This is a genomic window from Arthrobacter sp. GW460-12-1-14-TSB2 (genome assembly GCF_059423525.1).
Map to the genome: position 1 here is coordinate 1 of NZ_JBWKYC010000012.1, position 57,171 is coordinate 57,171.

Below are 57,171 nucleotides of genomic sequence, written 5' to 3' on the forward strand. Positions count from 1 at the left end.
AACTGCTCACCGCCGAGCAACTGGAAGAGCTCCTCAGCCCGCAACGCCTGGCCAACCTCAGCAAGTAGTCCCCCACCTAAGGACCCTTCATGACACAGCCCCAACAGGACACTGCCCAAAAGCAGGCCATCACCGACCACACCATCCCGGCACACGCCCACGCTTCAGAAGCCACCCTCCACCGCGAGGATGAGGGCTACCACAAGGGACTCAAGCCCCGGCAGGTCCAGATGATCGCCATCGGCGGCGCGATCGGTACCGGTCTCTTCATGGGCGCCGGCGGCCGGCTTGCCACCGCCGGACCGGCCCTCATCATCAGCTACGCGGTGTGCGGCTTCTTCGCCTTCATGATCCTGCGCGCCCTCGGCGAGCTTGTGATGCACCGCCCCTCGTCGGGATCGTTCGTTTCCTATGCCCGTGAATTCTTCGGCGAGAAGGCGGCGTTCGTCACCGGCTGGCTGTACTGGCTGAACTGGGCGATGACCGCAATCGTGGACATTACCGCCGTCGCGCTTTACATGAACTTTTTCAAGAAGTACTGGGCACCCATTGCCGACGTTCCGCAGTGGGTGTGGGCGCTGACGGCCCTGATCCTGGTGCTCGGCCTGAACCTGATCTCCGTCAAGGTCTTCGGCGAGCTGGAGTTCTGGTTCGCGCTCATCAAGGTGGTGGCGCTGGTGACCTTCCTGGTGGTGGGCATCTACTTCGTCATCTTCGGCACGCCCGTGGACGGCCAGCAGGTTGGCTTCAGCCTGATCGCGGACAACGGCGGCATGTTCCCCAACGGGCTGCTGCCGGCCATTGTGGTGATGCAGGGCGTGGTGTTCGCCTATGCTTCGATCGAACTGATCGGAACCGCGGCCGGTGAAACCGAGAACCCGGAAAAGATCATGCCCAAGGCCATCAACACGGTGATCTTCCGGATTGCGGTGTTCTACGTCGGCTCCCTGGTGCTCCTCTCCCTGCTCCTGCCGTACACCGCATACAAAGCCGGCGAAAGCCCGTTCGTCACGTTCTTCGGCTCCATCGGCGTCGAAGGCGTGGACGCCATCATGAACCTGGTGGTCCTCACGGCGGCGCTTTCCTCGCTCAACGCCGGCCTGTACTCCACCGGTCGCATCATGCGCTCCATGTCCGTCACCGGCTCCGCTCCGAAGTTCGCGTCCCGCATGAACAAGGCCGGCGTCCCTTACGGCGGTATTGCACTGACCGCGGCGGTGGCCGTCCTCGGTGTGGTGCTCAACGCCATCGTTCCCGCCGAAGCTTTCGAGATTGTCCTGAACGTGGCATCCCTGGGCATCATCAGCACCTGGGCCGTGATTGTGCTGTGCCAGATGCAGCTGGCCCGGCTGGCCAAGCGCGGCGAACTCCTCCGCCCGGCGTTCCGGATGCCCGGCGCCCCCGTGACCGGCTGGATCACGCTGGCGTTCCTGCTGGCAGTGTTGGTCCTGATGGCCTTCGATTCGCCAGTGGGAACCTGGACCATCGCCTCATTGGTGATCGTGATTCCGGCGCTGATGCTGGGCTGGCGTCTCTGCCGGGACCGTGTCCTCGAGCTCGCCGCAGTCCGCGACGGCTTCACCGGCCCGTACCCGCTGGTCGCCAACCGCCCGGGCCCGGGGGCGAAGAACAAGAGCTAAACACATTCCGCTAGCCACGCGTTCCACCGGCGAAGCGTTTCAATAGCGCGAACGGACACTTGCGGCCCTAAAATCCTCGGCTTGACGGGCCGCAAGTGTCCGTTCGCGCTTTGGTGTGGGGCCGCAAGTGTCCGTTCGCGCTTTGGTGTGGGGGCTTAAGTGTCCGTTCGCGCTTTGGTGTGGGGCTGCACCTGACTCGGTAGCATGAAGCCATTGCGTGCAGTTCCACCACCAGCGCGGGTCCTGGCAATCCGGGACCGGGGAAGAGGTAGCTCATGTCAGGATCCAAACTTGCGGTGGTGGGAGCCGGAAGCGTCGGCACCTCACTGGCGTACGCTGCCTTGATCCGGGGTTCGGCCAGCAATATCGCCCTATTCGATGTCAATGCCCTCAAAGCGGAGGCGGAGGTCCTGGACCTCGCCCACGGCACGCAGTTCGCCGCGGCGGCCGCCACCGTCACCGGCGGCGGAGACATCGCCGTGACTGAAGGCGCCGACGTCGTGGTGATCACGGCCGGCGCCAAACAGGCGCCGGGCCAGACGCGCCTGGACCTGGCCGGAACGAACGTCCGCATCCTCGAACAGCTCATGCCGCAACTGCTCCAGCATGCCCCGGACGCGGTCTATGTCCTGGTCACCAACCCCTGCGACGTTCTCACCGTGGCGGCGCAACAGATCTCGGGGCTGCCGCCGGAACGTGTCTTCTCCTCCGGCACCGTGCTGGATACGTCGCGGCTGCGCTGGCTGCTGGCCCGCCGTGCCGGCGTCTCCGTGGCCAGTGTCCACGCCAGCATGGTGGGCGAGCACGGCGACACGGAGTTCCCGGTGTGGTCCGGCGCCACGATCGGCCCGGTCCCCATCCGGGACTGGGAAGTGGACGGCGAACGGGTCTTCACCGCGGATTACCTCACCGAGACAGCCCGCGAAGTGACGCAGGCGGCCTACAAGGTCATCGCCGGCAAGGGGGCCACCAACTACGCGATCGGTCTCTCCGGTGCGCGCATCGTGGAAGCCCTGCTCCGGGACGAGAACGCCGTGCTGCCCGTTTCCACCGTCCTGGACGGCCCCTACGGAATCTCCGGCGTGGCGTTGTCCCTTCCCAGCATCGTGGGGCGCGGCGGCGTGCACCGCGTGCTTCACACGCCCATGGACGACGGCGAACTGGCGGCTCTGCAGCATTCGGCAGACACGCTGCGGAACACAATGGGTACGCTGGGAATCTAAGGGCCGCACCCTTCGTTGAACGGTGCGGACACTACAGCCGCACTGCACGCGGTACCAAGGGAAGGGAGAACGCTGTGCCTCAATTTGCCGGTTCCCTGTCCCTCCCTGTGAGTCGTCGGCTTCGGGCCGCCCTGATTCTTGGCGTCCTCGCAATCCTGGCCGGATTCATCGGCATGCACGTCATAGCGTCCGCGCACACCCAGCACGGCCCGGGCGCCCTGGCAGCCTCTCCCGCCGGCGCCCACGCAACCCACGCCGCGGCACCGAGTGCAACGGCGCATGTGGCGCCCGATGCCATGGCGGACGGCACAGTTCACGCCGCAGCCTTGGATCCGGCGTCCGCCCGGCCCATGGGCAGCAGCGCACCGGAGCCGCCGCCGTCATGCGTCTCCACCGGCGAAACCGGTGACAGGGCTGCCCCGCACGCAAGCTGCATTCCCGCACCGGCCACCGCGGTCCTGTCAGCGCCGCCCCCCGGCACCACATCTTTCACCGGTCCGGAACCCTCCGTGGACACCGGCCGGGTGCTGCACGCGTACACACACCTGCCCGACAGTCCAACGCCCGGCGAACTCTCGATTAGCCGGACGTAAACCGGGAGCTGCACCGTGACGCTTCCGGTGCTTCCACCTGCCCGCTGGATGCCTGTTCCCCGCGTTGAACCCCCGCGCACCGAAGCCAGGCAGCCGCCCCTCCCGGCACCCATGCCGGATTCCCGAAGGACACCATTTACATGAAGAAGCCAATCACTCTTTCAGCCGCTGCCCTGGCCGCGGTCATCACACTCGCCGGTTGCGGCTCGAATGCCACCACCGGCTCCTCAACGATGCCCGCGGACCACGGGGCCATGAGCTCCAGTTCCGCGCCAGCCGGCAGCCCTGACTCCATGGGCCACAACTCCGCGGACACGCTATTCACCCAGTCCATGATTCCGCACCACGCACAGGCCGTGGAAATGAGCGCCATGATGCTCGGCAAGCAGGGCGTCAACCCGGCCGTCACGGAGCTGGCCACCAAAATAAAGGCCGCACAGGGCCCGGAAATCGACCAGATGAACGGCTGGCTCAAGGGCTGGAACGAACCCACCGCCATGGCCGGGCACGGCGAAGCAGGCCACAGTATGTCCGGCATGATGAGCGACGACGACCTCAAGGCACTCGACGCCGCACAGGGCAAGGAAGCTGACAAGCTGTTCCTCACCCAGATGATTGCGCACCACGAGGGCGCCGTGCAGATGGCAAAGGCCGAAATAGCCGACGGGCAGAACAGCGACGCCGTGAAGCTCGCCCAAGGAATCGTTACCGCCCAGGAGTCCGAAATCAAGGAAATGAAGGAGCTGCTGGCCACCGCGGCTCAGTAGCGGCGGAGTCGGCGACGGGCCGCAAGTGTCTGTGAGCGCTGTAGGAGCGGCGGATAGGTGCGGTAGCCGGGTTGCGGCGGCGTAATGCAACGCCGCCGCAACCCTGCGGAGCGCCGGTTCGCATATGCTCAGCTGAGAAGTTCACGCTGGCTCAACGACGAACCACCACAGGAGAAACGCTCATGACCACCTGGCGGATCAGGGATTTCCATTCGGCCGACCTTGACGGCATCCTGCACCTCTGGGAATCGCTCAAGGCCACCAACGTGGAGCCCGTCTACGCGCTCTCCGAAGTCCTGGCCTCCTGCGAAAAGGACCACGCCGTGGTGGCGGTGCAGGGCGATATGGTGGTGGGCGCCGCCGTCGGTCGCGCCGCGCACGACCAGGGCTGGATCGTTTTCCTGGCCACACTCCCCGAATACCGCGGACGCGGGATCGGCACCTCGCTGCTGGCCGCCGTCGAAAACCGGATGGCCCCGCACGGGCTGAACAAGCTGTCCGCGCTGATGCCGGAGTCCGAAACCCGGGTGGAGGCCTTCCTCGGCCGGGGCTTCGTGCTCAAGAAAAACCTGCGCTACTTCGAACGGACCATCCCGGTCCAGCGCCAGGAGCTCGAACCCCTGGGCCTCCTTGGCGGCCGCATCCTGGCCCGCGACCTCTGGGAGAACGTGGCCGGCATGCGCAACGAAAAGGAACTGCTGGAACGCCGTCTGGTGCTCCCCCTTGCCGAGGCGGACCTGGCGGACGAATTCGGCGTGGTGCCGCCCCGCGCCGTCGTCCTCTTCGGCCCTCCCGGCACCGGCAAGACAACGTTCGCGAAGGCCATCGCGTCCCGGCTCGAATGGCCCTTCGTGGAAGTATTCCCCTCCCGGCTCGCGGCCGACCCCAAGGGCCTGGCCGGAGCCCTCAGGGAAACCTTCCTGGAGATCGCCGAGCTGGAACATGCCGTTGTATTCATAGACGAGGTGGAGGAGATTGCGTCCCAGCGCTCTGGCGAGCCGCCGTCGCCGCTCCAAGGCGTCACCAACGAGCTCCTGAAAATCATCCCGGCCTTCCGCGAGCAGCCCGGCCGCCTGCTGGTCTGCGCCACCAACTTCATCCGCGCCCTGGACACTGCCTTCCTGCGCCACGGCCGGTTCGACTACGTGATCCCCATCGGCCTGCCCGACCGCCAGGCCCGGGAGGCCATGTGGCAGCGGTTCATTCCAGCTGCCGTGGTGGACGACGTGGACGTGGAGCTGCTGGTGGACCGCACCGAGGGCTTCTCCCCCGCGGACATTGAGTACGCCGCCCGGAGCGCCTCCCAGCGTGCCCTGGAAAAGGCAGTGTACGACGACGGCGGGCTGGCATCCGGGGGCACCGCGTCAGTCCGCGAGGCGGTCCGAAAGGGTCCCGCCACGCAGGACTATCTCGACGCGATTGCGGACACCCGGACCACGGTGAGCAAGGAGGTCCACCAGGACTTCCTTGAGGACATCGACTCGCTGGGCCGGGTGTAACAGCCGGCTTGATTCTGTTCCTCACGGTTGTCAGCGGCATCGCCTGGACGGCGGTGTACGTCGAGGCAATCCGGATCGGATTCCGGGACCGGAGTTATTCGATCCCGGCGGCAGCCTTGGCATTGAACTTCGCGTGGGAAGCCATTTATGCCTCGCGTTCCGTGGCAACCGCGCTGTCCGTCCAGGGTGTGTTCAATATCGTGTGGGCGCTGGCGGACGTTGCCATCCTGTACACGTTCTTCAGGTTCGGCCGGGCCGAGCTCCCAGCGTGGGTGACGCGGAAACTCTTCCTGGCCTGGGCCCTGCTCCTGGGGGTCACCGCCCTTGCCGTGCAGCTGCTGTTTGTCGCGGAGTTCGGCTGGGACGCGGCTCCGCGCTACTCGGCGTTCCTGCAGAACCTGCTGATGTCCGGGTTGTTCATCGCCATGTTCGTCGCCCGCGGCGGCGCCAGGGGCCAGTCCCTGCTCATCGCCGTCGCCAAATGGATCGGAACACTGGCGCCCACTATCGTGTTCGGCTGGTACACCTATTCGCCCCTGATTCTGGGCGTCGGCGCCCTCTGCAGCGTCTTCGACCTCGTGTACATCGGCTTGATGCTGCGGACGCGGACCGGGCGGTCTGGAGCCGCTGCCGTTCCCGCCGGTACTCTTTGAGCCATGTCCAACAATCCCCTCCGGCATGCCATGGCCCGCATGGGCGGCCGCGACCCGCATGAGCAGCACCGGGCAGCCACCCCGCTGGAGCTGTTTTTCGACCTCACCTTTGTCATTGCGTTCGGAGTGGCCGGAAGCCAGTTCGCCCACGAGATTGCCGAGGCCCACTTCGGTGCAGGGCTGCTGGGGTTCTCCTTCACGATGTTTGCCGTGATCTGGGCGTGGATCAACTTCACCTGGTTCGCCAGCGCGTACGACACCGACGACTGGGTCTTCCGGGTGGTCACCATGATCCAGCTGCTTGGCGTGCTGATTCTGACCATGGGCATCGAACCCCTCTTCCACTCGCTGGTGGAAGGCACCCATGTGGACAACGCCGTGATCGTGGGCGGCTACGTGATCATGCGCCTGGCCCTGGTGTTCCAGTGGCTGCGTGCGGCGCGGCAGGACCCGGCCCGCCGCCAGACCTGCCTGCGCTACGCAACCTACCTTGGGGTGGTGCAGCTCGGCTGGATCGCGGTGCTGATCATCCAGGCGGACCTGCTCACCACCATTCTGATGACCGTGCCCCTGTACGTGCTGGAAATGGCGACGCCGTACGTGGCCGAGCGCTCCATGCGGACGCCGTGGCACGCGCACCACATTGCCGAGCGCTACGGCCTGCTGGCCATCATTGCCCTCGGCGAATGCCTGATCGGCGCGATCGAAACGCTCCGCGCCATCGTGTCCAATCACGGCTGGAGCGCGGACGCGGCTCTGGTGGGCTTCGGCGGAACGGCACTGGCGTTCGGTATGTGGTGGATCTACTTCATCCTGCCCGCCGGCCGGGCCCTGCACCTCCAGCGGCACCGCTCCTTCTTCTTCGGCTACGGGCATATCCCCATCTTCGCGGCCATCGCGGCAACAGGCGCAGGCCTGCACGTGGCGGCCTATTACATCGACCACGAGGCACACATCGGCGCCGCCTTGGCCGTGGCCAGCATCGCCGTGCCCGTGGCCATTTTCAAGGCCTCGCTTACGGCGATGTTCAGCGTGATGATCTGCGTGGACCGCACCGTCATTGCCGTGGCCGCGGGCGTCCTCGCGGCGCTGGCCGGCAGCGTGGGGCTCGCCGCCGCCGGGGTCTCGGTGCCCGTCTGCCTGCTGGTGATCGTGCTGGCGCTGGGCGTTTCGATTGTCATTGACGAGAAGCGCGGCACCCACAGGATGAACGCAGCGCTGGAGCAGATGGAACGGGCGGTCTCGACAGGCTCCACCCCCAAGGAGTGACCTTCGGCCCTTCAACTGCACCGCCGCTGCTGCCAGAGTGACACTGGGGCGGGAAGCCCCCGCCCGTGAAGGTGGCTAGCATGAACACTGTCGTCACGACCACACATGGCCAGCTGCGCGGCAGCGTCGAGGACGGCGTGCACCGTTTCCTGGGCATTCCGTACGCCGCGCCCGCGTCCGGAGCGAACCGGCTCCGTCCGCCGCGGCCCGTCCAGCCCTGGACAGAAGTCCGCGACGCCACCCACTACGGCGCAGCTCCCTTCCAGCTGTCTCCCCCGGAAAGTGCCGGCACGGAATGGGACACTGAGCTGGCCGGCGAGGATTGCCTGAACCTCAACGTCTGGACACCGGACCCGGGCAGCGCCGGCCTGCCGGTGATGGTGTGGATCCAGGGCGGCGCGTTCGAAATCGGCTCGACCGCGGCCTACGACGGCCGGAACTTCGCCCGGGACGGCGTCGTATGTGTGGTGATCAACTGGCGGGTGGGCGCGGACGGTTTCCTGGACCTTGGTGACGGGCAGGCCAACGTCGGTCTCCTCGACCAGGTCGCTGCCCTGGAGTGGGTCCGCGGGAACATCGCAGCTTTCGGGGGTGATCCCGGCAACGTCACTGTCTTTGGCCAGTCAGCGGGTGCCATGAGCATCGGCGTCCTTCTCTCGATGCCGCGCGCCGAGGGCCTGTTCCGGCGGGCCATCCTGCAGAGCGGCGCAGCCCACCATGCGATCCCCACCGAGACCGCCCAGAGAATCGGCGGGTACCTTGCCGAGAAGCTGGGGGTTCCGCCGACCCGGGAGGCGATGGCAGCGGTACCCGCTCAGCGGTTCCTCGCGGCACAGGCGGAGTTGAAGGCGGATCTCTTTGCCGGCCCGGACCCCGCGCGCTGGGGACAACAGGTGGTCTCCGGCTCGATGCTCTGGCAGCCGACAATCGACGGCGACGTCATCCCCCGCAGCCCCATCGAACGGATCGCTGCCGGCGCCGGGTCCACGGTGGACGTCGTGGTCGGCACCAATACCGAGGACTGGAAGCTGTTCCTCGCCATCACCGGTGTCATCGCGAAGGTCACGGAGCAGGACCTGGTGGAATCGAGGAGCGTGGACGGCTTCCCGCCCATTGCGGCATACGGGCTTCCCGCCGAGACGGCATACCGCGAGTACCGCTCGCACTATCCGGACAGTGCTCCCGGCGACGTGCTCGCCGCTGTGGAAACGGACTGGTGGGTGCGGATTCCGGCACTCAGCCTGGCCGATGCCCACGTGACGTCGGCGACTTCAGCGCGTACTTTCATGTACGAGTTCGCCTGGCCAGCGCCCGGCCTCGGCGCAGTCCATGCCGTGGAAGTGCCGTTCGTCTTCGACACCCTGGACACGCACTCGAGGTTGTTCGGACCGTTGCTCGGGGCAGAACCGCCGCAGGAACTGGCTGATGCCATGCACGCCGCCTGGGTTTCGTTCGCCGCCACCGGCGATCCCGGCTGGCCGGGCTACGACCTCGAGCGCAGGACCACCATGCTCTTCAATACCGATTCCCGCGTGGTGTACGACCCCCGGGCCTGGGAGCGCGAGCTGTGGGAGGGCATCCGCTAGGACTCGTAGGAGAGGTTCTCGTAGTCGGTATCGTCCGCCTCGTCCAGGCGGTCGTCCAGTTCCTCGAGCAGCCAGGGGTTCACCCGCGCCAGGATCTTGCGGACTTCTTCGACGGGGACGGCGTCGTAGAGCACCGGCCTGGCTTCGTCGTAGCGGGTCACCGGCGGCTTGTCCGGCCACTTTTCAGCCAGGGCCTTGACGCGCTCCGGCAGTGAGTTGTGCGCGTTGTCCGCGATCTTGACCAGCGTGGCGTCGTGATCCTCGGCAATGAACCGGATGCCGGCCTGGTAATCGTCCGGGTTGTCGTGCAGCCGCTTGGTGACACGCTCGATGATGCCCACCGCGCGCTCGGAGACGCCCATATCCAGCAGTGCCTGCCGGGTGATCGGGGTGTCCTCAGCAATATCGTGCAGGTAGCCGGCAATCCGGATGTCGTCGTCGAAATCCGCCAGGGCATCCCCGACGGCGAGGACATGTTCGCGGTACGGCCGCTTGAGCTTGTCCTTCTGACGGTTGTGCGCCACTTCGGCGAGGACCTTCGCCGTCTCAACAGTGAATCGTGGCTGGGGGACGCTTGCGTCCGTGGTTCCTGTGTCTGGCATGGCTCCAGCCTACGCGCCTAGGCACCTGTGGCTTTGCCCATGCCCGTGCCCGGAACACCGGGCCACACCCACGGCTCCCGCGGCAGCGCCGACGGATCAAAGGATTGCAGGACCCGCGGCAGCGGTCCCGGCGGGAGCCCGAGCGATTCGAGAAGGATGTCCCGAACCCGGCTGGCGTCCAGTCCGGCGTCGGCCAGGTCGGCCAGCGTTACGGCTCCGTCGCGCTTGGCCAGCCGGGCGCCGTCGGCATTCACTACCAGCGGCACGTGAACATATTCCGGGACGGGAATATTCAACAGCGAAGCCAGGTATGCCTGCCGGGGCGTGGACGGCAGCAGATCGTCCCCGCGGACCACCTGGTCAATACCCTGCGCGGCGTCGTCCACCACCACCGCCAGGTTGTAGGCAGTCACCCCGTCATTGCGGCGGAGCACAAAGTCGTCCACCACGCCCGTGTAGGTTCCGTGCAGCCGGTCCTCCACCGTCCAGTCGGTGACAGCCGAACGCAGCCGGATGGCGGCGGGCCGGATGGTCCTTTTGAACTCCCGTTCGGCCGGGTCAAGGTTCCGGCACGTCCCCGGGTAGGCGCCCTGCGGGGCGTGCGGCGCGGACGGCGCCTCCTGGATTTCACGCCGGGTGCAGAAACATTCATACGTCAGCCCTGCGCCAGCCAGTCCACGGATCGCCTCCGCATACAGCGGCCCGCGTTCGGTCTGGCGCACGACGCCGCCGTCCCAGGTCACGCCAATGGCTGCCAGATCGCGGAGCTGCTCCGCCTCAGCACCCGCTCGGGCGCGGTCCAGGTCCTCCACGCGCATCAGGAACCGCCGGCCGGTGGAGCGGGCAAACAGCCACGCGAGGATCGCCGTCCTGAGGTTTCCGACATGGAGTTCGCCGGAAGGGCTCGGGGCAAAGCGGCCGGCTGAAGTCATGGCACCAGCCTAGGCGTTTTGACCATGGAGGTTAGTGGCGCCCCGGACAACACACGTGCAAACAACACAAGAGCCCCTCAGCTACCGATGACTTCGGGGATCCGACGTCGGGAGCTCAGGGGCTCTTGCCGTGTTTGCGGAAAGACGATGCGTGAACAAGTGTCAATCAGCGGCGGCCTCCTTGCGGGAAACCTGTTCCAGGGACCGGGTGGTGTACCGGGGGTCCTGTAGCCTGCGGGATCCGGCGGTAGCCTGCGTCCCTTTGTTGCCATCATTTCAGCAGAAGACCTACAGTAGGCGCAACGAGCATGCGCTTCACTGGTCAGACTGATCAGTCGTCAGCGCGCCATCAGGCAGGAAGTGATCAGATTGCAGGAACTGGATCCGACGGACCGGCGGATTCTAGCCGCACTGGACGACGACCCCCGCATGCCCATCATGGTGCTGGCGCAGAAGCTGGGCCTGGCGCGCGGAACTGTGCAGTCGCGCCTGGAGCGCATGACGGCGTCGGGCGCCCTCCGCCCCAACAGCAGCCGCGTACTGCCCTCGGCCCTGGGCCGCGGCGTGGCCGCGGCAGTGAGCGCTGAACTGGACCAGAGCCACCTGAACGAAGCCATCGCCGCACTGCGCAAGATCCCCGAAGTCCTGGAATGCCATGCCCCGGCCGGCGACACCGACCTCCTCATCCGCGTGGTGGCCAAGAGCCCGGACGACCTCTACCGCGTGTCCGAGGAGATCCGCCTCTGCCCCGGCATCGTCCGCACATCCACCAGCATGTTCCTGCGCGAAGTCATCCCGTACCGAACCACCGGACTGCTGGACGCCTGACCCCGCGCTGCGGAGTACCCGCTCCAGGGGACTTCTCCCCATCGCCGCCTCCAGCACGAGGCATTAGGCTGGCGTGGACTTCAACAGGGGGAAATGTGGCGGGGAACTTCTACGGTGCGGACGTCGCACAGCTACGTCAGCTCGCGAAAGACTTGGCGAAAGGTGCCAGCCGGCTGGACCAGCTGGGCCAACAGTTGGGCAGCTCCATCGCCTCCAGCCCGTGGAAGGGCAACGACGGCGACCGCTTCCGCAGCGATTGGAAGGGAGCCCATACGAAGGCGCTCCGGGAAGCTGCCGCGGGGATCCAGAACGCTTCCAAAGCCCTGCAGCGGAACGCCGACCAGCAGGAGCAGGCCAGCACCGGTTCAGCGGGCGGCGGCAACGGCGGCTCCGGCGGCGGCAACCCGCCGGCGGACCGCGCCGCGCAGGAACTGACGGACAAGCTCAACGGCATGACGCCGGCGGAACGCCAGGACTACCTGAAAAGCGATGAATTCAAGCAGTGGGCGCTGGCCCACCCGGACACCGCAAAGTCCGCCCTGGACGCTGCCGCCGACGCGGGACTGATCGAGAAGACTTCGCCGGAATATTCGGCGTTCCTCACCGACTACTGGAACCAGCAGGCCATGCGGGACATGGGAATCGATCCCGCTGACTGGGATACGTCCAAGGGCACGGAGTACAACTGGGAGACCATCAAGAAGGTCTACGACTTCTACGGGCAGGCCTACCTGTCCAACCCGGACCTGCAGTGGGCCGGGATGGCCAACATGATCGGCCCGTCGTTCGCCGGCGGATTCAAGGACATGGCCGTGATGCGGGACCTCGCACAGCAGATCGCCGACAACCCGGCGTCGGACATTCCGCTGCCGATGCTGGACCAGATCGAACAACTGGCCGGCATGACCGACCAGGAGATCAAGTTCTACGAGACCAGCATGCTGGACATGAACAAGGAGATCTTCCTGGACCAGGCCCGGCAGCACCAGGCCTACATGGACGGTGGCCTGGACGAGATCAACCGCCTCCGCGACTCCGGTGCGATCGACCACCCGACGGCACGCGCCTGGGCCCAGGTCGATTCCGGCGACCCTGCGCAGGTGCAGGCAGGCAACACCACGCTCCTGAACCGGGAGCAGAACGAAATCATTGCAGACGACTACGACACCATGCGCAGCCACCCGGGCGGGGAGGCCGTGACCTACATGGTGACACTGGCCGGTGAACCGTCCATCCCCGGCGCCAGGAGTTACCCCGAGGTGTTCCCGTACAAGTTCAGCGTGGAAAGTCCGGGGCCGGAAAACGTGCCTTTCACCAACTGGGACAACCCCACGCAGTTCCGCACGGACTTCACCACCGGCTTCCCCGATGGGAACATCGCCAATGCCGATCAGCGCTGGGAGCTCATCAAGCAGGACACCCTGCCGGCCTACCAAAACCTGCTGGCCACTGACCCGGCGGGGGCCCGGCAGATCATCGGCTCGGATTTCAACGACCGGGTGGACCAGTACCGTCCCACCAACAATATTCCGGGCATCATGGACCGCTTTGTCTCCGGCTTCGACGCCGAGGTGCACCAGTGATTCCCGCGCTTCCGTCTGTCCGCCCGCGCCTTAGGCGGCAGGCCGCCGTCGTCCGCCGCGTCCTGCCCGTGTTGGGCCTGGCCGGAAGCCTTGCCCTCACCGGCTGCCAGATCAGCAGCCCCAACGCCACCGAACCGACGTCCGCCGCATCATCTTCTGCAGGGAGCACCGTGAGCACCTCCGAATTTTCCACCCTCGACGCCGCCGGAGTGGACCAGATCCGCGCCACCAAAACCGCGCGGCTGGACATGAGTTCGGGTTCGTTGAAAAAGGCTGACGTGCGGGTTACCGAGGACAGCTACGGTCCGGAAATCAACACCCGCAACTCGGGCAAGATCGCGCTGACGATTGTGGCGCCCAATGGCGAGATCGCGGGCGAAACGGATCGGATCCGGTTCAACACCACGGACCAGAGCCCCGACTTCAGTGAAGTGACCTACTTCCTCACCGCCGATTCGGCGGCTGAGTACTTCGGCCTGATCCGCGACGGCGTACAGCGCTACGGAATCGACGGCGGCTCCGCTGAGCGGTGGATTTCATCGACTGAGAAGGACCCTGAAGGGAAGAGCGATTTTTCCATCACTCCGGGGACGTCCACCGGGCTGGAGGTCAACTACGACCTCCGGTACGACGGCGCCAAGGACACCCAGGTGATCATCGTCCACGTCAGCCCGGCAGCCTGACTGGCCGGCTGCAGCTAGACGGCAGGACCCAGCCTAAACCGGCGGACCGGCGTTCGATTTCAGGTTCTTCATCACCAGGGTTGATGTGAGTCGCTCGACGCCGGGCAGCGACGTGAGCTCGGAGTCGTAGAAGCGCTGGTATGCGGGCAGGTCCTCGGCGATGACCTTCAGGAGGTAGTCCGGCGAGCCGAACAGCCGCTGCGCCTCCACGATGTTGGGATTGTCCGCCACGCGGTTCTCGAAGATCTCCATGGTGGGCCGGTCCACCTGCCGCAGCGTCACAAAAACGATGGCCTCAAAGCCGAGCCCGACGGCGGCCGGGTCGATGTCCGCGCGGTAGCCGCGGATCACCCCTGATGACTCCAGGTCCCGCAGCCGCCGGTGGCACGGCGCGACCGTCAATCCCACCTTTGCCGCAAGGGCGGTGGCAGTCATCCGGCCATCCGTTTTCAGGTGGCGCAAGATATTTCTGTCAATGTGGTCAATCACGCAATTATCTTACCCACCGGCGGCATTTCCTGAGTAAATCAGGGAACACTTGTTGCGGCTAATTGCCTAGAGTTTCTCCTATCAGCACACCGTAGGAGGCCGCCCGTGAATTCCCAGTTATTCCTCGCTTTCCTGGTGGTTGCCGGCGCCCTGGCCTGCACCCCCGGAGTGGACTGGGCCTACTCCATTGCGGCGGGCCTGAAACAGCGCAGTTTTGTCCCCGCCGTGGCCGGACTGTGCAGCGGCTACGTCCTGCACACGGTGCTCATGGTGGCGGGACTTGCCGCCTTGCTGGCCGGTGCGCCCGGCGTACTTGGCTGGCTGACCGTGGCGGGGGCGGCCTACCTGCTGTGGCTGGGCTTCGGCACCATCCGGTCGTGGCGCGGCGCCAGTTTCGGCCCCGGAGCGGCCGCCGCGGGCGACTCCAAACAAACGGAATCCAACCAGTTCCGCACCTTCCTGCAGGGCGTCGGCACCAGCGGGATCAACCCCAAGGGGCTGCTGTTCTTCGTGGCGCTGGTTCCCCAGTTTGTCAGCCCGGAAGCGTCTTTGCCGGTACCGGTGCAGTCCGGGCTGCTGGGCCTGACCTTCGTCCTGCTGGCCGGTGTGGTGTACACGTGCGTTGCCCTGCTCTCCAGGAAGCTGCTGCACTCACGGCCCGGGGCTGCCCGGCGGGTGACCCTTGCCAGCGGGATCATCATGGTGGCGCTGGGCACCGTCCTGCTGTCCGAGCAGCTCATTCCGGTGGTGGCCGGGATCGCCTGGCAGTAGCAATAGCACCGGCCGGCGCCCTCAGACCTTTCGTTCCATGAACCACTCGGTGAAGGCGGAAGCGCGTCCGTCCGGGCCGAGCCGGACCACCCACAGGTTCTCGTAGCTGGGACGGTCACCCAGGTAGTTTGTGCGGCCTTGAACGAAATGCAGGTCACCGTCCGAGCCGAGCGGCGACCATTCGAAGGTCCACTCCTCCGGCTCGTCAGCCTCGGTCAGCCAGTGTTCCACGATCTGTTCATGCCCGCGCCACGCGTTCGGATCGTAGGGCCGGGTGGCGTAGACGGCGTCCTCGGTGAAGAGGGCGCGGATATCGTCCGGCTTGTTGGTGGTCCACGCCGTGATGTACTTTTCCATCCACTGCCTGATTGCATCGCTCATTGGTCCGTTGTACCGCGGCCTGCCATTGCCCACAAGGGCCTCCGGCGCCGGGCCTGCCGGACCCGGACGAGGAGCTCTATTCCCGGTCCAACTGCTTCCATTCCTGTTCCCAGAGCCTGCGCTCCTCGACGTCCTTGCGGATGACTTCGAAGGTCTCGAGTTCGGCCGGCCGGCCCCGCAGCCAGTCCCGCGGATTGAGTGACTTGCGGCCGTTGTCCAGCAGCAGGAGGGCGCGGTCGGTCATGGCGTCGTTCCGCAGCGCCAGATGGGTCTTGCGGCGCCGCAGGACTTCCTTGAGGGCCGCCTGGGCAGCGGCGCTGGCCCCAAGCCGCCGGAGTGAACGGGCGCGCACCAGGAGCAGCGCGGCAGAGAGGTCATCGGAGTTGAGGAGCCCTTCCGTCCACACCGCCACCTCCTTGTCGCGTCCCAGCGCATGGGCCAGCGAGCAGCGCGCCAGGGCCGCAGGCAGCGACGGCGGAAGCGACGCCACGGTTTGCAGCGCCGTCTCAAGGTGGCCCGTTTCCCGAAGCGAGTGCGACAGCGCCAGGAACACGGCCTCTTCACTGAAGAGCACCGGAACCTCGATGCGTTCGGCGACTTCAACCCGGGTGACCACGCGGGTCAGGTAGCCCGACGCGAACTGGTTGGCGTCGTCGTCGTTCCTGGTAGTGAGGCCCCGCTGCAGGAGCTCGGAGGCGCGCAGGTAGCCGCCCTGTTTGTAGGCGAGGAGCCCGGCCATGACGTAGCAAAGCCCGGCCCAGCCGGGATAGGCCCGGCCGGCGGCGATCAGCCGGTTGGGATCGGCGTTGTGGAAGATCGCCTCGTATACAGTTTTGGCGGCCTTCCCGGGGAGCCGCTTCATGCGGGGGACGGGGCCATCCACGCTGAGCAGCGCAGCATTGCGGCCGCCCAGGGCGCTGTGCAGGATCCCGCCCACTCCGTCTGCGATGTCACGCACCGGCGTGCGGACCAGCGCGTCGCCGAACGGGGTGAGGTCGCGCTGGTCGCGATAGATCGGTCCTGAGGTCTGTCCGGCGCTCATTCTTCCATGCTAGTGGTGCACGCTTGGCGGCTGCTGGGAGGGCCTCCGCGCAGCTAGCTGGCTGCGGCCACCCAGACACCGATCACCCAGGTGCTCGCGGCCAAGCAGGCCAGGCCGAACTCCACCAGCATGCCCAGCCCGGTAGCTTTCAGGGCGGCCCAGCTGGTTGTCATGGCGGTGCGGAAATCGCGGGTGCGGTGGGATTCGCTGAGCAGCAAACCGGCGGCGAACCCTACAAAGAGGCCCACTACCGGGATGAGGAACATGCCCACCACCCCAAAAACGAGACCCGCCACCACGCTGCGGCTGGGGATGCGGTGTTCCCTGAGTTTGCGTCCCGTCAGGACGGCGCTGGCCGCCATTCCCGCCAGCACGAACACCAGTCCGATTCCGAAGACCACCCAGCCGGCCGTTCCGGCGCCGCCCCAGATGGCCCAGGCGAGCAGGCTCAGTCCGATGAGGATGCTGCCCGGCAGCACGGGGATAACGGTGCCGGCTACACCCACCACGATGGCAAGGCCGCAGAGGACAGTCACAAGGATCTCGGGGTTCATGCCCCAAGTCTAGGGTTGCCCGGCGAGGGTTCCCGGCATGGGTTGCCTCCGGGGGCTGCCCGGGCTAGGCGCTATCACATACGACGACGGCGGCGCCTCCCCAGCACGGGAGGCACCGCCGTCGAACTTCCTGGCGGAGTGTGCTCCGCGGTTACTCGGCTTCGACCGCTGCGGCGACAGCGGCGGAAACGGCCGGGGCGACGCGCGGATCCAGCGGGCTGGGCACGATGTAGTCGGCGGACAGCTCAGGCTCGGCCAACGCAGCGATGGCGCGTGCCGCGGCGAGCTTCATGGCGGGAGTGATCCGACGGGCACCGGCATCCAGCGCGCCCCGGAAGATTCCCGGGAAGGCCAGCACATTGTTGATCTGGTTGGGGAAGTCGCTGCGCCCGGTGGCCACCACGGCGGCGTAGCGGGAGGCGACCTCGGGCAGGACTTCGGGGTCCGGGTTGGACAGCGCGAACACGATGGAGCTGTGGTTCATGAGCTTCAGGTGCTCCTCGGCGAGCTGCGAGGAGGAGACACCGATGAACACGTCGGCGCCGAGCAGGGCCTCGCCCGGGCCGCCCGTGATGCCGCGCGGGTTGCTGCGCTGCGCCATCTGGGCCTTCTTGCTGGCGGGGTCGGCGGCGATGTCCGCACGGTCCTTGTTGATGACGCCGCGCGAATCCAGCAGGACGACGTCCCGGATACCGGCGGTCAGCAGGATTTCGGCGACGGCGATGCCTGCGGCACCCGCACCGGAAACCACGACGCGGAGTCCTTCAAGTTCGCGGCCGGCCACCTTTGCGGCGCCGGTCAGCGCGGCGAGGACCACGACGGCGGTGCCGTGCTGGTCGTCGTGCATCACCGGGCAGTCCAAGGCTTCGATGAGCTTTTCCTCGAGCTCGAAGCAGCGCGGGGCGGAGATGTCCTCAAGGTTCACGGCACCGAAGGAGGGGCGCAGGCGGACCAGGGTTTCCACGATTTCGTCCACGTCGGTGGTGTTGAGGACCAGCGGGATGGAGTCCAGGTCGCCGAAGGACTTGAACAGCGCGGACTTGCCTTCCATAACAGGCAGGGACGCGCTGGCGCCGATGTTGCCGAGGCCCAGCACGGCGGTGCCGTCGCTGACCACAACCACCAGGCGCTGGGCCCAGGTGAGGGTCTTGGCAAGCTCCGGGTCGGCGTGGATGGCGCGGCTGACCTGGGCAACGCCCGGCGTGTAGGCAATGGAAAGATCGCGCTTGCTGGCCAGCGGGACCGTGCTGGAGATGGACAGCTTGCCGCCCTGGTGGGCCTCGAAGATCTCCTGGTCGGTCAGTACGGTCGACTGCTCGGCGGAGGCGGAACCGGCGGAAATGCCGTCAGCGGGAGTGATGGTTTCAGTGGACACTTCGTTGTCTCCTGGGGCTAGCCGTGGGCGCACGGCACAGATGAGGCTCAAGCACATAGGAGGCTCAAGATGGGCTGGCTGGAACTTCTGCGGCCCAAGGGATGGCGGGACCGCGGTGAGGCTCCTGCAAGGTACGGGCTGCTAGCCACTCCGGTCCTGCAATGGTAAACAGACGCGCGGCGGCCGAATGGACACTGGGCCGACCAGTCACTGTGATAAAACGTTTATTCACTGGTTTACGTGATCCACGTCACAGGAATATGCCACCAAAAGCCTCGTATTGGTCTAGACCAGTTACGCGTCGCTACTGGAGAACGCTCTCCCCGCGGGCCCCTCGTGAACTAGCACCGGGTAAGAAGCGAGCAGGCTTTCTTCAGGTCTTCCTCGGCCTCGAACAGCGATAGCCGGCGGCAGCGGACTGCCTGCACCAGGCCGGAGACCGTCAGCAACAGCACACGGGACTTGGCGGCGTCCCCGCTTGCCACCGTCACGGCCTGCTCGGCAAGGGCGTCGATCTCCCGAAGGAGAACCGTGGTGTCCTTGTCCTTCAGGTAGACGCCCTTGCTCAGGCACTGCTCCACCGCCGGCTGCATCAGCCGCATGTGAAAAATCTCCATCACCACCCCCGCCAGGGAGTGCAGGCGGCTTCCGTCCGACTCCGGCCAGCTTCCCACCTGCAGTTCGCCCAACTGCTTCCGGTAGAGCCCCAGCATCAGGTGAGTGGGGGACGGAAAATACCGGTAAAGGGTACCCAGCGGAACGTTCGCCTTGTCCGCGACCTCGGACAGGCTCACGGAATCCAGCCCTTTCCGGGCAAATCCGGCGGCGGCATCCAGGATCCGGGCATAGCGGATCTGCTGTCTGGGCAGGGTCGGCGGCGCAGCCATGGGGGGAAGATCTGAATTGAGTTCAAGCATCAGCAGCGTTCCGGGAGTGGGTTTCGTACAGCGGTCAGGCGATCCCCATCAGAGCACTGCCGCAGCAATTCGAGTCCACTATACGGCACCGTTCTGGGCGCTTATTAGTCAAAACGGTGTGCTCCGCTGCGGCGCCGCGGAGCGGTTGACTTCAGGCCACGCCTTTGATCTTCACCACGAACACCGCGCCCAGCAGGCCGATCACTGCGGCCGCGGAAAACAGCGTGACGTAGCCGCCAAAGTACTGGATGGACAGGAAAGCGATCGCCGGCGCGAACACCTGCGGCAGGGAACTGGCAACGTTGATGACCCCCATGTCCTTGCCCCGGTCCGCCGCTTGCGGGAGCACCTGTGTCAGCAGCGCGAAGTCCACCGCCAGGTACGCCCCGAAGCCGATGCCCAGAACTGCGGCCCCGGCCAGGGCACCCGGCCAGACCGGGAAGAAGGCCATGATCAGTGCCGCCATGGCGATGGTGACCGAAGACCCGATAACGAACGGTTTGCGTTTGCCCACCCGGTCGCTCCATGGCCCTGCCAGCACCGCCGTAATCATCACCATTGCCGCGTAGATTCCGGTGAGGATCAGCACTCCGAGCGCCGGTTCCTCGTACCCGATGATGTCCCGGAGGAAGAACAGAAGGTACACGATAGTCAGCTGGTTTCCGACGTTCATCAGGAAGCGGGTCACCCAGGCCCAGGCGAAATCAGGGTGCCGGGCAGGGCTGATCCAGAAGCCCCTGGCGAAGGATTTCCACTGGAACGGCGGGCGGTCGGAAAGCGGCAACACGGGATCATTCCGGTGAAACAGGTAGGGCAGGATGGACAGCAGGAGCGCTGCGGCGCAAAGCCAGTACCCCACCATGTAGTTTCCTGAGACGACGGCACCGAAAACGGCGCCGAGAAGTATGCCCACCGTCTGGCCCATCGCTGCCAGGCCGCCGACGGTGGCCCGCTGCGGCACCGGCACGCGGTCCGGGACCGCCGCCGTAATGGCTGCGTAGGCTGCGTTGGCACCGAGCTGGACCAGGCACCAGAAAAGGACCATCAGTGCCACGGCCGTCGCGCCGGACATGGCCAGCAGCGCAGCAGTGCCCAGGATCGCGCCCGCCAGAACCCACGGGGCGCGCCTGCCGAAGCCGGAGACCGTGCGGTCGGACAAGGCCCCGAAGAGCGGGTTCGCGACCAACGAAACCGCCGCGCCGGCGCTGGTCACGAGGGACAGGATGGCTTCCTTGCTGGGCGCGTCGATGCTGATCGCCTGCTGGCCGATGAACACGTTGATGGGGCCAAAGAAGGCGGCGTTGATCCCGACATTGACCAGCACAAGTCCCGTCACCCACCGCGCGGTGACCCTGCGCTCCGGTTCGGCGAGCGCCGCCGTCGTACGTCCCCCCGGGGATGCGGCAGCGGCGGAAGGATCCGGGACGTGCCCCGGCAGATCGGAAAGGCTCATTGCGGCTCCCCAAGGAACTGATGATAGATGTCGAATCAGACTATCGTGGGCATCACAGCCCGCACGCGGGTTGTCCACAGCCAGTTCCAAGGAGGACCAATGACCGCTTCCCCCGCAGACACCCCCGAAACCCGCGACACGGCAGGCAAGGCAGGCCTCATCGCGAGCCGCAGCATCAACACGGCAGACCTCTACGACGAACGGGGCGAGGAACTCGATTCCATCGCGCTGCAGTTCCAGTCGCTGGGCGGACTCTCCCACTTCAGCGGACCGGTCCGCACCATCCGGTGCCTTGAGGACAACGCCCTCGTGAAGTCCACCCTGGGAACTCCGGGCGAGGGTGCCGTGCTGGTGGTGGACGGCGCCGGATCCCTGCGAACGGCCCTGATGGGGGACATGATCGCGGCGAGCGCGGTCGCCAACGGCTGGGCCGGCGTCGTCATCAACGGGGCAGTCCGCGACCGTGAGGTCCTGGCCGACCTGCCGCTCGGCGTCAAGGCGCTGGGCAGCAATCCGCGCAAGAGCGCGAAGGAAGGCGCCGGCGAAACGGATGTGGAACTGGAGATCGACGGCGTCGCGGTGCGCCCGGGCGCCATGATCTGGTGCGACCCGGACGGAATCCTGGTGGAGCGCTGAAAAGTTAATTCCTCATTTCGGCGGGGCAGGGGAACAAATCTCAAAGTAAGATAGTTACTGAAAGCAACTATCACGCTTGATTCCCTTTTCTTTGTATATGGAGCAGTCATGTCCAAAACCGCCGCCGGGCCCGTAGCCGGGGACGTCCTGACGAAACGTCAGACCATCACAGTGATGGTGGGTCTTATGCTCGGCATGTTCCTTTCCTCGCTGGACCAGACCATCGTGTCCACGTCGATCTACACCATCGCCAACGACCTCGACGGGCTCTCCCTGCAGGCCTGGGCCACCACCGCGTACCTCATCACCTCCACGGTGAGCACCCCGCTGTACGGCAAGCTCAGCGACATCTTCGGACGGCGGCCGCTCTACCTGGCCGCGATCGTGATCTTCCTGGCCGGCTCCCTGTACGCCGGGTCGGTGCATTCCATGACCGAGCTGGCCATCGCCCGCGGCATCCAGGGCATGGGCGCCGGCGGCCTGCTGGCCCTCGCGCTGACCATCATCGGCGACATTGTGGCCCTGAAGGACCGGGCCAAGTTCCAGGGCTACTTCATGTCCGTCTTCGGCATCTCCTCCGTCCTCGGCCCGGTGGTGGGCGGCGCCTTCGCCGGGTCCGCCAACATCCTGGGCTTCGACGGCTGGCGCTGGGTGTTCTTCATCAACCTGCCCATCGGACTCGCCGCGCTGGCCGTAGTGTTCCTCTACCTGCACCTGCCTGCCAAGCACGTCAAGCAGAAGATCGACTACTGGGGTGCGGCCGCCATCACGCTGGCCATCGTTCCGCTGCTCCTGGTGGCCGAACAGGGCCGCAGCTGGGGCTGGACCTCGGCGGCTTCCCTCCTCTGCATCGGGCTGGGCGTCGTGGGCATCGTCGCGTTCCTGCTGGCCGAGAAGCGCGCCGGCGACTACGCCCTGATTCCGCTCCGCCTGTTCCGGAACCTGACGTTCGGCCTGTCCTCGCTGCTGAACTTCATCATCGGCATCGGCATGTTCGGCGCCATCGCCATGCTCCCGATGTACCTCCAGCTGGTCAAGGGCCTCACCCCCACCGAGGCCGGCCTGATGATGATCACCTTCACCGTGGGCATCCTCACCGGCTCCATCACCGCCGGGCGGACCATCTCGGCGTCGGGCACCTACCGGATCTTCCCCGTCATGGGGACGGCCGTGCTGACCGCAGCCGCCGTCGTTATGGGCTTCTCGCTGGGCGTCGACACCGGGCTCTGGGTTCCGGGCGTCATCGCCGTGTTCTTCGGACTGGGCCTGGGCTTCTGCATGCAGCCGCTCACGCTGGCCATGCAGGTTTCCGTCCCGCCGAAGGACATGGGCGTGGGCACCTCCTCCGCCGCGTTTTTCCGGTCGATGGGCGGCGCAGTGGGCACCGCCGTCTTCATCTCCATGCTGTTCAGCATGGCCGCGGACCGCATCGCCACGGGCATGAAGGACGCCATGCAGAACGCCGACTACCTGAAGGTCCTGAAGGATCCCGCCGTGGCCGCCGACCCCGCCAACGCCAAGCTCTACGAGTTCTTCCAGAACGGGGCCACCAACGATTCCCTCAACGACACGAGCTGGCTGCACACCGCCAATCCCGTGCTCACCCGGCCCATCACCGAGGGCTTCGCGCAGTCGATCGACGCCGTGATGCTCACCGCCGCAGTACTCACCGGCATAGCCTTCCTGATCAGCTTCGCGCTGCCGAACAAAAAGCTGACGGACCCGAAGGCTGCTTCGAAGGAAGCGGTGGCCGCACACTAACCACCTCGCGTCCGTTGAATACGTCACGGCAGGCAGTCTTTTGGACTGCCTGCCGTTTCGTTTCCCCGGAAATCCGGGACAACACGGCGCCTGGCCCGGCAAAAGCCTGCGCTGCCTGACGCGCCGGAGTCAGACCGGGACACGACGACGGCGGAAGCACCCGCCGTCGTCGTCCCTCCTTCCCTAAGTGGAACCTCACAGCGTGAAGTGGCACACTGTTTAGCGCGTGTGCGCCGGCCAACAGGGCCGGTTCCGTGGTCAACGATGTCCGCACAGCCAAAACCCAACGCGTCAAAAGCCCAAGGGAGATCCATGTCCACATCCAGCACTGAAGGCCGCCCTGGCGTTCCCCGCAAGGTGATCGGCCTCGCAATCGCGGGAGCAGTGGGAGGGTTCCTCTTCGGCTTCGATTCCTCCGTTGTCAACGGCGCCGTAGATGCCATCAAGGGCGAATTCGCCCTGAGCGAGGCCGTCACCGGCTTCGCCGTGGCCGTCGCCCTCCTGGGCTGTGCCGCCGGCGCCTACCTTGCGGGCAAGGTGGCCGACAAGTACGGCCGCATTCCCGCCATGAAGCTCGGCGCCATCCTGTTCCTGGTGAGCGCCGCCGGCACCGGCTTCGCGTTCGGCGTCTGGGACCTGATCTTCTGGCGACTGGTGGGCGGGCTCGGCATCGGCCTGGCCTCGGTCATTGCCCCGGCGTACATCTCCGAGATCTCGCCCCGGCACGTCCGCGGCAGGCTCGCATCGCTCCAGCAGCTGGCCATCACCACCGGTATTTTTGCCGCCTTGCTCTCCGACGCCGTGTTCGCCAATTCAGCCGGCGGCGCGGATGAGCCGCTCTGGCTCGGCATCGACGCGTGGCGGTGGATGTTCCTCGCCGGCGCCGTGCCCGCGGTTGTGTACGGCTGGATCGCGTACACCCTGCCGGAATCCCCGCGCTTCCTGGTCTTTAAGGGCAAGGAGGACGAGGCACGCAAGGTGTTCCAGACCATCGCCCCGTCCGAGGACACCGACCGCCACATCCGCGAAATCCAGTCCGCCATCGAGGAAGACAAGCTCGCAGGCCAGAAGGGCTCGCTCCGCGGCAAGGTGTTCGGACTGCAGGCCGTGGTGTGGATCGGCATCACCCTGTCCGTGCTGCAGCAGTTCGTCGGCATCAACGTGATCTTCTACTACTCCACCACGCTGTGGAAGGCCGTGGGCTTCCAGGAGAAGGACTCGCTCACCATCTCCGTGGCCACGTCCGTCACCAACATCCTGGTCACGCTGGTGGCCATCGCGCTAGTGGACCGGATCGGCCGGCGCCCCATCCTGCTGGCGGGATCCGTGGGCATGGCGGTTTCGCTGGGTGCCATGGCCCTGGCCTTCGCCTCAGCCACCGGCTCGGGCGAAGAGATTTCACTGCCCGGCGCCTGGGGACCCGTTGCCCTGGTGGCCGCGAACGTCTTTGTGATCAGCTTCGGCGCCTCCTGGGGCCCGCTGGTGTGGGTTCTGCTGGGAGAGATCTTCCCGTCCCGGATCCGCGCCCGCGCCCTTGGCCTCGCCGCGGCAGCACAGTGGATCGCCAACTTCGCCATCACACTGAGCTTCCCCGTAATGGCGGCAGGTTCGCTGCCGCTCACGTACGCCATGTACGCCCTGTTCGCGGCGGCATCGTTCTTCTTCGTCATGTTCAAGGTGCCGGAGACCAACGGCATGTCCCTGGAGCAGGCGGAGACGCTGTTCGTGCCGAAGGGGACCGTCAAGGTCTAGGCTCCGACCTCCGTACAAAAGCGCCGGCACCGAGCTCGGCACACCGCGCGAGCGGACAGATAAGGCCCACGTTCATGGAGAACGCGGGCCTTATCTGTATCTTCGCCCGGAACTAGAGCGTGAGTTTCATGCCCTCATGGCTGGCGGCGAACCCCAGGCGTTCGTAGAAGCGGTGGGCGTCCTTGCGCGACTTGTCGGTGGTGAGCTGCATCAGGGCGCAACCCCGGCGGCGTGACTCCTCCGCGGCCCAGAGGACCATGGCGGCCCCGATCCCGAGGCCACGCAGTCGCGCTGACACCCGGACGGCTTCGAGCTGGCTGCGCCAGGCACCGCGGCGGGAGAGGCCGGGGAGAAAGCTCAGCTGGAACGTGGCGACAACTGCCCCGGCCTGCGCCCCCGTCTCCACGAGCTCGCCAACGACCAGAAGGTGGGCAGGATCGCCGTCGATCGCCTCGAAGGCACGCTCGTACGGAGCCATCTCCGAAATATCCTCCCGGGTTGCGCCCAACTGGTCGTCCGCCAGGAGCCCGAGTATTTGGGGCAGGTCTGCCTGTGTGGCGTGGCGGAGGCGGAAGGTCCCGCCGTCGACGTCGAGGGTGAGCAGGGCGGGCGGGTCATGTTGCTCTGAAGTCACCAGCCCAGCCTGCCACAGCCAACGCTCTCTCACCTTTCGCGCGGAAACCACAGACGCTCTCTCACCTGGCGTACAGAGGTGAGAGAGCGTCTGCGAAAACCGGACCGGATCTGAGAGAGGGTCGCCGAAAAACCGACGGAAAGTGAGAGAGCGTCGGGCCCTGGGAAGTGCGCGCTAGACCTTGGCTTCCGCCTTGACCTCTTCCACCAGGGCCTCCACAGCCGCGAAGAGCGGGTGATCGGCGGTCAGGCCGGTCACCTTTTCCGTGGCTTCCGCAGCCGTGGACGATGCGACGATCTGCGCCAGCTCGGCAGCTTCGGCGTCTGCGGGGTCGTTGAAGCGCAGCGCAGCCGCAATGGCCCCCAGCAGCGCCTCGGGCACGATTCCGCGTTCGGCCAGCTCCGCCGCGGGGCCGATGAACCGCTCGTGCCGGCTGAGTTTGCGCAGCGGCGCCCGCCCCACCCGATTCACGGTATCCGGCAAGTGCGGGTTGGTGAACCGGCCAAGGATCTTCTCGACGTAGGCTTCCTGCTCCTCGCGGTTGAAGCCGTGCTTGTGGATCAGCAGCTCTTTGGTTTCGTCCAGGACGGCACGCACGTCGGCGGCGACGTCCTGGTCCGCCATGGCCTCGGAGATCTTGCCGAGCCCTGCCTCGAACCCGAAGTAGGCAGCTGAAGCGTGGCCGGTGTTGACCGTGAACAGCTTCCGCTCAATGTACGGCTCCAGGTTGTCCACAAACGTGGCACCCGGAATGACCGGCGCATTGTCCCCGAAGGGCGTGCGGTCGATGACCCACTCATAGAACGTCTCCACCGTGACATCCAGGCCCTTGCCCGGCTCCTGGTTGGGGACGATCCGGTCAACGGCCGTGTTGGCAAACACGGCCGCGGCCTCGAGCGATCCGGCGGCGGCGTCCCACTGCGCCGCGACTTCGTCGCGCAGGATGTCGGTGGCGTTGATGGCGTTCTCGCACGCCATCACCTGCAGCGGAGCCAGCCCTGCTGCCCTGGCGGCGATGCCCTTGGCAATCACCGGCGCCACGAACTTCAGGATGTGCGGCCCCACAGCGGTGGTGACCACATCCGCCGTCGCGATTTCCGCCACGACGTCCGCCTCCTGGGTTCCCGAGTTGAGCGCCCGGAAGTTGTCCACGGTACGGACCGTGGGGTTGTCCCCCACTTCGTGGACGTCATAGCTGTCCGCGGCGGCGAGCTGCGAGATCAGCTCCTCCGCGACGTCGGCGAACACGAGCTCGTAGCCTGCCTGGTGCAGCAGCAGGCCCACAAAGCCCCGGCCGATGTTCCCGGCCCCAAAATGAACAGCCTTCACTATGCGTTGACCTTTCCGAACAGTTCCAGCACTTCGTCCACCGTGGTGGCCGCCTCAAGCTGTGCCACCTGGGCCTTGTTGGTGAAGACCTTGGCGATGGAAGACAGGATCTGCAGGTGCTCGTTGTTGATGCCGGCAACGCCCACCACGAACTTGACCTCCTTGCCGTTCCAGTCGATGCCGTTCGGGTAACGGATCACCGAAACCGCGGACTTCATGATGTGGTCCTTGGCGGCGTTGGTGCCGTGCGGAATGGCCAGGAAGCTGCCCATATAGGTGGACACGGATTCCTCACGTTCGTGCATGGCGTCGATGTAGCCGCTGTCCACGGCGCCGCGGTCCAGCAGCAGCCGGCCCGCTTCGTCGATGGCGGCGTCACGGGTGGTGGCCGTGCCGTTGAGGATCACGCTGTCGGCCACCAGGATGTCCGACGGCGGTGCGGCTTCAGCAGCTGCCGGGGCGGCGGCCGCGGCAACTGGCGCCGCAGCTGCGTCAGCCGTTCCTTCGGTGTTGCTGCTCTTGACCAGCTCCACGATCTCGTCGTATCGGGGGCTGTTCATGAAGTTGTCCACGGATACGTGCACGGCGCTGGCTGTAGCCGGCTTGGCCCGTTCGGTCAGGTCCTGGTGGGTGATGACCACGTCGTAGGTGTCGCTCAGGTTGGCAATCGCGGAGTTGGTGACCTTGACGTCGGGGAAGCCGGCCGCCTTGATCTTGTTCCGCAGCACCGAAGCGCCCATGGCACTCGAGCCCATGCCGGCGTCGCAGGCAAACACGATGTTCTTGATGGGTCCTGCCATCACGGTGGTGGTTGCCCCCGCACCGGTCAGGGTCGAGGAGATGGAGCTCTTCTTGCCCTTCATGGCTTCCATCCGGGAGGTGGCGGCGCCCAGGCTGTCCTCCTCGGTTTCACCGACGGGAGTCTTGCTGGCCTTCAGGATCACCGATGCGATGAGGAAGGACACTGTGGCGGCGAGCAGCACGGACAGTGCAACCCCGAAGTAGCTGTCGCTGGCGGTCGCGGCGAAGACGGCGAGGATGCTGCCCGGGGCTGCCGGGGAGCGCAGGCCGGCGCCGGTGAGCACCAGGGTGAAGATGCCGGTCATGCCGCCGCCGATTGCGGCGAGGATGATGATGGGCTTCATCAGCACGAATGGGAAGTAGATTTCGTGGATGCCGCCGACGAACTGGATCAGGGCGGCACCGGGGGCTGACGCCTTGGCCAGGCCCTTGCCGAAGATCATGTAGGCAAGCAGGATGCCCACGCCGGGGCCGGGGTTGGCTTCGAGCAGGAACAAGATGGACTTGCCGTTTTGCAGGGCTTGTTCCGTGCCGAGGGGCGTCAGGATGCCGTGGTTGACGGCGTTGTTCAGGAACAGCACCTTGGCCGGTTCGATGAAGATGCTGGTGAACGGCAGCAGGCCGTTGGTGACGAGCCATTCGACGACGGCGCTGGCGCCGTTGCTGAAGGCCTTCACCACCGGACCGATCACAAGCATGCCGAAGATGGCCAGGGCCGCTGCCACGATGCCTGCGGTGAAGTTGTCGATCAACATCTCAAAGCCCGGCTTGACCCGGCCTTCCCAGACCTTGTCCAGCTTCTTCATGATCCATGCGGTCAGCGGGCCCATGATCATGGCGCCGATGAACATGGGGATGTCCGTACCGACGATCACACCCATGGTCGCGGCAGCGCCAACAACGCCGCCGCGGACGCCGTGGACCATGCGGCCGCCGGTGTAGCCGATGAGAAGCGGAAGCAGGTAGGTGATCATCGGGCCAACAAGCTTGGCCAGTTCCTCATTGGGAGTGAAGCCCGCCGGAATGAAGAAGGCCGTGACGATGCCCCAGGCGATGAAGGCGCCGATGTTGGGCATGATCATTCCGGACAGGAACGTCCCGAATTTCTGGACGCCAACCCGCAGGCTGGTGCGGGGTTTTGCAACTGTCTCTGTTGCCATGTGATTTCCTAACCGTGATTCCTGCTGCACCGCAGGATGGTCCGATATTTTCGACGACTTAGCTGGTGGAACTGGTGGAGATCCGGTGGAGCCATTCGAGAAAGAGCTTGAGTTCCGAGCTGGAGAGCTGATCCGAGTGCGACGCCTGAAGCGCGGCGTTCAGGGCGATTGCTGCCACCACGACCGACGACTTCCCGGAGTCTTCCGGAGTGCCGCTGGCCTGCTCCGCGGACACCGCGAAAATCATGGCGTCGCGGGTCATGGTGGATAGTTCAAGGTTGCGTTCCGCAGCAGGCTCCGCAATCAGCATGAGCGTCACACCCACGTTCGCCGCCAGGATGCTCCTGGCCGCCTCACGCGGCTGGACGTTCAGCTGCCCCGCCACCGCGGCCTTGTTCAGCATTTCCTCCATGAGGGCCTCGGCATCGGCGACGATGGCCGGACGGCTCTCAGGGCGAATGTTGCCAAACATGACCAGGTAGAGTTCCGGCTGGTTCAGCCCGAACTGGACATGGTTGTCCCACATCCGCCGGATATCTTCCAGCGGCTGGCCGGACGGCGCGAAATCGCGTTCACCGGCAACGTACTCTTCGAACCCCGCCGCGACGACGGCGTCGAACAGCCCTTCCTTGTCACCGAAGTGGTGATAAAGCGTGGGCGCCGAAACCCCGGCCAGCTGGGTGATCTGGCGGGTTGAAACGGCCCCGCCCGCCGAATTGGCCAGTAGCTCGGCGGCTGCACGCAGCAGCCGAACTTTGGGCGGAAGCTGGCCATCGAAACTCATAACCGCTACCCTAGCACCTATAGCAACGCTATATGAAGTGCATCACATACAATTTTTTCAGGCACCGCAAACGCCGTCCGACGTAGCCGTTGCGACGGTCCGGGCAACCGCCCGGCAAACGAACGGCGGGGCCTGCTTACCGGCAGAGAATGAGGACCTTCAGTGCAGAACTTCCCAGGAGTAGGCGTCAGCCCCGGCCGCATCATCGGCACCATCCGCCAAATGCCCAAGCCCATCAGCGAACCGCCTGCGGGAGAGCAATTGCCCGCAGGAGTCACGGCCGAGGACGCCACCGCCGCCCTCAAGACGGCGTCCCAGGCCGTGCACGACGAACTGAAGGCACGCGCCGCCCACGCCACGGGTGACGGCAAGGCAGTCCTGGAAGCCACGGCACTGATGGCCAAGGACACCATGCTGATCAAGGGCGCGGCCAAACTGGTTGCCCGCGGCGTCTCGAGTGAGCGCGCCATCTGGGAGTCCGGCTCCTCCGTTTCTGAAATGCTTCACAACCTGGGCGGCTACATGGCCGAGCGCGCCACCGACGTCCTGGACGTGCGGGCCCGGATCGTCGCCGAGCTGCGCGGCGTGCCCGCCCCCGGAATCCCCGCCTCCAACACGCCGTTCGTCCTGGTGGCCGAAGACCTGGCGCCGGCCGACACCGCCACCCTGGACCCGAACAAGGTGCTGGCACTCGTCACGGCGGGCGGCGGACCCCAGTCGCATACAGCCATCATCGCCCGCTCGCTTGGCCTGCCGGCCGTTGTGGCGGCAGTCGGTGTGGACCAGCTCCCGGACGGCATGGAAGTCTACGTGGACGGCGCGGCCGGCACCATCACGGCCGAGCCCGACGAATCCCTGCGTGCCGCGGCCGAAGCATGGGCGGCCACCGCGTCCCTGCTCGCCGAATTCAGCGGCACGGGCGCGACGGCGGACGGGCACCTGGTGCCTCTCCTCGCCAACGTCGGCGGCGGCAAGGATGCCGAAGCGGCCGCGAAACTGGGCGCGCAGGGCGTAGGACTCTTCCGCACCGAATTCTGCTTCCTGGAACGGGACACCGAGCCCTCCGTGGAAGAGCAGGCCGCGGCCTATAAGAGCGTCTTCGATGCGTTCCCGGGCAAGAAGGTTGTCCTGCGGACGCTCGATGCCGGCGCCGACAAGCCGCTGCCGTTCCTGACCGACTCCACCGAGCCCAACCCCGCCCTGGGCGTCCGCGGCTACCGCACGGACTTCACCACGCCCGGCGTCCTGGACCGCCAGCTGGAAGCCATCGCCCTGGCCGAGAAGCAGTCCGAAGCTGACGTGTGGGTCATGGCCCCGATGATCTCCACAGCGGAAGAGGCCGCGCGCTTTGCCTCCATGTGCGCCGACGCCGGGATCAAGACACCCGGCGTGATGGTGGAGGTCCCCTCTGCCGCACTGACCGCCGAAGCCATCCTGCGCGAGGTGGGCTTCGCCAGCCTGGGCACGAACGACCTCACGCAGTACGCCATGGCCGCCGACCGGCAGCTCGGCCCGCTGGCCGCACTGAACACTCCTTGGCAGCCCGCCGTGCTGCGCCTCGTCGGCCTTACCGTGGAAGGCTCGCGCGCCGAAGGCCACAACAAACCCGTGGGCGTCTGCGGCGAAGCGGCAGCGGATCCCGCCCTCGCCGTCGTGCTGACCGGACTGGGCGTTTCCACGCTGTCCATGACCGCACGCTCTCTGGCGGCCGTGGCCGCCGTGCTCAAGACCGTCACGCTGGCCGAAGCGCAGGACCTGGCCAAACTGGCGCTGTCCGCACCGAGCGCCACCGAAGCCCGGGCCTGGGTGCGCGAAAAGCTGCCCGTCCTCAACGAACTCGGCCTCTAACGGCCGCCGCCCACCCATAACCCCTTCAGGAGAAGCAATGCCAGAACGTACCGCAACCATCGCCAGCCGCTCCGGCCTGCACGCCCGCCCGGCCGCGCTCTTCGCCGAGGCGGCCGGCAATGCCGGCGTCGACGTCACCATTTCCATGCAGGGTGAGCCGGCGGACGAAGCCCTCGACGCCGCCAGCATCCTTTCGCTCATGACGCTGGGGGCGGCCAAGGGGGACGTCGTGGTGCTGCGGGCCGACGGCGACGGCGCGGACCAGGCGCTGGATTCTTTGGTCGCGCTCCTGGAGACGGACCTCGACGCCGAATAGCGCCGCCGGTTCCCAGATCACCTTACAAGCCGGCTCGCGCGGGGGCGCTAGGATTTCCGCATGGCACTGATTGCTCCCCGCGTGACCGCCGGGCTCCCCGGCGATGAAGCCCTGAAGCTGAAGCACGCCCTCAACGACAGCCACGACATCACGGTGTTTGTGGACGGCACGGTCCACCGGCTGCCGCCCCAGGCGCGGGACGCCGTCGTGGATCTCCTGAGCCGCTTCAGCCGCGGCGAAGCCGTCACGGTCAGCAGCGTTGAGGAAATGCTGACCACATCCCAGGCCGCTGAACTCGCCGGGATTTCGCACACGTACCTTCGCAATATGACGGACCGCGGGGAAATTCCCGTCGAGTACCGCGGCACGCACCGGCGGATCAGGCTTGCGGCCGTCATGGAATGGCTGGAAACGCAGAAGAAGGCCAAGGCGGCCGGCCCCGACGAGCGGGTTTGATGTAGCGCCGGACGCAATTTGTGAAGCAGTGATAAGGATCAAGCAACGATCCCCGTTCTTCGCCAAAACGCCGCAAAGGCCGGGGTTACCCTTTATTCGTGGGTAAGTTCAGAGGGTGGCATATTGTGGCGGGGTTCGCCGCCATGCTGCTGACTGCCGCCCTCGGAAGGGTCATGGGACTGAATGAAACGGCCGCTTTTACGGCGAGCTGCGTGGCCTTCGTCGCGGTCTCCAAGGGCCTGGAAAGCCACCTTGCCCGCCGTCGCCGCGAAGCTGCCGAGCGCGACGGCGGGTCGTAACGGCCGGGCGTAGCGGCCAAACCCCGCGCCGCATTCCAGCCCACGTCTGAACGGTGGATGGCCATTGACACCGGGCTGGCCCTCTCACCAGAATTGTTAGCGATAACACAACCGCCGATGGACGTTGGTCCGGCGCGAAAGGGATGCGATGCGCACTGAGGCCAGCGAACTGCCCGGACTGGACAGCCACACAGTCAGCTCCACCATGACCCGCGGCGCCGCGCCCGAACTGAACTGGGCCGGCAATTACCGCTACACGGCGGCTGCCATCCACCGCCCCCGCACTCTCGAGGAAGTCCAGGACGTGGTGGCTGGCGCCGCGAAGGTCCGCGCACTCGGCTCCCGGCACTCCTTCAACGACATCGCCGACTCCCCCGGATCCCTGATTTCCCTGGAAGACCTGGACCCGGCCATCCGCATCGACGCCGCCACGCGCACCGTCACGGTATCCGGCGGGACCCGCTACGGCACGCTCGCGGAAAAGCTGGAGACAAACGGCTTTGCACTGCCCAACCTCGCCTCCCTTCCGCACATCTCCGTGGCCGGCGCCATCGCAACCGCTACCCACGGTTCCGGGGATGCCAACGGAAACCTGGCAACCTCCGTCGCAGCGCTGGAAATCGTGGCAGCGGACGGAACCGTCCACCAACTCAGCCGGGGCGACTCGCCCGACTTTGACGGCGCCGTCGTGGGCCTCGGCGCACTGGGCGTGGTCACTAAGGTGACCCTGGACATCGAACCCACGTTCATGGTCCGGCAGGACGTCTTTGAAGCGCTTCCGTGGGAGATGGTGCTGGAGAATTTCGACGCCGCCACCTCCAGCGCCTACAGCGTCAGCCTGTTTACGGACTGGAGCGGGAACGCCCTCGCGCAGGCCTGGCTGAAGAGCCGCGTGTCGGGTGCTGAAGCGGCCGGAGTTGGCCTGCCGGCGCACCGCGGCGACACGTTCTTCGGCGGCACGCGCGCCACGGTTGCCAGGCACCCGTTGCCCGGGGTCTCGGCCGAAAACTGCACCGAACAGCTCGGAGTCCCCGGGCCATGGTCGGAGCGCCTGGCGCACTTCCGGATGGCGTTCACGCCCAGCAGCGGCGAGGAACTCCAGAGCGAGTTCTTTGTCCGCCGCGAGGACGCCGTGGCCGCCATTGCGGAACTGCGCGCCCTCTCGGACCGGATCACGCCGCTGCTGCTCGTATCCGAAATCCGCACCGTGGCAGCCGACAGGCTCTGGCTCAGCACGGCTTACGGCCAGGATTCAGTGGGGTTCCACTTCACCTGGAAGCAGCGGCAGGCCGAAGTGGAGGAGGTGCTCCCGGTGATGGAGGAGGCACTTGCACCGTTCAACGCCCGGCCGCACTGGGGCAAGCTGTTCCACGCGGGCGCCGACTCGCTCGCCGGGCTCTACCCGCGCTTTGGCGACTTCACGGACCTTGCCGAGCGGATGGACCCGGAGCACAAATTCCGCAACGAATTCCTGGCGCGGAAGGTCTTCGGCGGGTAGGGCGTGGGAGCTGGACTGGCGCTCGTCCACATCCGTAATCGCCTAGATCCGAGGCCGCCCGGACCAGCGGCGTGCCTTAAGCGCCGCGTGGAGTTCCAGCCGGACCATGCCCTTGAGCGGATCCACGCCGAGTACCTGCCGGATGCGGCCCAGCCGGTTGTAGATGCTGCTCCGGTGCAGGTGCAGCTTGGTGGCGACGTCCTGCACGGACCCGTCGTTGTCGTACAAAAGTTCCAGGACGGGGAGCAGCTCGCCGTTGCGGTCGTGGTCTTCGAGGATGCGCGAGTAGACGGAGCCGGCGTCGGCCCATGCCCCGGCGCCGCCCCCGGCCGAAGCCAGCAGCTGGTAGACGCCCGTGGCCCGGCAGTCCACCAGCTCGCCCAGCTGGGGGTCCACGGCGGCGGCCTGGGCAGCCTGCCTGGACTGGGCGTACGCGTCCGCCAGTTCGCGCGGCTTGGCGAAGCCTTCGCTCGTGCCGAGGATGATCCGGCGCACCGGCCGGCCGGACCGTTTGGCGAGTTCAAGCTGGTAGTGCACCAGCACCTGCGCGTGGGCCGCACGCCCGGTGGATTCCCGGAACAGGACCACCGCGTGTGTTTCCGTGCCTGCGCTGAACAGCGCCGCGTCCACGCCAATGGTGGCCTGCAGCGCCGCGGAGCGATGGATCAGGGTTGAGGCGATGGGATCGGATCCCTCCGCCCAGCCGTCGGCGTCGAGCACCGTGACCAGCTGCCACGGACCGCGCCCCTGCACTTCCTTCCACCCGCCCACGGCGGCCACCGCGTTGGCTTCGCCACGGCATGCACTCAGGAACTCCTGCTCCCTGCGGCGCCTGAATTCCGATTCAGCGGTGTTCGACTCGAGGAGAAGTCCGGACAGCAGCTCCAGTTCGTCCCGGACGCCGGGCAGCTGGGTGAGGATCGCCGTCGCGCTTTGGTCTTCGACGTCCTGCTGCACCCACAGGTAGCCCACGCGGAAGCCGCGTACCAGCAGCGGGACGCAGACGCGTCCGAGCATGCCCAGCTCCTCGTTGGCGGGGACGACGACGGGACGCACCGCCGTCGCGATCCCGTGCGAGAGCTGCCACGCCTTTACATCCGCCGGCACGCGCTTACTGAGCAGGAAGTTCACGCGGACGCGGTCCGCGTGCGACTGGTTGGAGCTGTAGGCGAGCAGGACGCCGTCGAGATCCTCCAGCGAAAGTCCACGGCCGAGCTTCTCGGCCACCTGCTCAACGAGCTGTTCCACATCCTGCTGGTGCATGGTGCCACCTTACTGCCCGGCGCCGCCGGAACGTGAACGGACACCAGGCGACACCTGACGCTTCACCGCTCGACAGATGTCTAGGTAGTGAGTCGGAAAACCCCTGAAATAAGCGGAAGTTGCCTTATCCGAACGACGGCGTCGTGTCGGCTACCTCACATGCGGATTTATTCTGGAAGTACCAGATTCCCCGCACGTCCGGCCCACAAAGCCCACCAACAATGGAGCCCAAGAAATGATCATCGGCGTCCCCAAAGAGATCAAGAACAACGAATTCCGCGTGGCCATCACCGCTGCCGGAGTCCACGAATTCCGCACCCACGGCCACACCGTGCTGGTGGAACGCGGCGCAGGCCTGGGCTCCGGAATCACTGACGAGGAATACGCCATCGCCGGCGCCGAAATCGTCATCGAGGCAGATGACGTGTGGGCCCGCGCTGACATGGTCATGAAGGTCAAGGAGCCCATTGCTGCGGAATACCACCGCTTCCGCAAGGGCCTGATCCTCTTCACCTACCTCCACCTGGCCGCCGAGCCGGAACTCACCGCCGAGCTCATCAACTCCGGCGTCACCGCGATCGCCTACGAAACCGTCCAGGAAGGCCGCACCCTGCCCCTCCTGGCCCCGATGTCAGAAGTTGCCGGCCGCCTGTCCGTCCAGGTGGGCGCCACCTCGCTGATGGCACCCGCCGGCGGCAAGGGCGTGCTGCTGGGCGGCGTCCCGGGCGTCCGCCCGGCCAAGGTCGTTGTGCTCGGTGCGGGCGTGGCCGGCACCAACGCCGCCGCCATGGCCCTGGGCCTCGGCGCCGACGTCACCATCCTGGACATCAACATCAACCGCCTCCGCGAACTCGACGCCCAGTACCAGGGCCGGCTGAAGACGGTCGCGTCCAACAAGTACGAAATCGAAAAGTCCGTCGTCGACGCGGACCTCGTGATCGGCTCCGTGCTGATCCCGGGGGCCAAGGCACCCAAGCTGGTCACCAACGAACTCGTGTCCCGGATGAAGCCCGGCTCCGTCCTCGTGGACATCGCCGTGGACCAGGGTGGCTGCTTCGAAGACACCCACCCCACAACGCACCAGGAACCCACGTACAAGGTCCACAACACCATCTTCTACTGCGTGGCCAACATGCCCGGCGCCGTTCCCAACACGTCCACGTACGCACTCACGAACGTGACCCTGCGCTACGGCGTGGCCCTCGCCAACCTCGGCGTAAAGGCCGCGTTCGAGAAGGACCCCGCACTGGCCGCCGGCCTCAACATTGCCGCCGGCCACGTGGCGCACCACTCGGTCTCCGAAGCGCACAACCTGCCGCTCGTAGCCGACTGGCACGAACTGGTCTCTGCATAGTCCTTAGTTCGTCCCGCTGCGCTGGACGACACACATCCTCGGCGTGCTCGCTCCTTCGTCGCTTAGACGCACGCTGCCGGATGTCTGTCGTTCAGCGCAGTTTTGGTTAAGCTCTATGCGTCGCCATTTCGCGTGCCTTTTCTATTAATTTCAGGACCTCAATGGGGCCTGCAGGGTCTACTGGCAACGGCAGGGGCGAGCCGGTGCCGCCGTCGTGGATTTTGTCCGCGAGGAGCCGGTAAAACTCCGGGTAGGCGCCGCGTTCGGTGGGCAGGCGGTCCAGGTGGCCGTCGCGGCCCAGGAGCCCCGCCCAGTCCTTGTCCTCGACGCCGTATTCGGGGTCGAGCGGGCTGCCGCCGGCCACAATGTACGGCTCCTGCGGATCGATGCCGTGCTTGGTGAAGCCGCCCTCGGAGCCCAGGAGCCGGTAACGGGGTCCCTGCTGGGCGCAGAGCATGTTCATCCAGAGGTGGCTGACTACGCCTGAATCATGCTGCAGCGCCACGAACACGTCATCGTCGGTCTTTTCGCCCGGCCGCCGGGCCCGGAGTTCCGCGTGCGCCACCGTCGCCGGGCCGAACAGCTGCAGCGATTGGTCGATGAGGTGGGTTCCGAGGTCGAAGAGCACCCCGCCCCCGTCGTCCGCCGTGGCTTCCGCTTTCCAGGCCTTCGAGACCTCCGGGGACCAACGTTCGAACCGCGACTCGAACCGGGTCACGCTGCCCAGCACGCCGCCTTCCAGCAAGCCCTTCACCGTCAGGTAGTCGCCGTCCCACCGGCGGTTCTGGAACACGGTCAGCACCCGCCCCAGCCGGGCGGCAAGCTCCAGGAGTTCCTGCCCCTCGGCGCTGCGCACCGCGAAGGGCTTGTCAACGACGACGTCGAGTCCCGCCTCCAGCGCGGCCTTCGCCAGCGGGTAGTGGGTGGCCGGCGGCGTCCCGAGGACCATCAGGTCAAGGTCATCGGCCAGCGCCAGGATGTCGGCCGGGGTGTTTACGAGCCGTGCGGCAGGGTAGCTGCCGGACGCATCGGCCTGCCGGCCGGCGTCGGACGTTGAAATAACGTCCAGGGAATATGACGGATTGGCGGCGATCAGAGGCGCGTGGAACACGCGGCCGGACAGGCCGAAGCCGGCGACCGCCGTCCGGATCGCGGGCTTGCTCGGGCCGGTGCCGGGAGTTGCTTCTGTGCTCATGGTTCCAACGCTACCCCCGCACGCCCGGAGGGGACGGCGAAGGCCGGCACCCCGCGTGAAGAGTTCGTGTGAACAGATCACGGGGATGCCGGCCCCGGCGTTACTACTGTCAGGCTGCTGTTACTTCTTTTCCCAGCCGAGCGTGGTCCAGTCCGGAACCTGGGACAGGCTCTTGAACAGGGACGGGCCGTAGTTGGCCAGGCCGGTGCGGACGAAGGAGATCTGCGGCCCGTTCATCACGACGCCCATGGAGAAGTACTTGGCCATGTGCTTCTTTTCAACTTCCATGGCTGCCTTGTTGCGCTCGGCGTTGTCCTCAATGCTGCTGAGCGCCTTGATCTCGGCATCCAGCTCGGCGTCGCCCAGTTCGTTCTCGTTGGTTTTGGAGTCGTAGAACTGCTTGACGGCGTCCGTTGCGTCAGCACCCACGGTGTAGCCGGAGACGCTCAGGAAGAAGTCGCGGCTGCCCAAGACCTTGCCGAAGTCGGCAGAGGCGCGCTGGTCGATTCCCACGTCCATGCCGCCGGCCTGGAGCTGCTTCTGCAGGGTCTGCACGAACGCCAGGGTGGTGGGGTCGTCACCGAAGTTGCTGATCTTGAAGGCGGCCGGAACGCCGTCCTTCTCCATGATGCCCGCGGCATTGGGCTTGTAGCCGGCATCGGTCAGCACCTTCTTGGCTGCCTCTGCACCGGATTCCGTGGCCGGGTAGTTGTCCTGATAGTACTTGGAGAACGGCAGCAGCATCATGGAACCGGAGCTGGTTTCTTCCCAGTTCAGCCCGTTGAAGCGGACCTTGCGCAGGGCTTCGCGGTCTACGGCGGTGAAGATTGCCTTACGGATGGCGACGTCCGTGAGCGGAGCCTTCTGCGCGTTGAGGTTCAGGCCGCCGGCGAACAGCCGCTGGCCGCGGCGGATCTCGGAATCCTTGGTGCCGTCCAGCTGCTTGTACGGGGTGATGGTGTTCGCGGAAACGCCGTCAATCTCGCCGTTCTTGAAGGCGGCGATAGCGGCGCTGCTCTCCAGCTGGCGGAACACCACCTTGTCGAGGACGGGCTTGGTGCCCCACCATTTGTCGTTCTGCGCCAGGGTCACAGTCTTGGCGGCACTGTCGTACTTGTCCAGCTTGAAGGGTCCTGCCATCCACTCCGGGTGCATGTCGCCGGTGAAACCGGTGTTGAAGATCTCGGGAGTGTTCACGGCCGGGTGGATCAGTCCGGTGAAGAGGGCATCCAGCGGGTAGACGGGCTGGGTGGTGGTGACCACCACTTCCTTGTCACTGGAACCGGCCTTGACGGAGTCAACGAACTCGTAGGCGCCGGAGCTGACGATGTCGATGTCCTTGTTTTCGCCCTTGAGCATGTTCCAGGTGTTCTGGAAGGCCTTGACGTCGATCGGCGTGCCGTCGTTGTACGCGGCTTTCTCGTTCACCTTGATGGTGATGGTCTGCTTGCCGTCTTTGACTTCGCTCTTGACGTCCTCGCAGAAGTCCTTGTTCGGAGTCGCCGTACCGTCGAAGTCGAAGTTCCAGCAGCCCCAGGTGCCGGCCTGGTCGATGGGGCGGTGCAGTGCGGTGTTGTCCGCGCTGTTGCCGTTGTTGGAGAAGCCGTTGAAGTCCGGACCGATGTTGCCCAGCGGAAGCGTCACGGTGCCGCCGGGTTCCAGGTCCTTGGCATCCTTGGCGTTTATGCTGATCAGCTTGGTGAGGTCACTGCCGGCGTCCTGGCCCTTGCCTGCGTCGGGACCCTTGGGAGTCCCGCCTCCGCCACAGCCGGTGAGCGCGAGCGCTGCCGCTACAGCGGCCACCCCGCCAATCTTGGTCAGATTCTTCATTGTTTTCCCTTCATTTTTTGGTGCGAGAGTTGGTGCTTTGGGGATCGGACAAGTTAGGGGCTGTCGTGGACAACTAGCATTTCCGCGTCGAGTTCACCGTCCGGGAAGAAGCAGGCGAACTGTTGGTCGGCGTCCTGGGCTAACGCCCGGGCCGCCCCGGCCGGGGACGCTTGCGGAGACGCGGTCTGCGGAGAAGCGACCGGTTCCAGCGGCGGCTCTAGGGTGAGGCATTTTTCCTGCTTCGCCGCGGGGAGCGCGGCAAACACCGGGCAGCGGGTGGCGAAGTTGCAGCCCTTTGGCGCATCAAGCGGCGATGGGAGGTCTCCTTGCAGGATGATGCGTTCGCGGGTTCGTTCCAGCTGCGGGTCGGGCACCGGGATCGCGGACAGGAGTGCCCGGGTGTAGGGGTGGCGCGGGTTGTCGAACACGTTGTCCACGTCGCCAATTTCCACGATCTTGCCCAGGTACATCACTGCCACCCGGTTGGAGATGTGCCGCACCACGGACAGGTCGTGGGCCACCATGAGGTAGCTCAGGCCGAGTTCAGCGCGGAGCTTGTCCAGGAGGTTGATCACGCCGGCTTGAACGGAGACGTCCAGGGCGGACACGGGTTCGTCGAGGACCACCAGCTTGGGGTTCACGGCAAGCGCGCGGGCGATACCGATGCGCTGCCGCTGGCCGCCGGAGAACTGGTTGGGGAACCGGTTGACGTGGTCCGGCTGGAGGCCCACCAGTTCCATCAGTTCCATGATCCGCTTCCGGATCGCGGGCTTGTCCATGCCGGCGTTTTCGAGCGGCTCGGACAGGACCTCAAAGACGGTGAAGCGCGGGTCCAGTGCCCCGGTGGGATCCTGGAACACCATCTGGAGTTCCTTGCGCATGGCGGTTTTCGTCCTGTCGTCGGAGGCCGCCTTGTTGCTCAGCCCGCCGATGGTCACCTCGCCGTCCTGGTCCTTGTGGAACTCCATGATTTCCAGCAGCGTGGTGGTTTTCCCGCAGCCGGATTCACCCACGATGGAGAAACATTCGCCCTCGCGGATATCGAAGCTCAGCCCGTCCACGGCCTTCACGGTTCCGATCCGGCGCTTGATGAGCGAGCCCTTCAGGAGCGGGAAGTGCTTCCTGACGTCCCTCAGTTCCAGGACTTTCCTGCGCTCAAGCCGCGGGACGGCATCGAAACGGGAGACCGGTACGGCCGGGGCGTGGAAGATCTCGTGGACATCCACTTCGGCACCCAGTGAGTCGGTCTTGATGCAGGCCGCCTTGTGGGCGCCGCTGCCGGCAATGCCGTTTCCCGCTCCCCTCGGGCCGCTGACCGGCCACAGCTCCGGTTCCCCCTGCAGGCAGGAGTCGCTCACGAGCGGGCAGCGCGGGGCGAAGGAGCATCCGGTGGGCTCGTGGATCAGGTTCGGCGGGATGCCCTCGATGGGCACCAGGGAGGCCTTTTCCGCAATGTCCACGCGCGGCACCGCACCCAGCAGTCCCATGGTGTATGGCATCCGCGGGCTGTAGTAGATGTCGTCCACGCTGCCGGTCTCCACCGGCTTTCCCGCGTACATCACCATGATGTCGTCCGCCATGCCGGCCACCACGCCAAGATCGTGCGTAATCATCACGACGGCGGCGCCGGTCTCCTCCTGCGCTGTGTGCAGCACCTCAAGGACCTGCGCCTGGATGGTGACGTCCAGCGCCGTCGTCGGCTCATCCGCGATGAGCACGCGCGGGTTGTTGGCGATCGCGATCGCGATCATGACGCGCTGGCGCATGCCGCCGGAAAACTCGTGCGGGAACGCCTTCAGGCGGTCCTTCGGGCTGGGGATGCCCACCATGCCGAGAAGTTCGACGGCGCGGGCTTCCTTGGCCTGTTTGCTCATCTTCGGGTGGTGGACCGTTAGTGCCTCGATGATCTGGTGGCCAACCGTGTACACCGGGGTCAGGGAGGAGAGCGGGTCCTGGAAGACCATGGCGATGTCGTTGCCGCGGTACCGGCACATGGCCTTGTCGCTGAGTCCCAGCAGTTCCTTGCCGTTCAACCTCACTGACCCGCTGATTTCGGCGGTGGTGGGCAGCAGGCCCATGATGGCCAGGGAGGTCACGGATTTGCCCGAACCGGACTCGCCCACGATGCCGAGCGTCTTGCCCGGCAGGAGGTCGAAGTCGACGCCGCGGACGGCGTGGACCACGCCGTTCTCCGAGTTGAACCGGACGTTCAGGTCCCGGACCGAGAGGACGGCGCCCGCCGGGGCATCACCTGCGGCATGCAGCCCGGCGACGTGCAGGCGCTCCGCCACGGAATCGGCGGGGCGCTCTGTGCTGGCGGTGGTTTCGCGGCTCATTTGTTCCTCTTCCGTGCAGTCTTCTTGGCGCTGCCAACGGAGCTGGAGCTGGGATCGAAGGCATCGCGCAGGCCGTCATTCATCATGGCCAGCGAACCGGTCAACAGGAACATCACCACGAGCGGAACCCAGAACATCCAAGGGAACGTCTGGACCTGGGAGGTTGCCTGGTTGATGAGGACGCCGAGGCTGACATCAGGGACCTTGATGCCGATGCCGATGAAGGAGAACGCGACTTCGGCCAGTATGGCGCCGGTGACGCCGCGGGTGACGTCCAGGACCAGCAGCGATCCGATGTTGGGGACCAGGTGCCGCCAGACGATCCGGCGGGCCGGGATGCCCATGTACTGGGCGGCCTTGACGAAGTCCCGCTGCATGAGCGACATCGAAAGGGAGCGGATCAGGCGGGCGGTGCCCATCCAGCTGAAGACCAGGAGCACGATGATCAGCAGAAGCCAGCTGGGCAAGTTTTCCCGGAGCCCGTTGCCGCCGCCGCTGGTGGCGACCGCCACGACCAGCAGTGCCGGCATCATGATGAGGGCCTCGAGGACGAAGAGCATGACCTTGTCCACTTTGCCGCCGAAGTAGGCCATGGTGCAGCCGTAGACGGCGGCGATCAGCACCGAGACCAGGCCGACCACCAGGCCGATGAGGATGGAGATCCGGGTGCCTTCAACCATCAGGGCGTAGAGGTCGATGCCGGCCTGGGACGTACCCAGGAGGTGTTCACCGGACGGCGGCATGCCAATGTTGAAGGGGTCGATGGTTTCTTTGTCCCAGGGGGAGAGGAAACCGCCCACGAAGGAGAAGACCGTGAGGGCGAGGAAGATGACCAGGCCGGCCACGGCTGTCTTGTTCCGCAGGAAGCGCCGCAGGATGATCGCGGACTTGGCGATCACGACGTCGTCGTTCTCTATCCTTGCTTCCTCGGCAACGGCGGCGGGGTCGATCGCGTTCAGGTTGGTCATGGCTACTGCACCCGCACTCTCGGGTCGACAAGGGTAGTGGCGAAGTCCGCGAGGATCGCGCCGATGGCGAAAATCACGGAACCGTACGCGAGGGTGGCTGTGGCCGCGTTGACGTCCTGCAGGGCGATGGCGTCGATGCTCCACGAACCGACACCCGGCCAGGCGAAGATCTTCTCGGCAAAGAAGCCGCCGGCGAAGATGGCCGGGATGGTGAAGGCGATGCTTTGCGCGACCGGGATGAACGAGACGCGCAGGGCATGGCGGGCGATGGCCTGGTTTCGGGTGAGCCCCTTGGCCCGGGCTGTGCGGACGAAATCCGCGTTGACGTTGTCCAGCAGGTACTGGCGCTGGGCGATCTGGTACGTGCCCCATCCCACCAGGGTGATGGCCAGCGTGGGCACCGTGTAGTGGGCCACCATGTCGACGAACTGGACCCAGGCGCTGCCTTCCAGCCCGGGTGTGGAAATGCCGGTGACGAAGAAAATCCGTTCGCCGATGGTTTCGTTGACGTTAATGGCGCCGAGCTGCACGAGGAAGTAGGCGATCGGCGCAGGCACGATGTACACGAGGTAGCTGTAGGACGTGATCACACGGTCCTGGAACTTGTACTGCCGGGCGGCGGTGTACACACCCAGCGCAACCCCGATGACGAGGGTCAGGACGATGGAGGCCAGGAACAGCCGGGTGGAAATCCACACGCGGTCGCCGAACTCGGCGTTGATGAAGGCGCCGTTGGGGCTTCGCCCCCAGTCCCAGCGCGTGACGACTGCCGTGAGCCAGTCAACGTAGCGTTCCCACGGGCTGAGCGTCGGGTCAAGGCCCTTGAGCCGGAAGGAGTTTGTCACCTGCTCCGGCGTCGGCCGTGGAATGCGTTCCTGTTCCAGCAGCGCGGGCTGAAGCGTACTGACGGCAAGGAAGTACCCCGCCGTCGTAGTCAGGAAGATCATGAGCAGGTAGGTGGCTGCCCTTTTGGCGAGGTAACGGAACATGTCTGCCTAGCTCCGGATCGCCGGTGCCAGTTCCGCGCCGCGCAGTGACGGCCGCGCCTCGGAGGAGCCGTCCCGGGCCGGTGTCATATCAGCATTCACAGCAGGTGATCCTTCCGTCAGCTCCCGGACCGGCAGGGGTTCCGCCGCCGATCCGGGATCATGGCCAGCGGGTGTCTGGCCGCCCGCGGGCCCTTGGGGCCTTGTCCTTGTGGACTATGTTGCGGGTCACATTCCAGAGGAAACTACCACATATGGGGAACCCTCCACGGTGCCTAAAAGCGGAAACACGGGCGTCCTGTACCAGATCGTTATGAATAAATCACGAGGATGGATTTGACTGGCCGGACGGTGTGCCATGGACTAGCCTTCGTCCAGCCGGGATGCGCTGTCCTGGCGGGGGGCGCCTCCGGGACAGCTGACCACGCGCGTGACGAGCTCGCGCCATGATTCCGCGAGCCGCTCCGGAGCCACATGGTGGACCCGCACCGCGTACAGCAGCCGCTCCGGGTCCAGGGTTGAGCTCAGCGACATCGCCATCAGCCAGGGATCGGCGGTGACTCCGGCGGCCCGCAGGAGCATTTCGATGTGCCGGTGCCACAGGACGGCGGCCGGTACGTCGTAGCGGTTGTAGGCGGAGGCGTCCGCGGCCCGGGCCAGCTCGCCAAACTCCAGCACGTAGGCAATGCGTTCCGCTCCGAACGCTACCAGCCGGTCCAGCGGCGGCGCCCCCGGGCCCAGGGGCGGGGGCCCGAACATGAACCGGCCCTGGAATGCGGCCTCCGAGTCGCTGAGCAGCGTCATCATAAGCCCCGCCCGGGAACCGAACCGCCGGAAGACTGTGCCCTTGCCGACGCCGGCGCGTTCGGCCAGCCTGTCCATGGTGAGCCCGTCCGCGCCGCACTCCTCAATGAGTTCGCGGGCAGCCTTGAGCAGCAGCTCCCGGTTGCGGGCGGCGTCGCTGCGTTCCGCTTCCCCGCCGAGCGGCGATCCGGAGCGGATTGGGATGAGGCTCACAAGAAATATTCTAGCCCCGGGAATAATATCCGGACCGCAGTCCGTTTAGCATGAGTGAAGGCACCAACAGCCTCCGCAAACCAACCAGCCGGCGGATCCCTCCCGCGGCCAGACACAAGGAGTTCAAATGTCCAAGAGCACCGTACTTACACTGGTCGGCAGCCTGCGTGCCGAATCCACCAACCAGAAGCTCGCCGAGGCCATCCAGCTGAACGCACCCGAGCAGGTTGAGGTTGTTATCCACGAAAGCCTGGGCAACATCCCGTTCTACAACGAGGACATCGACGTCGAAGGCCAGGTTCCGGCTGCCGCCGCTGCGCTCCGCGCCGCCGCCAATGACGCCGACGCCCTCCTGCTGGTCACCCCGGAGCACAACGGAACCGTGCCGGCCTCGCTCAAGAACGCCATCGACTGGCTGTCCCGCCCGTTCGGTGCCGGCGCCCTTGCCGGCAAGCCCACCGCCGTCGTGGGTACCGCCTTCGGCCAGTTCGGCGGCGTCTGGGCACAGGACGAAGCCCGCAAGGCTGTCGGCATCGCCGGCGCCCGTGTGGTTGAAGACGCCAAGCTGGCCGTTCCCGGCTCCATGGTCCGCTTCGCCGAAGTCCACCCCAAGGACGACGCCGAGGTCGTGGAGCAGATCAAGGGCGTTTTCGATGCCTTGGCCAAGGCCGAAACTGCAGCCGAAGCAGCCTGATTCACCATCCCTGAAGCCCCCGGCCACCGCCGGGGGCTTTTGCGTCACCATTCCGTGATGGAGCTGACGCAAAACCGTCACTTGGCACCTGTTCCGCACACCGACGCCCCGCCGTAACGTGGAGACGGGGGACGTGCGAGAGCTGGAAGTGCGGTGCCTTCATGATGGTCACGCCTGGGGTCCGGGCAGCTGCGGCAGCCGCCGCGTTGATGCTTCCGCTGTGGCTCGGATCCTGCTCGCTGCCCCTGTCGGCATCCCCGGCCGGTACGGCCGCCCAGCCGGGCAGTGTGCCGGAACCGCAACCACTTCCGCCGCCATTTCCCGGGGCCACAACCGGGGCCCCGCTCCCGGCCTCCGCCGGCGCCGGGCCGGAAATTGCCGCCTCCAGCCCGACGGCCAAACCCAGAACGGGCGGCAGCATCACATCGCAGGCCGGCGGCGACGGCGCCGCGATGATTGACGACTCCACCGCCGCCACCGGCCCCGCGGTCACAGCTCCGGGCACTCCCGCTTCGGGCAGCTCCGGACCCGGGAACCCGGCAGCGGCGGCGAAACCTGCCGACGACGACAAGGCGGCGCGCGGCCGACTGTCCGGCGGGACCCCCGTGTACTTCGTGGCACTCGACGACGGCGGCAGCTCCGGCGTGCGGTTCGGCTGCAACGACAGCCTCGTGCCCGTCATCCACGACACCGCCGCAGACGAGGAACCGCTCCAGGCAGCCCTCGATTTCCTGCTCGGCAGCGATCCCCCGGAGGGGCTGTACAACTCGCTGGACGACTCCGCACTGAAGTACGTTTCCGCATACTTTGACGGCACCACGGTGGTAGTGAACCTGACCGGGACCATCCGGCCGGGCGGCACCTGCGACGTTCCCCGGCTGGAAGCCCAGCTCACGCACACGGCCGTCTCCGCCGTCGGTGCGGCCCGGGCGGAGATCTATGTGGACGGGCGGCGGCTGGCGGATGTCCTTAGCCTCAGGTGAGCCGGCTCCAGGTGAGCTGAGGGCGGCGCTTGTTGCTTAGCCCCGCCGGAACAGCTCATCCATGGCCTCGTGGCTGCGGGCGCCGGCCAGTTCGGACCAGTTGCCGTCCCCGAGCACGTCATCGGCCACCCGGGACACGGTGGCATAAGCAGCCTTCGCCGTGTTTCCGCCGATGCTGATCCGGCGGACACCAGCATCGTGCAGTTCGCCCACGGAAGGCGCGCCCAGGCCGGCTAACGCGTTCAGTGGCGCGGCGATCCGCCGCGACAGGTCGTGGAGCAGGTGCAGGTCCTGCACCCCGGGCACGAAGATTCCATTGGCCCCCGCGGCCAGGTATGCGTCTGCACGCTGAAGCGTTTCCGTGAAGGCGGTTTCCGGGAAACGGCCGGACAGGTACGTGTCGATGCGGGCGTTGATGAACAGATCAACGCCCGCATCCTCCGCTGCGCGGCGGACGACGGCGATGCGTCGCGCCTGCTCGTCAACTTCAGTTAGCGGATCATCGCCGGAGTCTTCGAAGTTCACACCGACCGCTCCGGCTGCCAGGACACTGCGGATAGTTTCGCGTAGTTCATTGTCGTCGAATGCACCGCGCGCATTCGCATATCCCGTCTCAATGTCCGCCGTGACCGGCAGCGCCGTAGATGCCGCAATCCGGCCAAGGGCCGCCATGGCGAGTTCCCGCGGCAGGTGGTTGCCGTCCGGAAAGCCGAGGCTCCAGGACAGGGCTGAACTGGAGGTGGCCAGCGCGGTCGCTCCTGCTTCTTCCACGAGGCGGGCGGACGCCACATCCCAGACATTCACCAGGACCAGCGGCGCCGCGTCCTCGTGCAGTGCGTGGAAGGCGGCAGCCAGGGGACCGAAGCGACTCTGCGTTGTCATGGCTCTATTCCATGCCCTGCGCCGTCCCAGGTAAAGCAATTCAGTCCCGTGCCAAGGGAAGATTCAGATTTTTAGCAACAAACGTTGCCTCTTTGACAACAACTGGCTGTATCCTGTCAGTGTGACCCACGAAACACTTGATGCCGCCGCTGACATCCTGCCGGCCGAGGCAATTGACGCAATCGAACGCGCGGCAACGTCCGCCCACCGCCACGATGAACTTTTCTCGGAGCGCGCAGCAAACATCAAGCAGTCCGCCGTCCGCGACGTCTTCGACATCTCCCTGCGCCCGGGCCTGGTGTCGCTGGCTGGCGGCAGCCCCTACCTGCAGTCGCTGCCGCTGGAGCGGCTGGGGCAGACAGCGGCGAAGATCATTGCCGAGCAGGGCATGACGGCCCTCCAGTACGGCAGCGGCCAGGGGACCGAAGAATTGCGCACCCAGATTTGCGAGGTGATGGCAGCAGAAGGGATCCTCGACGCCGACCCCCGGAATGTGGTGGTCACTGCCGGCTCCCAGTCCGCACAGGACGTGGCCACCAAGGTCTTCTGCAACCCCGGCGACGTGGTGCTGGTGGAGGACCCGACGTATGTGGGCGCGCTGAACACGTTCGAGGCCTACCAGGTGGAAGTGGCGCCCGTTCCCATGGACGAGCACGGCCTGGTTCCGGATCTGCTGGAAGCCCGGATCGCCGCCCTCCAGACGGCCGGGAAGAATGTAAAGTTCCTGTACACCATCCCGAATTTCAACAACCCGTCCGGCATCACCCTGGCTGAGGAGCGCCGGCAGGAAATCGTCGATATATGCCGGAAAGCGAATATTCTGGTTCTGGAGGACAATCCGTACGGCATGCTCCGCTTCGAGGGCACGCCGCTCGCTCCGTTGCGGGCCGCCAACCCGGACGACGTTATCTACATGGGCTCGTTCTCCAAGATCTTCGCCCCGGGGCTGCGGGTCGGCTGGGCCCTGGTGCCGGCACACCTCCAGCGCCGCTACTACCTGGCATCCGAAGCCGTAACGCTCTGCCCGTCCACCCTGAACCAGATGCTGGTCTCGGCCTACCTGCGGGACTACGACTGGAAAGGTCAGATCGAAACCTACCGCGGTCTCTACGCGGAGCGCTGCCAGGCCATGCTCGCCGCCCTTGAGGAGTACATGCCCGAGGGACTGACCTGGACCCGGCCCGAGGGCGGCTTTTTCGTCTGGGTCACGCTGCCCGAAGGCGTGGATACCTACCCGCTGCTGCGCAAGGCCATCGACGCCGGCGTGGTGTTCATCCCCGGGGCAGCGTTCACGCATTCGGACGAACCCTCGAACAAGCTGCGCCTCGCTTTCAGTGCCGTGCCTCCCGAAGCCATCGCCGAAGGCGTGCGGCGGCTCGCGCCGGTCCTGCGGGACGCCATTGCGGCGCTGTAGCCTGAATCATTACTGCATGCAGCCCGCCACTTTTCATTAAACTGACCGATCCCTTAGGAGCAGGACTATGACCGGAATTATTGTTGTCGGCGTTGACGGCAGTGAGACTGCCATGCGGGCCGCGGAAACGGCCCAAGGGCTCGCCGCATCCCTGGACGCGACGCTTCACGTGGTAACCGCGTTCGACAGTGACCGCACCGAGGTCTACGGCAGCGGCAGTGACCGGTTCATTGTCTCCGATGCCGGCGAGGCCGAGAAGGTGGCCAAGGACGTTGCGGCACAGCTGAGCACGGAAGGCCTCAAGGTCACCTATTCCTCGGCCCGGGGCAAGCCGGCGGAAGCAATCATCAGGGAAGCCGAACGATTCGACGCCCGCTTGATCGTGGTGGGGAACCGCCGGATGCGCGGGCTCGGCCGCGTCCTGGGAAGCGTCGCCAACAGTGTGGCGCACAACGCGCCCTGCGACGTCTACATCGCCAAGACCGACGTCGCCGATTAGGACGTCCGGCCGGGGATTCCCTGCTAGGGCGTCTTAAGCAGCCTGCGCAGGATCTTCCCGGACGCGGACTTGGGTACCGCCTCGATGAACTCCACCCGGCGGATTTTTTTGAACGGAGCCACTTTGCCGGCGACGAAGTCCATGACGCCGGCTTCGTCGAGTGTCCCCGCCTGCCCACCCGGCTGGCGCACCACGAAAGCCATCGGGACTTCCTGGCCGTCGGCGTCGGGCGTCCCGATCACGGCAGCATCCGCGATGCCGGGGTGCGTTAGCAGCAGTGCTTCAAGTTCCGCCGGGGCGATCTGGTAGCCCTTGTATTTAATGAGTTCCTTGAGCCGGTCCACGATGGTCACCACACCGTCGGCGCGGACGGTGGCGATGTCGCCCGTGTGAAGGAAACCGTCCGCGTCCAGGGTGTCCGCCGTTTCCTCCGGGCGGTTGAGGTAGCCCAGCATGACGTTCGGTCCCCGGCACAGCAGATGGCCCGGGGCGCTGGTGCCCTCCGCCGGGACGCCGATGTCCTCACCGGTGGCTGGGTCCACCAGCCGGCATTCCATGTTGGGCACCGTGAACCCCACCGAGCTCACCGGAACGTCCGTGCCGCCCACCGGGATCAGGTGCGACACCGGGCTCATCTCGGTCATCCCGTAGCCCTGCAGCACGCGGCACTGGAGCCGTTCGGCGAGAGCCGCGCCGAGTTCACCGTCCAGCGGCGCGGCGCCCGAGAGCGTTGTGTGGACGGAGCCGAGATCGTATTCGGAAACAAGCGGGTGCTTGGACAGTGCCACGGCCACCGGCGGCGCGATGAACAGGTACGTGCATCTGTGGTCCTGGATGATCCGCAGGAACTCGGCCAGTTCGAACCGGGGCATGGTGACCAGGCAGGCCCGTTCCCGCAGGGCAAGGTTCAGCAGGACGGTCAGGCCGTAGATATGGAAAAACGGCAGCAAGGCGAGGAGCCTGTCCTGGTCCTTCACGTTCAGCAGCCCGCGGGACTGCTCCACGTTGGCCACGAGGTTGCGGTGGCTGAGCTTAACGCCTTTGGGCCGCCCGGTGGTCCCGGACGAATACGGCAGTACCGCCACATGGGTTGCCGGGTCGAAGGACACGGCCGGAACCGGCGCTCCGGCGGTGAGCAGGTCCTTCAGCGACGGGTGACCTGCGGCGCCGTCGAGCACCACCAGCCGGTCCGCCGGGATTCCGGCGCGTTCGGCGGCTTCCTCGGCCCCCGGGAGCAGCGCTGACACCGTGAACAGCCAGCTGGCGCCGGCATCCTCAAGCTGAAGCGCCAGTTCGTCGGCGGTGTAGAGCGAGTTGACGGTGGTGACGGTGGCGCCGGCGCGGAGCAGGCCGTGGAAAACGGCCGCGAAGGCCGGGATGTTGGGGCAGAGGATGGCCGCGACCCCGCGCGGGCCCAATCCGCGCGCGGACACGGCCCCCGCCACCGCATCGATCTGCTCCAGCAGCTGGCGGTAGGTGGTTTCCGCGCCGCTAGCGCCGTCCACGACGGCGGTCCGGTCCAGGTCCGCTTCCGTGATGCCGCCGAAGAGGTACTCGTAAATGCTTTTGTCCGGGATGACCACATCCGGGAAGGGGCTCGAAAACACGCAACATCTCCTTTGATTTGCTCCAGCAGCCGGCGGCCGGTGACGGCGGCAGCTGGTGCAACTCTAGTGCGGCGTGTCAAGTACGGAACGTCCCACGCTTGACCGACGTCACTCCCCCTGGTGGGCAGCCTCACCCGTTTTCCGGCGGAATCACGCGGTTTACGGCGATAAAATTAGAAGGTGCTCGATGGTGCGGACATCCGAGTACCACCGACTTCAGGGGAACATTATGCTGACTCTTCAGCGCCGCCAGCTCGTAGGCCACGACATCCTTCTTGCCCGCCACGGGAACCACATCAGCATGATGCGTGTGGACCGCGCCAATGACAGGGTGATTGCCTTCCTCGACGACGGCTCCACCGACTCCGCACCCAACCTCATCACACCCGGCCTGAACCTGCCGGAGACCATCCGAAGCGTCATGCGCGATGACTGGAAGTTCTTCGCCGTCGTCACCGCGTGCGTTACCGGCTTTTCCGGTCTGATGATCACGGCGGCCGTCGCCTTGAGCGGAATGACTTCCGATCCGGCGCTGGCCCAGATGCTCTCGAACTACCCCGCCTACTAGGCCGCCCCTTTCGGCTGGCACAACAGACGCAGGCTGACTCAACAAACGCAAAAGGAACCCCATCGCTGACAGCGGCGGGGTTCCCTTGGTTTCTGCTCCGGACTGGTACTGATCCAGCAGTACTAATCCAGCAGGAGGGCCGGCTCCTCAAGGATCGCCGCGACGTCGGCCATGAAGCGCGCCGAGAGATCGCCGTCCACCACGCGGTGGTCGAAGGACCCGCCAAGGGTGGTGATCCAGCGCGGAATGACTTCGCCGTCAAGGACCCAGGGCTTCTGCTTGATGGTGCCGAAGGCCACGATGGCCACTTCGCCGGGGTTGATGATCGGAGTGCCGGTGTCGATGCCCAGCGCGCCGATGTTGGTGACGGTCAGCGTGCCGCCCTGCATCTGGGCAGGCTGGGTTTTTCCCGCCCGGGCAGTGGTGGCCAGGTCATTGAGCGCCAGAGCCAGTTCCTTGAGCGAGAGGTCCTGGGCATTCTTGATGTTCGGCACCATCAGGCCGCGCGGGGTTGCCGCTGCGATTCCCAGGTTCATGAAGTGCTTGACGTGGATCTCGGCGGCATCGCTGCCGTCGGCGCTGTCCACCCATGTGGCGTTGACGCTGGGGTTGCGGGCGGCTGCCCAGATCACTGCCTTGGCGAGGATCAGCAGCGGGGAGACCTTGATTCCTTCGAAGTCGCGAGAGACCTTGAGCCGCTTGACGAACTCCATGGTGCGGCTGGCGTCGACGTCCACGAAGATGCTGACGTGCGGTGCGGCGAACGCCGACTCCACCATCGCCTTGGCCGTGGCCTTGCGGACACCCTTGACGGGAATCCGCTCGATGCGCTGGTCCTGCGGCCGGCCGGACTTGCCCCAGAAGGTGTCCGCCTTGTCCACTTCGGCATCGCGCTGGGCCTGGTAGCTGACCAGGTCTTCGCGGGTGACTTCGCCCCGTGCACCCGTGGCCACGACGTCTGCGAGGTCGATCCCGAGGTCCCGGGCTATTTTGCGCACCGGAGGCTTGGCCAGGACCTTGTTCACCAGGCCGCTGATGGTGCCGCCGAGGGTCGGGCGCCCCGAGCCTTCCCCGGGGACCGCTCCGGCGTCTGTGACCGTAGGCGCGCCGGCGTTGATCCAGATGCCCTGGGTCTCGACTGGCTCGACTACTGGAACAGGCTCGACCACCGGGGACGGCGCTGCGGCCGCTGACGCAGGGCCTTGCGCGGCCGCCGATGCCTTGCGCGGGCGGCGCTTGACGGCGTCGGCCTTGGGACCCGAGCCAACCAGCGGGCCGACGGCCTTGTCGGAGACACCAGCGGCCTCCGCCCCCGAAGCAGGGGCAGCCGGCGCCTGTGCCGGTGTTTGCACCTGTGCAGCTGCGGCGGGAACCGGCGCATCCGCGGGCGTCGGGTCGCCGGACACGGCGTCACTGACGCTGATGATCGGAGTCCCGACGTCGACCGTCACTCCCACGGGCACGAGCAGTTCGGTGACCGTGCCCGCGAACGGCGACGGCAGTTCCACGAGCGACTTGGCCGTCTCGATCTCACACAGAATGTCGTTGATCGCGACGCTGTCGCCGGGCTTGACGTTCCACGAAACGATCTCGGCCTCGGTGAGCCCTTCGCCCACGTCGGGGAGGTTGAACTTGTTTACAGTCATGGGGTCCTCGGTTTGGAAGGCATCGTCAGTAGGAGGCTGTCAGCAGGAAGTCGTCAGTACGCGAGGGCGCGGTCCAGCGCCTCGAGGATGCGGTCGATGTCCGGCAGGTAGTCTTCTTCCACCTTCGCCACGGGGTAAGGCATGTGGAAGCCGCCTACACGGATCACCGGGGCTTCGAGGGACAAAAACGCCCGCTCGCTGACCCGGGCCGCGATTTCGCCACCGATGCCGCCGAACGTCGGTGCCTCGTGGGCCACGACAAGCCGGCCGGTCTTCTTCACGGATTCCGTGACGGTGTCGAAGTCGATCGGCGAGATGGACCGCAGGTCGATCACCTCCACGCTGTGGCCGTCCTCGGCCGCGGCTGTTGCCGCGGCGAGGGCCACCGGAACCAGCGGACCGTAGGCCACCACGGTGGCGTCGGTGCCTTCGCGCAGGACGTGGGCCTTGAACGGGTCCGCCGAGGCGCCGGGTGATTCGGTGTCGACGTCGCCCTTGAGCCAGTAGCGGCGCTTCGGTTCGAAAACGATCACCGGGTCCTGGCAGTCGACGGCCTGCTGGATCATCCAGTAGGCATCGTGGGGGTTGGAAGGGGTGATGATGCGCAGGCCGGCCGTGTGGGCGAACAGCGCCTCAGGCGACTCTGAGTGGTGTTCGATCGAGCCGATGCCGCCGCCGTACGGAATGCGGATGACGACCGGCACGGTGAGGTTTCCGTTGCTTCGCGCGTGCATCTTGGCCAGCTGGGTGGTGATCTGGTTGAAGCCCGGAAAAACGAAGCCGTCGAACTGGATCTCGCACACCGGCAGGTATCCGCTGAGGGCAAGTCCGATCGCGGTGCCGATGATGCCGGACTCGGCCAGCGGGGTGTCCACGACGCGGTCGGCGCCGAATTCACCGATCAGCCCGTCGGTGACCCGGTAGACGCCGCCGAGCGGACCGATGTCCTCGCCCATGAGCAGGGTGCGGGGGTTGTTGTTCAGCGTCGCGCGCAGGCCTTCGTTGATGGCCTTGGCGATGGTCATGGTGGTCATCGGTTGGCTGCCCCGTCTGTATCTGCCTCAACTGTCTCTGATTCGTCGGCGAATCCTGCACTGTATTCCTCGAACCAGGCCAGTTCTTCGGCCACCAGCGGGTGCGCTTCGGCGTAGGTGTTGGCGAACGCCGTCCGGATGTCCGGGGTTTCGAGGTCATGGGTCGTCTTGCGGACGTAGGCGGCGAGCTCATCACCGTCAGCCTTGACCTTGGCGAAGAAATCATCGTCCGCGAGGTTCTCGGCGCGGAGGTACTTCTCGAGCCGTTCGAGGGGGTCTTTCGCCCGCCACTGCGCCTCTTCGTCGGAGCCGCGGTACTTCGTGGGGTCGTCGGCCGTCGTGTGGGCGCCGACCCGGTAGGTGAATGCCTCGATCAGCACGGGGCTCTTCCCTTCGCGGGCGCGCTCCAATGCCCACTCTGTGACGGCATGGACTGCGATGACGTCGTTGCCGTCCACCCGGATGCCCGGGAAACCGTAGCCCTTGGCACGGTCGGCGAGCGGGACGCGGGTCTGAACGGTGCTGGGCACCGAGATGGCCCAATGGTTGTTCTGGCAGAAAAAGACCACGGGCGCGTTGTACGACGATGCGAACACCATGGATTCGTGCACGTCGCCTTCGGAGCTGGCGCCATCGCCGAAGTAAACCATGACCGCTGCCTTGGGCTCCTGCGGCTGTCCCGGAGTGGCGTTGGCGGCCGCGAGTTTCTGGTCACGCTGGATCCCCATGGCGTAGCCGACGGCATGCGGAGTCTGCGCTGCGAGGACCAGAGTGTACAGGTGGAAGTTGGTGTCCTTGGGGTTCCAGCCCCCGTTGGACACGCCGCGGAACTGGCGCAGCAGTTCGGCGAGGTCGACGTTGCGCGTCAGGGCGACCCCGTGTTCGCGGTAAGTGGGGAAAATGTAGTCCTGCGGCTGGCTGGCCCGGCCCGAACCGATCTGGGCTGCTTCCTGACCCGTGAGGGGTACCCACAGGGCAAGCTGGCCCTGCCGCTGGAGCGCAGTTGCCTCCTGGTCAAAGCGCCGGATAGCTGCCATGTCGGCGTAGAAACCCCGCAGCTTATCAGCGTCCAGACGCTTGGCGTAGGCGGAAAAAACCGGGTCCTCGCCCAACGTGCCGTCCGGGCCCAGGAGCTGGACCATTTGAGTGGGAGGTTCGCCCAGCACGGCCTCGGCTTCCGCCTCGAGCTGGTCATCTACCCCGGTTCCGTCGAACTCGGTAGCGGGCAGGTGTGTGGCGCCCATACCGTCTCCTTGCTTGCCGCTCACAAGAGCGTCGCAATCTCGCTGGGATATATGCCGAATCGGGAATACATTCCTGATCCGGCATATATTTTGGCTTACTGTCCCTTACTTTATCCGCAGTAGGCGGACGCCGGGCGTTATGTTAAGCGCTAGGAACGCCGTGGCGGCTTTGTATAGTTCGCACAGAGCTTGAGGAAACGGCTGTTGGCTTCCTCCTCGCCGATGCTCACCCGGACACCCTCGTTGCCGAAGGCCCGCACGGACAGGGCGTTTTCACCCGCCAGCGCGGCGAACTCCGCGCTGTTTTCGCCCAGATTGAGCCACACGAAGTTGCCCTGGGCGTCCGGCACGAACCAGCCAAGCTCGCGCAGCCCGGCCGTCACGCGGTCACGCTCGTCCACAAGGCTTTGTACCCTTTCTACAACCTGGCTGAAGTTCTGCAGCGAGGTGACAGCCGCCCGCTCGGCGATCTGCGATACCGAGAACGGCGTGGCGGCCACCCGGAGGTGCTGCGTGAGGTCCGGGTGGGAGACGCTGTACCCCACGCGGAGGCCGGCCAGCCCGTGCGCCTTCGAGAAGGTCCGGAGGACCACCACATTCGGGTGCTTGCGGTACATCTCGATGCCGTCCACCGCGTGCTCGGCCCGCACGAACTCCTGGTATGCCTCGTCAATAACGATGACGACGTCCGAGGGGACAGAGCGAATGAACCGCTCGGTTTCCTCGGATTCGAGGATGGGGCCGGTGGGATTGTTGGGGGTGCACAGCAGGATGACTTTGGTTCGCGCGGTAACGGCGGCTGCCATGGCATCGAGGTCGTGGCGGCCGTCGGGCGTCAGGGGGATCCTCACGCTTTCGGCCCCGGCAAGCCCGACACAGATGGGGTATGCCTCAAAAGACCGCCAGGCGTAGATGACTTCATCGGCCTTGCCGTCGTCGTTCTGCCCGGCGAAGGTCACCAGCAGCTGGTTCAGCGCGCCCAGGCTGCCCGCGCCCGTGACGATGTCTTCGGCGGGAACCTGCAGGAACTCCGAGAGCGCCCCCCGGAGTTTCGTACTGAGGGGGTCGGGGTAGCGGTTGAAATCGGTCTGGTCCGCAATGGCCTGCAACACTGCAGGGATGGGCGGAAGCGGGTTCTCGTTGGAGGACAGCTTGTAGCTGGCTAGACCCTCGACGGCGGCGGGAGGCTTGCCGGCGGCATAACGGGGAAGCCTGTCCACGACCGGACGGGGCCTGATTCCCCCGGCGGGGTTCTCTGGTGAAGTCATGCCAACTAGCCTACTTCTCCGGTCCTGCCGCTTTCCTCCGCCGTGTGAAAGCATGAGCCCATGTTCTCTTTCATCGTGCGGGTTCTCATCAATGGCCTTGCCCTCTGGATTGCCAGCTGGATCCTGCCCGGCCTGGACATCTCCACCACCGCAACGACCGAAGCCGTTGCCCAAGGCGGCGTCACGCAGGGAACCGACCCGCTGGGCATCATTCTCGCCTACCTGTTCATCGGCCTGATCTTCGGCCTGGTCAATGCGTTGGTACGGCC

General features: G+C 66.0%; 53 protein-coding genes (1 of these 53 only partly in view). 27 read left to right on the forward strand and 26 right to left on the reverse strand.

Annotated elements, in window-relative coordinates; all coding sequences use genetic code 11:
- The first annotated feature begins 89 nt into the window (after positions 1–89).
- From AC07YR_RS14585 to AC07YR_RS14620, 8 genes are all read left to right on the forward strand, one after another.
- Positions 90–1,640 (forward strand): amino acid permease, encoded by a 1,551-nt coding sequence (locus tag AC07YR_RS14585; RefSeq protein ID WP_494734398.1) that lies wholly within the window; start codon positions 90–92, stop codon positions 1,638–1,640.
- A 275-nt stretch (positions 1,641–1,915) separates the two neighbouring features.
- Positions 1,916–2,863, forward strand: coding sequence for an L-lactate dehydrogenase (locus AC07YR_RS14590; protein ID WP_055799793.1), 948 nt, complete (start codon positions 1,916–1,918; stop codon positions 2,861–2,863).
- A gap of 74 nt (positions 2,864–2,937) precedes the next feature.
- The gene (locus AC07YR_RS14595) at positions 2,938–3,456 is read left to right on the forward strand and encodes a hypothetical protein (protein ID WP_436059100.1); all 519 of its coding nucleotides are present in this window, start codon (positions 2,938–2,940) and stop codon (positions 3,454–3,456) included.
- Between the two features lie 140 nt (positions 3,457–3,596).
- Positions 3,597–4,223 (forward strand): DUF305 domain-containing protein, encoded by a 627-nt coding sequence (locus AC07YR_RS14600; protein ID WP_055799799.1) that lies wholly within the window; start codon positions 3,597–3,599, stop codon positions 4,221–4,223.
- 182 nt (positions 4,224–4,405) lie between these two features.
- The gene (locus AC07YR_RS14605; protein WP_436059101.1) at positions 4,406–5,722 is read left to right on the forward strand and encodes an ATP-binding protein; all 1,317 of its coding nucleotides are present in this window, start codon (positions 4,406–4,408) and stop codon (positions 5,720–5,722) included.
- An 8-nt stretch (positions 5,723–5,730) separates the two neighbouring features.
- The gene (locus AC07YR_RS14610; RefSeq protein ID WP_436059102.1) at positions 5,731–6,375 is read left to right on the forward strand and encodes a transmembrane-type terpene cyclase; all 645 of its coding nucleotides are present in this window, start codon (positions 5,731–5,733) and stop codon (positions 6,373–6,375) included.
- A gap of 3 nt (positions 6,376–6,378) precedes the next feature.
- Positions 6,379–7,644 carry a low temperature requirement protein A gene (locus AC07YR_RS14615; RefSeq protein ID WP_494734399.1) on the forward strand — a complete coding sequence of 422 codons (1,266 nt, stop codon included), beginning with the start codon at positions 6,379–6,381 and terminating at the stop codon, positions 7,642–7,644.
- Positions 7,645–7,724: 80 nt separating this feature from the next.
- Positions 7,725–9,230: a carboxylesterase/lipase family protein gene (locus tag AC07YR_RS14620; RefSeq protein WP_494734400.1), complete on the forward strand. Its 1,506-nt coding sequence runs from the start codon at positions 7,725–7,727 to the stop codon at positions 9,228–9,230.
- Here the strand turns inward: AC07YR_RS14620 and AC07YR_RS14625 are convergent.
- Positions 9,227–9,832, reverse strand: a complete 606-nt coding sequence (locus AC07YR_RS14625; RefSeq protein ID WP_055799812.1) for an HD domain-containing protein — start codon at positions 9,830–9,832, stop codon at positions 9,227–9,229. The genes AC07YR_RS14620 and AC07YR_RS14625 overlap by 4 nt on opposite strands.
- 17 nt (positions 9,833–9,849) lie before the next feature.
- On the reverse strand, positions 9,850–10,764 hold the full coding sequence (gene gluQRS, locus AC07YR_RS14630) for a tRNA glutamyl-Q(34) synthetase GluQRS (protein ID WP_494734401.1): 915 nt from the start codon (positions 10,762–10,764) through the stop codon (positions 9,850–9,852).
- 369 nt (positions 10,765–11,133) lie between these two features.
- On the opposite strand from gluQRS, the gene AC07YR_RS14635 reads away from it, so the two are divergent.
- The 3 genes from AC07YR_RS14635 to AC07YR_RS14645 all read left to right on the forward strand — a co-directional run bounded on the left by AC07YR_RS14635 (position 11,134) and on the right by AC07YR_RS14645 (position 13,858).
- Complete coding sequence (locus AC07YR_RS14635) at positions 11,134–11,592, forward strand: Lrp/AsnC family transcriptional regulator (RefSeq protein WP_436059378.1); 459 nt, start codon at positions 11,134–11,136, stop codon at positions 11,590–11,592.
- Between the two features lie 95 nt (positions 11,593–11,687).
- Positions 11,688–13,175 carry a WXG100 family type VII secretion target gene (locus AC07YR_RS14640; protein ID WP_494734402.1) on the forward strand — a complete coding sequence of 496 codons (1,488 nt, stop codon included), beginning with the start codon at positions 11,688–11,690 and terminating at the stop codon, positions 13,173–13,175.
- A complete protein-coding gene (locus AC07YR_RS14645; protein WP_494734403.1) occupies positions 13,172–13,858 on the forward strand; it encodes a hypothetical protein in 687 nt (228 codons plus the stop codon). Before AC07YR_RS14640 ends, AC07YR_RS14645 begins: the two co-directional genes overlap by 4 nt.
- Before the next feature lie 33 nt (positions 13,859–13,891).
- Here the strand turns inward: AC07YR_RS14645 and AC07YR_RS14650 are convergent, their stop codons facing one another.
- Positions 13,892–14,347 carry an Lrp/AsnC family transcriptional regulator gene (locus AC07YR_RS14650; protein ID WP_082506758.1) on the reverse strand — a complete coding sequence of 152 codons (456 nt, stop codon included), beginning with the start codon at positions 14,345–14,347 and terminating at the stop codon, positions 13,892–13,894.
- A gap of 105 nt (positions 14,348–14,452) precedes the next feature.
- Here AC07YR_RS14650 and AC07YR_RS14655 point away from each other — a divergent pair, with 105 nt between their 5' ends.
- Positions 14,453–15,118, forward strand: a complete 666-nt coding sequence (locus AC07YR_RS14655) for a LysE family translocator (RefSeq protein WP_436059107.1) — start codon at positions 14,453–14,455, stop codon at positions 15,116–15,118.
- A 21-nt stretch (positions 15,119–15,139) separates the two neighbouring features.
- Here the strand turns inward: AC07YR_RS14655 and AC07YR_RS14660 are convergent, their stop codons facing one another.
- The 6 genes from AC07YR_RS14660 to AC07YR_RS14685 form a co-directional block, all read right to left on the reverse strand.
- A complete protein-coding gene (locus tag AC07YR_RS14660; RefSeq protein WP_055799824.1) occupies positions 15,140–15,499 on the reverse strand; it encodes a nuclear transport factor 2 family protein in 360 nt (119 codons plus the stop codon).
- 76 nt (positions 15,500–15,575) lie between these two features.
- Positions 15,576–16,541 (reverse strand): hypothetical protein, encoded by a 966-nt coding sequence (locus AC07YR_RS14665; protein WP_494734404.1) that lies wholly within the window; start codon positions 16,539–16,541, stop codon positions 15,576–15,578.
- A gap of 53 nt (positions 16,542–16,594) precedes the next feature.
- Positions 16,595–17,095: a DUF456 domain-containing protein gene (locus AC07YR_RS14670; RefSeq protein ID WP_055799831.1), complete on the reverse strand. Its 501-nt coding sequence runs from the start codon at positions 17,093–17,095 to the stop codon at positions 16,595–16,597.
- A gap of 151 nt (positions 17,096–17,246) precedes the next feature.
- Entirely contained in the window at positions 17,247–18,470 is a 1,224-nt protein-coding gene (locus AC07YR_RS14675; RefSeq protein WP_494734405.1) for an NAD(P)-dependent malic enzyme, read from the reverse strand.
- Between the two features lie 341 nt (positions 18,471–18,811).
- Positions 18,812–19,387, reverse strand: a complete 576-nt coding sequence (locus AC07YR_RS14680) for a TetR/AcrR family transcriptional regulator (protein ID WP_494734406.1) — start codon at positions 19,385–19,387, stop codon at positions 18,812–18,814.
- Between the two features lie 151 nt (positions 19,388–19,538).
- Complete coding sequence (locus tag AC07YR_RS14685) at positions 19,539–20,840, reverse strand: MFS transporter (RefSeq protein ID WP_494734407.1); 1,302 nt, start codon at positions 20,838–20,840, stop codon at positions 19,539–19,541.
- 99 nt (positions 20,841–20,939) lie between these two features.
- Here AC07YR_RS14685 and rraA point away from each other — a divergent pair, with 99 nt between their 5' ends.
- The 3 genes from rraA to AC07YR_RS14700 all read left to right on the forward strand — a co-directional run bounded on the left by rraA (position 20,940) and on the right by AC07YR_RS14700 (position 24,989).
- Complete coding sequence (rraA, locus tag AC07YR_RS14690) at positions 20,940–21,476, forward strand: ribonuclease E activity regulator RraA (RefSeq protein ID WP_494734408.1); 537 nt, start codon at positions 20,940–20,942, stop codon at positions 21,474–21,476.
- Between the two features lie 108 nt (positions 21,477–21,584).
- Positions 21,585–23,237: an MDR family MFS transporter gene (locus AC07YR_RS14695; RefSeq protein WP_494734409.1), complete on the forward strand. Its 1,653-nt coding sequence runs from the start codon at positions 21,585–21,587 to the stop codon at positions 23,235–23,237.
- A gap of 312 nt (positions 23,238–23,549) precedes the next feature.
- The gene (locus AC07YR_RS14700) at positions 23,550–24,989 is read left to right on the forward strand and encodes a sugar porter family MFS transporter (RefSeq protein ID WP_055799842.1); all 1,440 of its coding nucleotides are present in this window, start codon (positions 23,550–23,552) and stop codon (positions 24,987–24,989) included.
- Between the two features lie 112 nt (positions 24,990–25,101).
- Here AC07YR_RS14700 and AC07YR_RS14705 read toward each other — a convergent pair whose 3' ends face one another.
- The 4 genes from AC07YR_RS14705 to AC07YR_RS14720 form a co-directional block, all read right to left on the reverse strand.
- A complete protein-coding gene (locus AC07YR_RS14705) occupies positions 25,102–25,626 on the reverse strand; it encodes a GNAT family N-acetyltransferase (protein ID WP_494734471.1) in 525 nt (174 codons plus the stop codon).
- A gap of 171 nt (positions 25,627–25,797) precedes the next feature.
- The gene (locus AC07YR_RS14710; protein WP_494734410.1) at positions 25,798–26,952 is read right to left on the reverse strand and encodes a mannitol-1-phosphate 5-dehydrogenase; all 1,155 of its coding nucleotides are present in this window, start codon (positions 26,950–26,952) and stop codon (positions 25,798–25,800) included.
- Positions 26,952–28,913 carry a PTS mannitol transporter subunit IICBA gene (locus tag AC07YR_RS14715; protein WP_436059117.1) on the reverse strand — a complete coding sequence of 654 codons (1,962 nt, stop codon included), beginning with the start codon at positions 28,911–28,913 and terminating at the stop codon, positions 26,952–26,954. The genes AC07YR_RS14710 and AC07YR_RS14715 overlap by 1 nt, the downstream gene beginning before the upstream one ends.
- A 58-nt stretch (positions 28,914–28,971) precedes the next feature.
- Positions 28,972–29,697, reverse strand: a complete 726-nt coding sequence (locus AC07YR_RS14720; protein ID WP_494734411.1) for a TetR/AcrR family transcriptional regulator — start codon at positions 29,695–29,697, stop codon at positions 28,972–28,974.
- Between the two features lie 162 nt (positions 29,698–29,859).
- On the opposite strand from AC07YR_RS14720, the gene ptsP reads away from it, so the two are divergent.
- From ptsP to AC07YR_RS14745, 5 genes are all read left to right on the forward strand, one after another.
- The gene (gene ptsP, locus AC07YR_RS14725; RefSeq protein ID WP_055799854.1) at positions 29,860–31,545 is read left to right on the forward strand and encodes a phosphoenolpyruvate--protein phosphotransferase; all 1,686 of its coding nucleotides are present in this window, start codon (positions 29,860–29,862) and stop codon (positions 31,543–31,545) included.
- A 37-nt stretch (positions 31,546–31,582) separates the two neighbouring features.
- Positions 31,583–31,861, forward strand: a complete 279-nt coding sequence (locus tag AC07YR_RS14730) for an HPr family phosphocarrier protein (protein WP_028271476.1) — start codon at positions 31,583–31,585, stop codon at positions 31,859–31,861.
- A 60-nt stretch (positions 31,862–31,921) separates the two neighbouring features.
- Positions 31,922–32,317 (forward strand): helix-turn-helix domain-containing protein, encoded by a 396-nt coding sequence (locus AC07YR_RS14735; protein ID WP_028271475.1) that lies wholly within the window; start codon positions 31,922–31,924, stop codon positions 32,315–32,317.
- 125 nt (positions 32,318–32,442) lie between these two features.
- Positions 32,443–32,616: a hypothetical protein gene (locus tag AC07YR_RS14740; protein WP_494734412.1), complete on the forward strand. Its 174-nt coding sequence runs from the start codon at positions 32,443–32,445 to the stop codon at positions 32,614–32,616.
- A gap of 148 nt (positions 32,617–32,764) precedes the next feature.
- On the forward strand, positions 32,765–34,114 hold the full coding sequence (locus AC07YR_RS14745; protein ID WP_494734413.1) for an FAD-binding protein: 1,350 nt from the start codon (positions 32,765–32,767) through the stop codon (positions 34,112–34,114).
- A gap of 42 nt (positions 34,115–34,156) precedes the next feature.
- On the opposite strand, the gene AC07YR_RS14750 is transcribed toward AC07YR_RS14745, so the two are convergent.
- Positions 34,157–35,377 (reverse strand): helix-turn-helix domain-containing protein, encoded by a 1,221-nt coding sequence (locus AC07YR_RS14750; RefSeq protein ID WP_494734414.1) that lies wholly within the window; start codon positions 35,375–35,377, stop codon positions 34,157–34,159.
- A gap of 235 nt (positions 35,378–35,612) precedes the next feature.
- Here AC07YR_RS14750 and ald point away from each other — a divergent pair, with 235 nt between their 5' ends.
- Positions 35,613–36,731, forward strand: coding sequence for an alanine dehydrogenase (ald, locus tag AC07YR_RS14755; protein ID WP_055799860.1), 1,119 nt, complete (start codon positions 35,613–35,615; stop codon positions 36,729–36,731).
- A 106-nt stretch (positions 36,732–36,837) separates the two neighbouring features.
- Here the strand turns inward: ald and AC07YR_RS14760 are convergent, their stop codons facing one another.
- The 6 genes from AC07YR_RS14760 to AC07YR_RS14785 form a co-directional block, all read right to left on the reverse strand.
- Positions 36,838–37,926, reverse strand: a complete 1,089-nt coding sequence (locus AC07YR_RS14760; protein ID WP_494734415.1) for a Gfo/Idh/MocA family protein — start codon at positions 37,924–37,926, stop codon at positions 36,838–36,840.
- A gap of 120 nt (positions 37,927–38,046) precedes the next feature.
- Entirely contained in the window at positions 38,047–39,756 is a 1,710-nt protein-coding gene (locus AC07YR_RS14765; RefSeq protein WP_436059123.1) for an ABC transporter family substrate-binding protein, read from the reverse strand.
- 53 nt (positions 39,757–39,809) lie between these two features.
- The gene (locus AC07YR_RS14770; protein WP_494734416.1) at positions 39,810–42,092 is read right to left on the reverse strand and encodes an ABC transporter ATP-binding protein; all 2,283 of its coding nucleotides are present in this window, start codon (positions 42,090–42,092) and stop codon (positions 39,810–39,812) included.
- The gene (locus AC07YR_RS14775) at positions 42,089–43,060 is read right to left on the reverse strand and encodes an ABC transporter permease (protein ID WP_055799876.1); all 972 of its coding nucleotides are present in this window, start codon (positions 43,058–43,060) and stop codon (positions 42,089–42,091) included. Before AC07YR_RS14775 ends, AC07YR_RS14770 begins: the two co-directional genes overlap by 4 nt.
- Positions 43,061–43,062: 2 nt before the next feature.
- Positions 43,063–44,049, reverse strand: a complete 987-nt coding sequence (locus tag AC07YR_RS14780) for an ABC transporter permease (protein ID WP_028271466.1) — start codon at positions 44,047–44,049, stop codon at positions 43,063–43,065.
- A gap of 360 nt (positions 44,050–44,409) precedes the next feature.
- Entirely contained in the window at positions 44,410–45,063 is a 654-nt protein-coding gene (locus AC07YR_RS14785; RefSeq protein ID WP_494734417.1) for a TetR/AcrR family transcriptional regulator, read from the reverse strand.
- A 127-nt stretch (positions 45,064–45,190) separates the two neighbouring features.
- On the opposite strand from AC07YR_RS14785, the gene AC07YR_RS14790 reads away from it, so the two are divergent.
- Complete coding sequence (locus tag AC07YR_RS14790; protein ID WP_494734418.1) at positions 45,191–45,757, forward strand: NAD(P)H-dependent oxidoreductase; 567 nt, start codon at positions 45,191–45,193, stop codon at positions 45,755–45,757.
- Positions 45,758–45,918: 161 nt separating this feature from the next.
- Positions 45,919–46,740, forward strand: a complete 822-nt coding sequence (locus tag AC07YR_RS14795; RefSeq protein ID WP_494734419.1) for a GerMN domain-containing protein — start codon at positions 45,919–45,921, stop codon at positions 46,738–46,740.
- A gap of 36 nt (positions 46,741–46,776) precedes the next feature.
- On the opposite strand, the gene AC07YR_RS14800 is transcribed toward AC07YR_RS14795, so the two are convergent.
- Entirely contained in the window at positions 46,777–47,622 is an 846-nt protein-coding gene (locus AC07YR_RS14800) for an isocitrate lyase/PEP mutase family protein (RefSeq protein ID WP_494734420.1), read from the reverse strand.
- A gap of 121 nt (positions 47,623–47,743) precedes the next feature.
- Between AC07YR_RS14800 and AC07YR_RS14805 the strand changes: the two genes are divergently transcribed.
- Both AC07YR_RS14805 and AC07YR_RS14810 read left to right on the forward strand, forming a co-directional pair.
- Complete coding sequence (locus AC07YR_RS14805; RefSeq protein ID WP_494734421.1) at positions 47,744–49,036, forward strand: aminotransferase-like domain-containing protein; 1,293 nt, start codon at positions 47,744–47,746, stop codon at positions 49,034–49,036.
- A gap of 67 nt (positions 49,037–49,103) precedes the next feature.
- Complete coding sequence (locus AC07YR_RS14810) at positions 49,104–49,535, forward strand: universal stress protein (protein ID WP_055799892.1); 432 nt, start codon at positions 49,104–49,106, stop codon at positions 49,533–49,535.
- A 23-nt stretch (positions 49,536–49,558) separates the two neighbouring features.
- On the opposite strand, the gene AC07YR_RS14815 is transcribed toward AC07YR_RS14810, so the two are convergent.
- On the reverse strand, positions 49,559–51,142 hold the full coding sequence (locus AC07YR_RS14815) for an AMP-binding protein (RefSeq protein WP_494734422.1): 1,584 nt from the start codon (positions 51,140–51,142) through the stop codon (positions 49,559–49,561).
- 229 nt (positions 51,143–51,371) lie between these two features.
- Here AC07YR_RS14815 and AC07YR_RS14820 point away from each other — a divergent pair, with 229 nt between their 5' ends.
- Entirely contained in the window at positions 51,372–51,710 is a 339-nt protein-coding gene (locus tag AC07YR_RS14820) for a hypothetical protein (protein ID WP_494734423.1), read from the forward strand.
- A gap of 122 nt (positions 51,711–51,832) precedes the next feature.
- Here AC07YR_RS14820 and AC07YR_RS14825 read toward each other — a convergent pair whose 3' ends face one another.
- The 4 genes from AC07YR_RS14825 to AC07YR_RS14840 form a co-directional block, all read right to left on the reverse strand.
- Positions 51,833–53,356 (reverse strand): dihydrolipoamide acetyltransferase family protein, encoded by a 1,524-nt coding sequence (locus tag AC07YR_RS14825; protein WP_494734424.1) that lies wholly within the window; start codon positions 53,354–53,356, stop codon positions 51,833–51,835.
- Between the two features lie 53 nt (positions 53,357–53,409).
- Positions 53,410–54,390, reverse strand: coding sequence for an alpha-ketoacid dehydrogenase subunit beta (locus AC07YR_RS14830; protein ID WP_436059132.1), 981 nt, complete (start codon positions 54,388–54,390; stop codon positions 53,410–53,412).
- Complete coding sequence (gene pdhA / locus AC07YR_RS14835) at positions 54,387–55,634, reverse strand: pyruvate dehydrogenase (acetyl-transferring) E1 component subunit alpha (protein WP_436059133.1); 1,248 nt, start codon at positions 55,632–55,634, stop codon at positions 54,387–54,389. The genes AC07YR_RS14830 and pdhA overlap by 4 nt, the downstream gene beginning before the upstream one ends.
- Positions 55,635–55,783: 149 nt before the next feature.
- Positions 55,784–56,902: a histidinol-phosphate transaminase gene (locus AC07YR_RS14840; RefSeq protein WP_200939326.1), complete on the reverse strand. Its 1,119-nt coding sequence runs from the start codon at positions 56,900–56,902 to the stop codon at positions 55,784–55,786.
- 60 nt (positions 56,903–56,962) lie between these two features.
- On the opposite strand from AC07YR_RS14840, the gene AC07YR_RS14845 reads away from it, so the two are divergent.
- On the forward strand, positions 56,963–57,171 hold the 5' portion of the coding sequence (locus tag AC07YR_RS14845; RefSeq protein WP_028271454.1) for a phage holin family protein. Its footprint extends 217 nt past the window's final position; the window shows 209 of its 426 coding nt (coding positions 1–209); its start codon is at positions 56,963–56,965; the stop codon falls past the right edge of the window.

Coding starts and splice junctions, on each gene's coding strand:
- AC07YR_RS14810 (WP_055799892.1), top strand. CDS start 49,104: ATGACCGGAATTATTGTTGTCGGCGTTGACGGCAGTGAGACTGCCATG.
- AC07YR_RS14590 (WP_055799793.1), top strand. CDS start 1,916: ATGTCAGGATCCAAACTTGCGGTGGTGGGAGCCGGAAGCGTCGGCACC.
- AC07YR_RS14685 (WP_494734407.1), bottom strand. CDS start 20,840: ATGAGCCTTTCCGATCTGCCGGGGCACGTCCCGGATCCTTCCGCCGCT.
- AC07YR_RS14820 (WP_494734423.1), top strand. CDS start 51,372: ATGCTGACTCTTCAGCGCCGCCAGCTCGTAGGCCACGACATCCTTCTT.
- AC07YR_RS14600 (WP_055799799.1), top strand. CDS start 3,597: ATGAAGAAGCCAATCACTCTTTCAGCCGCTGCCCTGGCCGCGGTCATC.
- gluQRS (WP_494734401.1), bottom strand. CDS start 10,764: ATGACTTCAGCCGGCCGCTTTGCCCCGAGCCCTTCCGGCGAACTCCAT.
- AC07YR_RS14605 (WP_436059101.1), top strand. CDS start 4,406: ATGACCACCTGGCGGATCAGGGATTTCCATTCGGCCGACCTTGACGGC.
- AC07YR_RS14660 (WP_055799824.1), bottom strand. CDS start 15,499: ATGAGCGATGCAATCAGGCAGTGGATGGAAAAGTACATCACGGCGTGG.
- AC07YR_RS14745 (WP_494734413.1), top strand. CDS start 32,765: ATGCGCACTGAGGCCAGCGAACTGCCCGGACTGGACAGCCACACAGTC.
- AC07YR_RS14780 (WP_028271466.1), bottom strand. CDS start 44,049: ATGTTCCGTTACCTCGCCAAAAGGGCAGCCACCTACCTGCTCATGATC.
- pdhA (WP_436059133.1), bottom strand. CDS start 55,634: ATGGGCGCCACACACCTGCCCGCTACCGAGTTCGACGGAACCGGGGTA.
- AC07YR_RS14695 (WP_494734409.1), top strand. CDS start 21,585: ATGTCCAAAACCGCCGCCGGGCCCGTAGCCGGGGACGTCCTGACGAAA.
- AC07YR_RS14620 (WP_494734400.1), top strand. CDS start 7,725: ATGAACACTGTCGTCACGACCACACATGGCCAGCTGCGCGGCAGCGTC.
- AC07YR_RS14840 (WP_200939326.1), bottom strand. CDS start 56,902: ATGACTTCACCAGAGAACCCCGCCGGGGGAATCAGGCCCCGTCCGGTC.
- ald (WP_055799860.1), top strand. CDS start 35,613: ATGATCATCGGCGTCCCCAAAGAGATCAAGAACAACGAATTCCGCGTG.
- AC07YR_RS14830 (WP_436059132.1), bottom strand. CDS start 54,390: ATGACCACCATGACCATCGCCAAGGCCATCAACGAAGGCCTGCGCGCG.
- AC07YR_RS14775 (WP_055799876.1), bottom strand. CDS start 43,060: ATGACCAACCTGAACGCGATCGACCCCGCCGCCGTTGCCGAGGAAGCA.
- AC07YR_RS14615 (WP_494734399.1), top strand. CDS start 6,379: ATGTCCAACAATCCCCTCCGGCATGCCATGGCCCGCATGGGCGGCCGC.
- AC07YR_RS14765 (WP_436059123.1), bottom strand. CDS start 39,756: ATGAAGAATCTGACCAAGATTGGCGGGGTGGCCGCTGTAGCGGCAGCG.
- AC07YR_RS14720 (WP_494734411.1), bottom strand. CDS start 29,697: ATGAGTTTCGATGGCCAGCTTCCGCCCAAAGTTCGGCTGCTGCGTGCA.
- AC07YR_RS14730 (WP_028271476.1), top strand. CDS start 31,583: ATGCCAGAACGTACCGCAACCATCGCCAGCCGCTCCGGCCTGCACGCC.
- AC07YR_RS14700 (WP_055799842.1), top strand. CDS start 23,550: ATGTCCACATCCAGCACTGAAGGCCGCCCTGGCGTTCCCCGCAAGGTG.
- AC07YR_RS14795 (WP_494734419.1), top strand. CDS start 45,919: ATGATGGTCACGCCTGGGGTCCGGGCAGCTGCGGCAGCCGCCGCGTTG.
- AC07YR_RS14790 (WP_494734418.1), top strand. CDS start 45,191: ATGTCCAAGAGCACCGTACTTACACTGGTCGGCAGCCTGCGTGCCGAA.
- AC07YR_RS14735 (WP_028271475.1), top strand. CDS start 31,922: ATGGCACTGATTGCTCCCCGCGTGACCGCCGGGCTCCCCGGCGATGAA.
- AC07YR_RS14760 (WP_494734415.1), bottom strand. CDS start 37,926: ATGAGCACAGAAGCAACTCCCGGCACCGGCCCGAGCAAGCCCGCGATC.
- AC07YR_RS14670 (WP_055799831.1), bottom strand. CDS start 17,095: ATGAACCCCGAGATCCTTGTGACTGTCCTCTGCGGCCTTGCCATCGTG.
- AC07YR_RS14715 (WP_436059117.1), bottom strand. CDS start 28,913: ATGGCAACAGAGACAGTTGCAAAACCCCGCACCAGCCTGCGGGTTGGC.
- AC07YR_RS14680 (WP_494734406.1), bottom strand. CDS start 19,387: ATGCTTGAACTCAATTCAGATCTTCCCCCCATGGCTGCGCCGCCGACC.
- AC07YR_RS14825 (WP_494734424.1), bottom strand. CDS start 53,356: ATGACTGTAAACAAGTTCAACCTCCCCGACGTGGGCGAAGGGCTCACC.
- AC07YR_RS14800 (WP_494734420.1), bottom strand. CDS start 47,622: ATGACAACGCAGAGTCGCTTCGGTCCCCTGGCTGCCGCCTTCCACGCA.
- AC07YR_RS14750 (WP_494734414.1), bottom strand. CDS start 35,377: ATGCACCAGCAGGATGTGGAACAGCTCGTTGAGCAGGTGGCCGAGAAG.
- AC07YR_RS14665 (WP_494734404.1), bottom strand. CDS start 16,541: ATGAGCGCCGGACAGACCTCAGGACCGATCTATCGCGACCAGCGCGAC.
- AC07YR_RS14770 (WP_494734416.1), bottom strand. CDS start 42,092: ATGAGCCGCGAAACCACCGCCAGCACAGAGCGCCCCGCCGATTCCGTG.
- AC07YR_RS14625 (WP_055799812.1), bottom strand. CDS start 9,832: ATGCCAGACACAGGAACCACGGACGCAAGCGTCCCCCAGCCACGATTC.
- rraA (WP_494734408.1), top strand. CDS start 20,940: ATGACCGCTTCCCCCGCAGACACCCCCGAAACCCGCGACACGGCAGGC.
- AC07YR_RS14585 (WP_494734398.1), top strand. CDS start 90: ATGACACAGCCCCAACAGGACACTGCCCAAAAGCAGGCCATCACCGAC.